The organism is Kitasatospora sp. NPDC002965, from assembly GCF_040611255.1.
GTDB lineage: Bacteria > Actinomycetota > Actinomycetes > Streptomycetales > Streptomycetaceae > Kitasatospora.
Genome location: NZ_JBEXNT010000022.1, coordinates 1 through 55,720 on the forward strand (window position 1 = coordinate 1; position 55,720 = coordinate 55,720).

At 74.7% G+C, this 55,720-nt stretch carries 51 protein-coding genes (1 of these 51 cut by a window edge); 24 read left to right on the top strand and 27 right to left on the bottom strand.

The window, feature by feature from the left end; all coding sequences use genetic code 11:
* Positions 1-78: 78 nt before the first annotated feature.
* The 5 genes from ABZY91_RS12130 to ABZY91_RS12150 form a co-directional block, all read right to left on the bottom strand.
* A complete protein-coding gene (locus ABZY91_RS12130) occupies positions 79-516 on the bottom strand; it encodes an SHOCT domain-containing protein (RefSeq protein ID WP_329879397.1) in 438 nt (145 codons plus the stop codon).
* Positions 517-658: 142 nt separating this feature from the next.
* Entirely contained in the window at positions 659-1,345 is a 687-nt protein-coding gene (locus ABZY91_RS12135; protein WP_355401788.1) for an NUDIX hydrolase, read from the bottom strand.
* Positions 1,342-2,502, bottom strand: coding sequence for a type III polyketide synthase (locus tag ABZY91_RS12140; RefSeq protein ID WP_355401790.1), 1,161 nt, complete (start codon positions 2,500-2,502; stop codon positions 1,342-1,344). The genes ABZY91_RS12135 and ABZY91_RS12140 overlap by 4 nt, the downstream gene beginning before the upstream one ends.
* A 143-nt stretch (positions 2,503-2,645) precedes the next feature.
* Positions 2,646-3,851: a cytochrome P450 gene (locus tag ABZY91_RS12145; RefSeq protein WP_329948104.1), complete on the bottom strand. Its 1,206-nt coding sequence runs from the start codon at positions 3,849-3,851 to the stop codon at positions 2,646-2,648.
* A 225-nt stretch (positions 3,852-4,076) separates the two neighbouring features.
* Positions 4,077-4,697, bottom strand: a complete 621-nt coding sequence (locus ABZY91_RS12150) for a helix-turn-helix domain-containing protein (protein ID WP_355401792.1) — start codon at positions 4,695-4,697, stop codon at positions 4,077-4,079.
* A 166-nt stretch (positions 4,698-4,863) separates the two neighbouring features.
* Here ABZY91_RS12150 and ABZY91_RS12155 point away from each other — a divergent pair, with 166 nt between their 5' ends.
* Positions 4,864-5,658 (top strand): SDR family oxidoreductase, encoded by a 795-nt coding sequence (locus ABZY91_RS12155; protein ID WP_355401794.1) that lies wholly within the window; start codon positions 4,864-4,866, stop codon positions 5,656-5,658.
* A gap of 119 nt (positions 5,659-5,777) precedes the next feature.
* On the opposite strand, the gene cutA is transcribed toward ABZY91_RS12155, so the two are convergent.
* Positions 5,778-6,110 (bottom strand): divalent-cation tolerance protein CutA, encoded by a 333-nt coding sequence (gene cutA / locus ABZY91_RS12160; RefSeq protein ID WP_355401795.1) that lies wholly within the window; start codon positions 6,108-6,110, stop codon positions 5,778-5,780.
* Positions 6,111-6,323: 213 nt separating this feature from the next.
* On the opposite strand from cutA, the gene ABZY91_RS12165 reads away from it, so the two are divergent.
* The 3 genes from ABZY91_RS12165 (at position 6,324) to ABZY91_RS12175 (ending at position 8,768) form a co-directional block, all read left to right on the top strand.
* Entirely contained in the window at positions 6,324-7,418 is a 1,095-nt protein-coding gene (locus ABZY91_RS12165; RefSeq protein WP_329948100.1) for a restriction endonuclease, read from the top strand.
* 145 nt (positions 7,419-7,563) lie between these two features.
* Positions 7,564-8,481: an SDR family oxidoreductase gene (locus ABZY91_RS12170; protein ID WP_355401797.1), complete on the top strand. Its 918-nt coding sequence runs from the start codon at positions 7,564-7,566 to the stop codon at positions 8,479-8,481.
* Positions 8,482-8,543: 62 nt separating this feature from the next.
* Positions 8,544-8,768, top strand: a complete 225-nt coding sequence (locus ABZY91_RS12175; protein ID WP_355401799.1) for a DUF6191 domain-containing protein — start codon at positions 8,544-8,546, stop codon at positions 8,766-8,768.
* On the opposite strand, the gene ABZY91_RS12180 is transcribed toward ABZY91_RS12175, so the two are convergent.
* Both ABZY91_RS12180 and ABZY91_RS12185 read right to left on the bottom strand, forming a co-directional pair.
* A complete protein-coding gene (locus ABZY91_RS12180; protein WP_355401801.1) occupies positions 8,740-10,182 on the bottom strand; it encodes an SDR family NAD(P)-dependent oxidoreductase in 1,443 nt (480 codons plus the stop codon). The genes ABZY91_RS12175 and ABZY91_RS12180 overlap by 29 nt on opposite strands.
* A 264-nt stretch (positions 10,183-10,446) precedes the next feature.
* The gene (locus ABZY91_RS12185) at positions 10,447-11,979 is read right to left on the bottom strand and encodes a carbohydrate binding domain-containing protein (protein ID WP_355401803.1); all 1,533 of its coding nucleotides are present in this window, start codon (positions 11,977-11,979) and stop codon (positions 10,447-10,449) included.
* A gap of 202 nt (positions 11,980-12,181) precedes the next feature.
* Between ABZY91_RS12185 and ABZY91_RS12190 the strand changes: the two genes are divergently transcribed.
* Both ABZY91_RS12190 and ABZY91_RS12195 read left to right on the top strand, forming a co-directional pair.
* The gene (locus ABZY91_RS12190; protein ID WP_355401805.1) at positions 12,182-12,931 is read left to right on the top strand and encodes a GDSL-type esterase/lipase family protein; all 750 of its coding nucleotides are present in this window, start codon (positions 12,182-12,184) and stop codon (positions 12,929-12,931) included.
* A gap of 109 nt (positions 12,932-13,040) precedes the next feature.
* The gene (locus ABZY91_RS12195; RefSeq protein WP_355401807.1) at positions 13,041-13,997 is read left to right on the top strand and encodes an aldo/keto reductase; all 957 of its coding nucleotides are present in this window, start codon (positions 13,041-13,043) and stop codon (positions 13,995-13,997) included.
* 135 nt (positions 13,998-14,132) lie between these two features.
* Here ABZY91_RS12195 and ABZY91_RS12200 read toward each other — a convergent pair whose 3' ends face one another.
* From ABZY91_RS12200 to ABZY91_RS12215, 4 genes are all read right to left on the bottom strand, one after another.
* Positions 14,133-14,756, bottom strand: a complete 624-nt coding sequence (locus tag ABZY91_RS12200) for a GNAT family N-acetyltransferase (RefSeq protein WP_329879383.1) — start codon at positions 14,754-14,756, stop codon at positions 14,133-14,135.
* Between the two features lie 74 nt (positions 14,757-14,830).
* On the bottom strand, positions 14,831-15,508 hold the full coding sequence (locus tag ABZY91_RS12205) for a nitroreductase family protein (RefSeq protein ID WP_329879382.1): 678 nt from the start codon (positions 15,506-15,508) through the stop codon (positions 14,831-14,833).
* A gap of 107 nt (positions 15,509-15,615) precedes the next feature.
* A complete protein-coding gene (locus ABZY91_RS12210; RefSeq protein WP_355401810.1) occupies positions 15,616-17,253 on the bottom strand; it encodes an ABC-F family ATP-binding cassette domain-containing protein in 1,638 nt (545 codons plus the stop codon).
* Between the two features lie 180 nt (positions 17,254-17,433).
* Positions 17,434-18,672: a hypothetical protein gene (locus ABZY91_RS12215; RefSeq protein WP_355401812.1), complete on the bottom strand. Its 1,239-nt coding sequence runs from the start codon at positions 18,670-18,672 to the stop codon at positions 17,434-17,436.
* A 724-nt stretch (positions 18,673-19,396) separates the two neighbouring features.
* Here ABZY91_RS12215 and ABZY91_RS12220 point away from each other — a divergent pair.
* Positions 19,397-21,004 carry an ABC-F family ATP-binding cassette domain-containing protein gene (locus ABZY91_RS12220; RefSeq protein ID WP_355401814.1) on the top strand — a complete coding sequence of 536 codons (1,608 nt, stop codon included), beginning with the start codon at positions 19,397-19,399 and terminating at the stop codon, positions 21,002-21,004.
* Between the two features lie 111 nt (positions 21,005-21,115).
* On the opposite strand, the gene ABZY91_RS12225 is transcribed toward ABZY91_RS12220, so the two are convergent.
* Positions 21,116-22,609, bottom strand: coding sequence for a S41 family peptidase (locus ABZY91_RS12225; protein ID WP_355401816.1), 1,494 nt, complete (start codon positions 22,607-22,609; stop codon positions 21,116-21,118).
* A gap of 613 nt (positions 22,610-23,222) precedes the next feature.
* Between ABZY91_RS12225 and ABZY91_RS12230 the strand changes: the two genes are divergently transcribed.
* Both ABZY91_RS12230 and ABZY91_RS12235 read left to right on the top strand, forming a co-directional pair.
* On the top strand, positions 23,223-23,435 hold the full coding sequence (locus ABZY91_RS12230) for a hypothetical protein (RefSeq protein WP_329879377.1): 213 nt from the start codon (positions 23,223-23,225) through the stop codon (positions 23,433-23,435).
* Between the two features lie 61 nt (positions 23,436-23,496).
* On the top strand, positions 23,497-23,868 hold the full coding sequence (locus ABZY91_RS12235; protein ID WP_329948123.1) for a toxin Doc: 372 nt from the start codon (positions 23,497-23,499) through the stop codon (positions 23,866-23,868).
* A 61-nt stretch (positions 23,869-23,929) separates the two neighbouring features.
* Here ABZY91_RS12235 and ABZY91_RS12240 read toward each other — a convergent pair whose 3' ends face one another.
* The 4 genes from ABZY91_RS12240 to ABZY91_RS12255 all read right to left on the bottom strand — a co-directional run bounded on the left by ABZY91_RS12240 (position 23,930) and on the right by ABZY91_RS12255 (position 27,909).
* Positions 23,930-24,589, bottom strand: a complete 660-nt coding sequence (locus ABZY91_RS12240; RefSeq protein ID WP_329879376.1) for a Pr6Pr family membrane protein — start codon at positions 24,587-24,589, stop codon at positions 23,930-23,932.
* 178 nt (positions 24,590-24,767) lie between these two features.
* Positions 24,768-25,532, bottom strand: coding sequence for a response regulator transcription factor (locus tag ABZY91_RS12245; protein WP_355401818.1), 765 nt, complete (start codon positions 25,530-25,532; stop codon positions 24,768-24,770).
* Positions 25,529-26,857 carry a histidine kinase gene (locus ABZY91_RS12250; RefSeq protein WP_355401820.1) on the bottom strand — a complete coding sequence of 443 codons (1,329 nt, stop codon included), beginning with the start codon at positions 26,855-26,857 and terminating at the stop codon, positions 25,529-25,531. The genes ABZY91_RS12245 and ABZY91_RS12250 overlap by 4 nt, the downstream gene beginning before the upstream one ends.
* On the bottom strand, positions 26,854-27,909 hold the full coding sequence (locus tag ABZY91_RS12255) for a hypothetical protein (RefSeq protein WP_355401822.1): 1,056 nt from the start codon (positions 27,907-27,909) through the stop codon (positions 26,854-26,856). Before ABZY91_RS12255 ends, ABZY91_RS12250 begins: the two co-directional genes overlap by 4 nt.
* 260 nt (positions 27,910-28,169) lie before the next feature.
* Here ABZY91_RS12255 and ABZY91_RS12260 point away from each other — a divergent pair, with 260 nt between their 5' ends.
* The 4 genes from ABZY91_RS12260 (at position 28,170) to ABZY91_RS12275 (ending at position 34,089) form a co-directional block, all read left to right on the top strand.
* Positions 28,170-29,330: a CaiB/BaiF CoA-transferase family protein gene (locus ABZY91_RS12260; protein WP_355401824.1), complete on the top strand. Its 1,161-nt coding sequence runs from the start codon at positions 28,170-28,172 to the stop codon at positions 29,328-29,330.
* 68 nt (positions 29,331-29,398) lie between these two features.
* Positions 29,399-30,541 carry an acyl-CoA dehydrogenase family protein gene (locus ABZY91_RS12265; protein WP_355401826.1) on the top strand — a complete coding sequence of 381 codons (1,143 nt, stop codon included), beginning with the start codon at positions 29,399-29,401 and terminating at the stop codon, positions 30,539-30,541.
* Between the two features lie 139 nt (positions 30,542-30,680).
* Complete coding sequence (locus tag ABZY91_RS12270) at positions 30,681-31,895, top strand: acetyl-CoA C-acetyltransferase (protein WP_329879370.1); 1,215 nt, start codon at positions 30,681-30,683, stop codon at positions 31,893-31,895.
* Positions 31,896-31,920: 25 nt separating this feature from the next.
* Positions 31,921-34,089, top strand: a complete 2,169-nt coding sequence (locus tag ABZY91_RS12275; protein WP_355401828.1) for a 3-hydroxyacyl-CoA dehydrogenase NAD-binding domain-containing protein — start codon at positions 31,921-31,923, stop codon at positions 34,087-34,089.
* Positions 34,090-34,096: 7 nt separating this feature from the next.
* Here the strand turns inward: ABZY91_RS12275 and ABZY91_RS12280 are convergent, their stop codons facing one another.
* The 3 genes from ABZY91_RS12280 to ABZY91_RS12290 form a co-directional block, all read right to left on the bottom strand.
* The gene (locus tag ABZY91_RS12280; protein WP_355401830.1) at positions 34,097-34,864 is read right to left on the bottom strand and encodes a MerR family transcriptional regulator; all 768 of its coding nucleotides are present in this window, start codon (positions 34,862-34,864) and stop codon (positions 34,097-34,099) included.
* 183 nt (positions 34,865-35,047) lie between these two features.
* Positions 35,048-36,058 (bottom strand): 2-oxoglutarate and iron-dependent oxygenase domain-containing protein, encoded by a 1,011-nt coding sequence (locus ABZY91_RS12285; protein ID WP_355401906.1) that lies wholly within the window; start codon positions 36,056-36,058, stop codon positions 35,048-35,050.
* Positions 36,059-36,599: 541 nt separating this feature from the next.
* Positions 36,600-37,364 (bottom strand): MerR family transcriptional regulator, encoded by a 765-nt coding sequence (locus ABZY91_RS12290; protein WP_329948081.1) that lies wholly within the window; start codon positions 37,362-37,364, stop codon positions 36,600-36,602.
* 316 nt (positions 37,365-37,680) lie between these two features.
* Here ABZY91_RS12290 and ABZY91_RS12295 point away from each other — a divergent pair, with 316 nt between their 5' ends.
* From ABZY91_RS12295 to ABZY91_RS12310, 4 genes are all read left to right on the top strand, one after another.
* On the top strand, positions 37,681-38,202 hold the full coding sequence (locus ABZY91_RS12295; protein ID WP_355401832.1) for an SgcJ/EcaC family oxidoreductase: 522 nt from the start codon (positions 37,681-37,683) through the stop codon (positions 38,200-38,202).
* A 174-nt stretch (positions 38,203-38,376) separates the two neighbouring features.
* Positions 38,377-39,345: an aminoglycoside phosphotransferase family protein gene (locus ABZY91_RS12300; RefSeq protein WP_355401834.1), complete on the top strand. Its 969-nt coding sequence runs from the start codon at positions 38,377-38,379 to the stop codon at positions 39,343-39,345.
* Positions 39,346-39,427: 82 nt separating this feature from the next.
* Positions 39,428-40,774 carry an MFS transporter gene (locus ABZY91_RS12305; protein WP_355401836.1) on the top strand — a complete coding sequence of 449 codons (1,347 nt, stop codon included), beginning with the start codon at positions 39,428-39,430 and terminating at the stop codon, positions 40,772-40,774.
* A gap of 18 nt (positions 40,775-40,792) precedes the next feature.
* Complete coding sequence (locus ABZY91_RS12310; protein ID WP_355401838.1) at positions 40,793-41,269, top strand: SgcJ/EcaC family oxidoreductase; 477 nt, start codon at positions 40,793-40,795, stop codon at positions 41,267-41,269.
* Between the two features lie 56 nt (positions 41,270-41,325).
* Here ABZY91_RS12310 and ABZY91_RS12315 read toward each other — a convergent pair whose 3' ends face one another.
* From ABZY91_RS12315 to ABZY91_RS12325, 3 genes are all read right to left on the bottom strand, one after another.
* Positions 41,326-42,345: an acetamidase/formamidase family protein gene (locus ABZY91_RS12315; protein ID WP_355401839.1), complete on the bottom strand. Its 1,020-nt coding sequence runs from the start codon at positions 42,343-42,345 to the stop codon at positions 41,326-41,328.
* Complete coding sequence (locus ABZY91_RS12320) at positions 42,342-43,829, bottom strand: APC family permease (protein WP_355401841.1); 1,488 nt, start codon at positions 43,827-43,829, stop codon at positions 42,342-42,344. The genes ABZY91_RS12315 and ABZY91_RS12320 overlap by 4 nt, the downstream gene beginning before the upstream one ends.
* A 154-nt stretch (positions 43,830-43,983) precedes the next feature.
* Entirely contained in the window at positions 43,984-45,099 is a 1,116-nt protein-coding gene (locus tag ABZY91_RS12325; protein ID WP_355401843.1) for an ABC transporter substrate-binding protein, read from the bottom strand.
* A gap of 83 nt (positions 45,100-45,182) precedes the next feature.
* Between ABZY91_RS12325 and ABZY91_RS12330 the strand changes: the two genes are divergently transcribed.
* Positions 45,183-45,674 carry a MarR family transcriptional regulator gene (locus ABZY91_RS12330; RefSeq protein ID WP_355401845.1) on the top strand — a complete coding sequence of 164 codons (492 nt, stop codon included), beginning with the start codon at positions 45,183-45,185 and terminating at the stop codon, positions 45,672-45,674.
* Positions 45,675-45,698: 24 nt separating this feature from the next.
* Here ABZY91_RS12330 and ABZY91_RS12335 read toward each other — a convergent pair whose 3' ends face one another.
* The gene (locus ABZY91_RS12335; protein ID WP_355401846.1) at positions 45,699-46,070 is read right to left on the bottom strand and encodes a hypothetical protein; all 372 of its coding nucleotides are present in this window, start codon (positions 46,068-46,070) and stop codon (positions 45,699-45,701) included.
* A 166-nt stretch (positions 46,071-46,236) separates the two neighbouring features.
* Positions 46,237-47,205 (bottom strand): oxygenase MpaB family protein, encoded by a 969-nt coding sequence (locus tag ABZY91_RS12340; RefSeq protein WP_355401848.1) that lies wholly within the window; start codon positions 47,203-47,205, stop codon positions 46,237-46,239.
* A 206-nt stretch (positions 47,206-47,411) separates the two neighbouring features.
* On the opposite strand from ABZY91_RS12340, the gene ABZY91_RS12345 reads away from it, so the two are divergent.
* Genes ABZY91_RS12345 through ABZY91_RS12355 form a run of 3 tightly spaced genes read left to right on the top strand, consistent with a single transcriptional unit; the run spans position 47,412 to position 50,103 of the window.
* Entirely contained in the window at positions 47,412-47,813 is a 402-nt protein-coding gene (locus tag ABZY91_RS12345; protein WP_355401850.1) for a YciI family protein, read from the top strand.
* A complete protein-coding gene (locus ABZY91_RS12350) occupies positions 47,810-49,222 on the top strand; it encodes a sigma-70 family RNA polymerase sigma factor (protein ID WP_355401852.1) in 1,413 nt (470 codons plus the stop codon). The genes ABZY91_RS12345 and ABZY91_RS12350 overlap by 4 nt, the downstream gene beginning before the upstream one ends.
* Positions 49,219-50,103 carry a class I SAM-dependent methyltransferase gene (locus ABZY91_RS12355; protein WP_355401854.1) on the top strand — a complete coding sequence of 295 codons (885 nt, stop codon included), beginning with the start codon at positions 49,219-49,221 and terminating at the stop codon, positions 50,101-50,103. The genes ABZY91_RS12350 and ABZY91_RS12355 overlap by 4 nt, the downstream gene beginning before the upstream one ends.
* Positions 50,104-50,175: 72 nt before the next feature.
* On the opposite strand, the gene ABZY91_RS12360 is transcribed toward ABZY91_RS12355, so the two are convergent.
* Positions 50,176-50,592 carry a DUF3224 domain-containing protein gene (locus ABZY91_RS12360; protein WP_329948304.1) on the bottom strand — a complete coding sequence of 139 codons (417 nt, stop codon included), beginning with the start codon at positions 50,590-50,592 and terminating at the stop codon, positions 50,176-50,178.
* 210 nt (positions 50,593-50,802) lie between these two features.
* On the opposite strand from ABZY91_RS12360, the gene ABZY91_RS12365 reads away from it, so the two are divergent.
* On the top strand, positions 50,803-51,849 hold the full coding sequence (locus tag ABZY91_RS12365) for a WYL domain-containing protein (protein ID WP_329948303.1): 1,047 nt from the start codon (positions 50,803-50,805) through the stop codon (positions 51,847-51,849).
* On the opposite strand, the gene ABZY91_RS12370 is transcribed toward ABZY91_RS12365, so the two are convergent.
* On the bottom strand, positions 51,819-52,433 hold the full coding sequence (locus ABZY91_RS12370; protein WP_355401856.1) for a DinB family protein: 615 nt from the start codon (positions 52,431-52,433) through the stop codon (positions 51,819-51,821). The two genes, ABZY91_RS12365 and ABZY91_RS12370, sit on opposite strands and share 31 nt — an antisense overlap.
* 368 nt (positions 52,434-52,801) lie before the next feature.
* Between ABZY91_RS12370 and ABZY91_RS12375 the strand changes: the two genes are divergently transcribed.
* Together ABZY91_RS12375 and ABZY91_RS12380 are read left to right on the top strand one after the other, a co-directional pair.
* A complete protein-coding gene (locus ABZY91_RS12375; protein WP_329879338.1) occupies positions 52,802-53,515 on the top strand; it encodes a hypothetical protein in 714 nt (237 codons plus the stop codon).
* A gap of 1 nt (position 53,516) precedes the next feature.
* Positions 53,517-55,720, top strand: partial view of a hypothetical protein gene (locus ABZY91_RS12380; RefSeq protein WP_355401858.1) — the 5' portion only. 85 nt of this gene lie beyond the right edge of the window; 2,204 of the gene's 2,289 nt are visible here — the first part of the coding sequence; it begins with the start codon at positions 53,517-53,519; its stop codon lies off the right edge, out of view.

The following is a 55,720-nucleotide window of genomic DNA, read 5'->3' on the forward strand; positions in this document are numbered from 1 at the left end:
GGCCGGGGAGCTCCCGCGCCCGCGGGCCCACCCGCCGCCCGGCGGTCCGTCGGCCGGCGGGTGGGCGGGCGGGCCCGGTCACACCAGGAGCTTCTCCTTGGCCCGCTGGTAGTCCTCCTCGGAGATCGCCCCGCCGGCCTTGAGCTCGGCGAGCTTGGCGAGGTCGTCGACGTGACTGCGTGAGCCGGTCGCCCCGGTCCCGCCTCCGGACCCGGCCTCGCCCGCCGGAGTGCTGCCGGCCGCCTCCCGGATGTACTGCTTGAACGCGGCCTCGGACTGCCGGGCCTGGGCGACGTCGCGCTCGCCCATGCTCCTGCCGCGGGCGATGACGTAGACCAGCACGCCGATCAGTGGCAGCAGGATCACCAGGAGCAGCCAGCCGGCCTTGGCCCAGCCGCCGATGTCGTGGCTGCGGAAGATGTCCGTGATGATCTTGAACAGCAGGAAGAACCAGAGGATCCAGAGGAACAGCTCCAGCATCGTCCAGAAGATGTTGAGCAGCGGGTAGTTGTCCATGACGCTCCCGTCGGTGCAGGCCCGAGTCCCTTCGAGTCATACCACCGCCGGTCGGACACCACGGTCCGCTGTTGAGCCATTCCGGTGATCTTCAGGACGTGCGGGAACACCCCGGGCGCAGACCTCCGGAGCGTGCGGGCCCTCAGCCGGCGGAGGGGCGCTCCCGCAGCTCCACCGCCAACCCGATCAGCTCGCCCCACCACGCCTCGTGGCCGTCCAGCAGCAGCCGCTGCGCCTCGGCCGGCTCCACCGCCCGGACCTCGACGACCTGCTCGCCGTCGTCCGGATTGGTCGGGTCGGAGTCCACCGCGACCTCTCCCCAGCCCCAGAGCCAGGCCTTCTCGGGGTGCGGCTGCCACGGCCGGTACGGCTCGGTGTCCTCGGTGACGCAGCGGTGCGCGCCCAGCCAGACCGGCTCGCCGAGCAGCCGGGCGCCGGCCTCCTCGCGGAGTTCGCGCACCAGGCAGGACTCGACGGACTCGCGGTCCTCGCGGGTGCCGCCGGGCAGGAACCAGTGGTCGCGCTCGTCGCGGCAGAGCACCACCAGGCCGTCGCCGGTGAAGCCCACCAGGTGGATGTTGGTGACCAGCTCGTCCGGCGGCAGGGTCGTGGAGAACTGGGCGTCGTAGCGGCCCCAGGTCCAGTACTGCGGCGCGTGCAGCGCGGGGAAGAGGGTGGCCAGCTCGGCCGCCCGGCCGGCGGTGGTGGCCGGGCCGGTGCCGGCCACCCGGTCGGCCGCGGCGGCCCGGTCGGTGGCGGCGCTGCGGGGGATCCGGGCGGTCCGGTCGGCTCTGGCGGCGGCGCCCGTACGGTCCGTGGTATCGGTCATTCGGTGATCGTAGTCCCGGCCGGGCGCAGCAGGGGGGCCGTAGGGTGAGTCAGCGTCAGCTCGGCGGTGTCGATCGCGCGCGGCCGGCGCGGGACCACGGCCTCCAGCGGTGCGCCGACCCAACTGCCCAGGGAGATCTCGGCGGTGATGCCGGGGCCGAATCCGGCGATCAGTCCCTGGGTGCCTTCGGTGACCTCGCCCTCGTCGAAGAGCCGGGCCAGTGCGTCGAAGACGACGGCGCTGGCGATGTTGCCGCGCTCGGTGAGGGTCGCGCGGGAGAACCGGAAGGCGGCCGGCTCCAGGTTGAGGAAGTGGCAGAGGTCGTCGAGGATGCGCGGGCCGCCGGCGTGGACGATGTAGAAGCCGAGGCCGGAGACGTCCCAGGCGTGGTCGGTAGCGAGTGCCCGCAGGGCGGGGGCGAGCATCTCCATGGTGCCGGGGACGCGCTTGTCGAGCTGGAAGTGGAAGCCGGTGTCCTTGACCCCGTAGGAGATCCAGTCCTCGGTGTCCGGGACGAGGTGCGAGCCGTTCCGCTCCAGGTGGATGCCGGCGCCGCCGCGCCCGCGCAGCACGGCGGCGGCGATCGCGTCGCCGAACAGGCCGTTGGAGAGCAGCGAGCCGACGCCGATGTCGGTGGGCTGGTAGCAGAGCGAGCAGAACTCGCAGGCCACGATCAGCACGTTGGCGCCGGGGTAGGCGCGGCAGAAGTCGTGCGCCCGGTTGACGGCGGCGCCGCCGGCCGCACAGCCGAGTTGGGCGATCGGCAGCTGACGGGTGTCGGAGCGGAAGCCCATGGTGTTGATCAGCCACGCGGTCAGCGAGGGCATCATGAAGCCGGTGCAGGAGACGTAGAGGATCAGGTCGATGTCCCGGGCGCCGAGTTCGGCGTGGCCGAGCGCGCGCTCGACCACCTCGGGGACTCGGCGCTTGGCCTCGCGCTCGTAGACGGTGTTGCGCACCGTGAAGCCCGGGTGGGCCAGGGTCTTCCCGATGGGCTGGACGAGGTGCCTGGTCCGCACCCCCGTGTTCTCGATCAGCCGCAGGGCGAGTCCGAGTTGGGGGTGGTCGGCGTGCAGGGTGCGGGCCAGGTCGAGGGTCTCGTCGAGGGTGATGACGTGCTCGGGCACGGCGATGGCGGGTCGGCAGAGTGTTGCCATGGGTGGACTCCCCTGGTGGCCCGGGCGGGGCGGTGGGTCGGCGCGGGCGGTGGCCTACGGATGCGTGGGGCGGGCGCCGCCGCGCGGGCGGGTCGGCGCGGTGCCGCCGGGGCGGCTGCGGGGGCGGTGCGGCGGGGAGGCGGTCACCAGGCGATCGGGAGGGTCTGCGGGTAGCGCCAGATCGAGCCGGTCTGCCAGTCGAGTTCGGCGGGCGGGACGGCGAGCCGCAGGCCGGGGAAGCGCCGCAGCAGGGTGCCGATGGCGACCTGGAGTTCCATCCGGGCGAGGTGGGCGCCGAGGCAGTGGTGGGTGCCGTAGCCGAAGGTCATGTGGTTGGCGGTGCCGCGGTCGAGGTCCAGCTCGTCGGGTCGCTCGAACATCGCCGGGTCCCGGTTGGCGGCCAGGTAGGAGACGTGCACCGGCTCGCCGGCGCGGATCAGCACGCCGCCCAGCTCGACGTCCTCGGTGGCGACCCGGGCGATGCCGACGCCCTGCCGGAACGGGATGAAGCGGAGCAGTTCCTCCAGGGCGCGCGGCAGCATCTCGGGCTGGGCGCGCAGCTTGGCGAGCTGCTCGGGGTGGGTGAGGAGGGTGTAGGTGATGTTGGAGAGCTGGTAGGTGCTGGTGTCGTGACCGGTGACCAGCAGGACCATGGCCATGACGGCGAGTTCGTCGTCGTCCAGCAGCTCGGCGCCGTCCCGTGCGGTGGCCAGCGCGCTGATGAGGTCCTCGCCGGGCGAGCGCCGCCGCGCGCTCGTGAGCTCGGCGAAGTAGGCGCGCAGGGCGGCTTTGGCGTTGACCTGCCCGGCGCCGCTGCCGGGACCCATCGTCATCATCGCGACGGCGTGGCCGCGGAGTTCGGCGCGGTCCTGCTCGGGGATGTCGAGCAGCTCGCAGATGGTGGTGAGCGGGAGCCGGCTGGAGAGGTGGTGGACCAGGTCGGCGGGGGCGCCGTGCTCCTCCATCCCGTCCAGGTAGCCGTCCACGACGCCCTGGGTGTGGGCGCGCATCCGCTCGACCTGGCGGTTGGTGAAGCCCTTGGCGACCAGGCGGCGGAGCCGGTTGTGGGCCGGCGGGTCCATCAGGTTGATCGACTCGACCTGGGCGATCGGGGCGGGCGTCATCCGGGGCAGGTCGCGTCCGATGCCGGCGGCGCGACTGAACCGGCGGTCGGTCGTCACGACGCGGACGTCCTCGTAGCGGGTGGCCAGCCATGCCTCGCCCTCGCCGTGCGGGAGGCGGATCCTGGCGATCGGTTCCTCGGTGAGCAGGCGCTTGAGGAGCGGGTCGAACTCCAGGCCGTCGGTGTGGTTGAAGGGGCAGTCCCACACGGGGGCGGAGGTAGTCACGGGCTGATCCAGGGGCCGGTGTGCTGCCGCCCGACCGGGGTCGTTCGGGCGCGGACGTGCTGATGTTCCCCCATCTGGCCGCGAAAATGTGGACAAGAGAGATTGTTCCCTCGATCGAGGGAGATAGATGATTATCGTGCGATAAAGGGCAGTTGGGGGCTCCGGATCGCCGCCTGATCGGTGCGTTCCCCGTCCGGCACGTCGGAGGGCGTGTCGGAGGGCGTGTCAGGGGGCGGGTCGGGGGGCGGTGCGCGGGCCGACGCCGTGGAGCAGGGTGTCGACGATCCTGGCCGCGAGCACGTCGGGGTCCGGGTCCGGGTCCGGGGCGGGGTCCGGGCCGGTGGCGTGCTCGCCGTGGAGCGCTTCGCCGATGAGGGCGTAGAAGACGCGGCGGACCCATTCCAGGTCGGCGTCCGGGGCGATCAGGCCCTGGGCCCTGAGCCGGCCGAGCAGTTCGACGCAGCGGCGGGCGATCTCGTCGTGCGTCCGCAGGGCCCGGTCGCTCTCGGTGGCCGCCGTTCCGAGGGCGAAGCCCCAGGCGCCCTTGACCCGCAGCACGTTGGCGGTGGCGCGGTGCAGTGCGACGAGCGGCGGCGCGGTCTCGGGGTGCCCGTCCTCGATGGCCTCCGCGAGCTTCGCCGCCGCCTCGGCGGCCAGGGCGTCGACCAGTGCCTGCCGGTTGGCGAACCGCCGGTGGACGGTGGTCCGGGTGACCCCGGCGGCCTCCGCGATCTGTTCCATGGACGCGCCGGGGTTGACGGCCAGGACGCGCTCGGCAGCGGCCAGGATCGCTCGGACGCTGCGCTCGGCGTCGGCCCGCAGGGGGCGGCCGGCCGTCTTGCTCATCTGTTGCCTCCAGTGGGGTCGTCCCCGGAAACGGTACAGCCGGGGAGAGGCTTGCCAAATAAGTGACACACATATGTTGCGGATAACTCTTGATTCGATACTGTGGTGTTACAGATAGCGGGCGTCGCCCCGGCTCCGCGCTGTCCAAGGGAGAAGGAGCACCACTGTGCGCACCACCGCTTTGATCACCGGCGCGTCCTCCGGCCTCGGTGCGGAGTTCGCGGCCCAGCTCGCCGCGCGCGGTCACGACCTCGTCCTGGTGGCCCGCTCCGCCGACCGCCTCGAAGCCCTCGCCGAGCGGCTCGGAAAGGCCCACGGGATCACCGCCCACGTCCTCGTCCAGGACCTCTCGGCGCCGGATGCCGCCCGCCGCGTCGGCGCCGAACTGGCCGACCGGGGCCTGACCGTGGACCTGCTGGTCAACAACGCGGGCTTCGGCACCTGCGGCCGGTTCGAGGAGATCGACGGGTCGCGCGACCACGACCAGCTGATGGTGAACGTCGTCTCGCTCGTCGACCTCACCCATGAGCTGCTGCCCGGCATGCTCGCCCGGGGGCGGGGCTCGGTGGTCAACGTGGCCTCCACCGCCGCCTACCAGCCGACGCCGTACTTCGCCGTCTACGGTGCGTCCAAGACCTTCGTGCTCAACTTCAGCCTCGCGCTCCGCCAGGAGTACCGCCGGCGGGGCATCCGGGTCCTCGCCCTCTGCCCGGGGCCGGTGGAGACCGCGTTCTTCGAGGTCATCGGCACCCGGAAGGCCGCCGTCACGGGCAGGTTCGACTCTCCCGGGGCGGTGGTCCGGGCCGGCCTGCGCGCCCTCGACGCCGACCGCTCCTACGTCACGCCGGGTCTGAGCAACTTCGCGGGTGCCCACCTGGCGCCCCGCCGGCCGCGCGGCCTGGTCGCGGCGATCGCCGAGCGCGTCACGCGCGGCGTCCGGGACGCGGCCCGGGTGGCGTGACCCGGCACGTGATCCGGCGGCGTGATCCGGCGGCGTGGCCCGGCGGCGTGACCCGGCGCCGTCGCCGGGCCGCCGGGCCGGCGGTTCGGCTCGCCGGTTCCCTGTGCGCGCTCGCCGCCCTATCGGTCCGCGGTCTCGGCGTTCACCCAGTCCAGGTACGCGGCGCTTCCGGTCACCACCGGAACGCCGACGACCTCAGGGGTGTCGTACTCGTGCTCCTCCTCGACGAAGCGGGCGAGCGGACCCGCCAGTGCCGCCCGGGTCTTGAAGTCGATCCGCCACTCGGCACCCTCCTGCACCTCGCCCTCCCACCAGTACACCGACCGGATCGGGTACACCTGCGCGCACGCCGCGAGGCGGGCCCGCACCACGTCCGCCGCCAGGGTCCGGGCCTTCGCCTCGTCGTCGTGGGTCGTCGTCACCACGACGAAGGCGCGATTGGTCGTCGTCATGCCGCGCAGCCTAGGCGGTTCGGGGCCGGTTCGAGTCCCGGCCCGGATCCGGGGCGGCCCCCGGGGCGGTTCGGGGCCCGCTCCGGAGGGCGGGGACGCGTCGTGTCCAATCTGAAATCATCATCTGTGAGACAAAACTGACGGAGTGTCGAAAAATCCCCTACGGTTGCGCGTGCCAGCAGCACACCGCACGTCACCGTCAAGGGAGCACCTATGTCCCGGAGCCGGAAGCTCCACCGCGTCAGCAACCCCGACACCACCGAGCGTCGCGCCCAGCGGATGCTGTTCCGTCACCTCCGTGACGACACCAACGCGAACCGCGGCCGGATGGCGAAGCGGGTGCGCGAGCTCCAGCTCCTGCTGGCGATGGACCCGGTCGAGTTCGAGCAGCTCGTCGCCCGCCTGATGGAGGCGATGGGCATGAAGGTCGAGCTCACGGCCCGGTCGAGGGACGGCGGGGTGGACGTGCGCGGGATCGACACGGACCCCTTCCGCGGCGGGAACGTCATCGTGCAGGTGAAGCGGTACCGGGACACGGTGACACCGTCGGCGGTGCGGGACCTCTACGGCACGCTCCAGCACGACCGGGCCGCGACGAAGGCCGTGCTCGTCACGACCAGCAAGTTCGGTCCCAGCTCGCACCAGTTCGTCGGGGGCAAGCCGATCACCCTGATCAACGGTGCCGAGCTGGTCGGGCTGCTCAAGCACCACGGCTTCCACGAGGTGTTCACGGTCGCCGAGGCGGACGTCGACGGCCCGGAGGCCGACGGCGAGGGACTGCCCGGGATCGAGGTCGCCGCCGAGCCGGCCCGACTCCTCCTGCACTGGACCGGCGAGGACGAGTACGACATCGCCGCCCTGGTCTGCCAGGGGAACAGGGCGATGTCGGACGAGCACCTGGTGTTCTACAACAACGGTTCCACGCCCGACGGTTCGGTCCGGCTGGTCACCGGCTACGACGACGCGAACGCCTGCCTGATGGTCGACTTCGACGCGCTGCCCGCCGAGGCCGACCGGCTCGTGATCATCGCCGCGGCCGACACCGAGAACCACCCGGCGGCGACCATGGCCGGGTTCGCCGGTCCGGCCCTGATCCTCGAAGCCGGCGCCGACCAGCCCGCGGCCGTGGCACACCTGGCCGACGGGGCCGGGACCAACACCGCGATGCGGCTCGGCCGGTTCGACCGCGACACCGACGGGAACTGGGACTTCACCCCCGCCCTCGCCGGGTACCCGGGCGGACTGCGTCAGGCCGTCGTCGCCTACGGCCTGGAGGTCGAGGAGGCCGCACCGGAACCGGTCGGGTAGCGGCTGCCCGGCGCGCCCGTGCCCGCGCCCGCCCCCGAGCCCGCGCCCGTGCCCGAGCCCGCGCCCGCCGTGCCGCCCTCGCCGCCACGCCGGGTGCGGCCCCGGCGACGCCGCAGCGCGGGACCTCCGGCGTAGGCTCCGGCGCATGCCGAGGACACTGGAGAACAAGGTGGCCCTGGTCGCCGGAGCGACCCGAGGCGCAGGCCGGGGGATCGCCGTCGAGCTGGGTGCACAGGGGGCGACCGTTTACGTGACGGGGCGCAGCACCAAGGGGAAGCGCTCGGAGTACGACCGGCCGGAGACCGTCGAGGAGACCGCCGGACTGGTCACGGCCGCGGGCGGCACGGGCATCCCCGTGGTCTGCGACCACCTGGAGTCCGCCCAGGTCGAGGCCCTGGTGAGGCGGATCGACACCGACCAGGGCGGCCGGCTGGACGTCCTGGTCAACGACGTCTGGGGCGGCGAGCTGCTCTTCGAGTGGGACAGCACGGTCTGGGAGCACGACCTGGACAAGGGCCTGCGGCTGCTCCGGCTCGCCGTCGACACCCACGCGATCACCAGCCACCACGCGCTGCCGCTCCTGCTGCGCACGCCCGGCGGGCTGGTGGTCGAGATGACCGACGGCACGGCCGAGTACAACGCCGACCGGTACCGGGTGTCGTTCTTCTACGACATCGCCAAGTCCGCGGTGCTGCGGATGGCGTTCGCGCTCGGTCACGAGCTCGGCCCGCGCGGGGCGACGGCGGTGGCCCTCACGCCGGGCTGGATGCGCTCCGAGATGATGCTCGACACCTTCGGCGTGACCGAGGCGAACTGGCGTGACGCGACCGGGCGCATCCCGCACTTCGCCATCTCCGAGACGACGTCGTACGTGGGCCGCGCGGTCGCGGCGCTGGCCGCGGACCCCGAGGTGTCCCGGTGGAACGGCCGGTCGCTCAGCAGCGGCGGGCTGGCCCGGGTCTACGGCTTCACCGATCTCGACGGCAGCCGTCCCGACGCCTGGCGGTACATGGTGGAGGTCCAGGACCCCGGCCTTCCGGCCGACACCACCGGCTACCGGTAGCTGCGGCGGAACCTCCCCGTGCGGCCGGACCTGCGAGGTCCGGCGGCGCCGTCGTGCCGGGGATGACGGCGTTCGAGGAACTGCACGCCCTGTTCAGTGCGGGCAAGCGCGTCCAGGCCGAGCAGCGTCAGGCCCGGCTCGTCCTGCGTGACGACGACCGGGCCGGCGCCCCGCCCCGGACGGGTGTCGACCTGGACGCGGGCACCGCGGTCCTCCGACGAGGGCAGGACCGGGGACGGGGGACCGGGGAGGGCGGTGTCACCACGTCGCCTCCCGGTAGTCCTTGAGGAAGGTGCCCGAGACCGGGGAGCCGGCCTCGCCGCGCACGATCGGGTCGTAGACGCGGGCGGCGCCGTCGACGATGTCGAGCGGGGTGCGGAAGCCGTCGGCGGCGAGCCTGGTCTTCTTCGGGGCCGGGTTCTCGTCGGTGATCCAGCCGGTGTCGACGGCGCACATGTGCACGCCCCGGGCGGCGAGTTCCTCGGCGCTGGTGCGGGTGAGCATGTTGAGCGCGGCCTTGGCCATGTTGGTGTGGGGGTGCCCGCCGGTCTTGTTGCGGACGGCGAACCGGCCCTCGACCGCCGTGACGTTGACGATGTAGCGGCGCGGGTGGGGTGAGGCGAGCAGCAGCGGAAGCAGCCGGTCGCAGAGCAGGGCCGGGGCGAGGGCGTTCACCAGCTGGGTCTCCAGCAGCTCGGCCGGATCGAGCGAACCGAGCCGGGCCGACCAGGAGTTGGCCGGTGCGAGGTCGGGCAGCAGCCCGGCCTCGTCGGTCGGGTCGGCCCGCTCCGGTAGTACGGCGGGGGCCGGTGATCCGCCCGGGAGGGCGAGGCCGGTGGTCGGCCAGGCCGGGGTGAGCGCGGGCATCGGCCGGAATCCGGGCGCGTGCACCACGGCGCGGGCGTCGGCGGCGGCCAGTGCGGACCGCTCGCCCGCGGCGAGCCGGGCGTACGACTCCGGCGGGCGCCGCAGGGTCTGCGCGGCGTTGTTGACCAGGATGTCCAACGGGGCTCCCTCGGAGCGCAGCCGGTCGGTGAGGCCGAGGACCTGGCGGGGGTCGCGCAGGTCGATGCCGACCACGGTGAGCCGGTCCCACCACTCCTCGCTGCCCTCCGCCGCGCGGAAGCGGCGCACGGTGTCGTGCGGGAACCGGCTGGTGACCACCAGCCGGGCGCCGTCGCGCAGCATCATCAGCGCCAGCTGGTGGCCGATCTTCACCCGGCCGCCGGTCAGCAGCGCACGGCGGCCGTGCAGATCGGTGGAGAGGGCGCGGCGGGCGGTGTTGTCGGCGGCGCAGGAGCGGCAGAGCATGTGGTAGAAGGCGTCCACCTCGCGGTAGTGCTGCTTGCAGACGTAGCAGCGGCGCCCGCCCCGGAGCCGGCCGACGGACCCGGCGGTGGGCCTCCCGGCGGGTCCCGTGTCGGGCCCCGGGGTGAGCGCGGTGTCCTCGCGGCGGTCGCGCGCGCCGGTGGCGGTGGCGGCGAGCAGTTCGGCGTCGGCGGCGCGGGCCTCGGTGCGCAGGGCCTGGCGGCGGCGTTTGCGGCTCTCGCGGACGAAGGACTCCAACTGGCGCTCGGCGTGCTGCCTGGTCCGGTGGTCGGTGGGCAGGGCCCGCAGGCGGCCGAGGGTGCGGCTGAACGCGGCCAGCTCCTCGGGGGAGACCTCGTCGGTGGTCGTGTCGTCGTCGCTCCGGACCGCCATGTCCGTCCCCCCTGTGCTGCTGCCGAGTGGTCCCGCGAGGCGGGCCCGGCCGGAGGCGAACCGGCGTGTCCGCCGTGAGGGAGCGGCGCGCCTGCCTCCGTGCGGCTCCCGGGCCGTGGGAGGACTGTAACGGGAGGCCTCGGGAACGCACGATCGAATATCCCGGGAGGGGGGCGGGAGGCCCCGGACGTGCCGGTGCCGGTGGTTCCCGCTCGGAGGAGGGGGAACCACCGGCACCCGGGTGCGCGTCGGAGCGCCGGCGGGTCAGCCGGCGTAGGGCGCGAGGATCTTCGCGAACTCGTACGGCTGCTGCGGGATGTTGGTGCACTTGAACAGGCCGCCGGTGCAGGCGTTCGCGTCCCGGGTGGCGTCCCAGAAGGACAGCATGCCGAGGTGGTGCTGCCGGGCGAAGGCGACCAGCTGCCGGGCGTCCGCCTGGTCGTAGACCTGGTGGTCGTCGTTCTCCCCGATCATCGGCGTGACCCCGACCGTGGCCCACAGCTGGGCGTCGCTCTTCGCCGGGTACAGCACCTTGAGCTGTCCGTACAGCGACTGCGCGGCCTGCACGGCGGCGTCGCCGTAGTCGGTGCCGGCCCGGTAGTAGTCCATCGCCATGATGTTGACGACGTCGACGTTCACGCCGGCGTCCCGGGCCGAGCGGACGATGGCGACGCCCTCGGAGGTCAGACCCTCGGGCAGCACCGGCAGGGTGAACGAGACCCTCAGCCCGGGGTGGGCCTTCTGCAGCCGGGCCAGTGCGGCGGACCGGCGCTCGTTGGCTGCGGTGTCGGCGATCGCGGCGCCCTCGATGTCGAAGTCGACGTGGCGCAGGCCGTAGGCGTTCACCACGGCCTCGTACTCGGCGAACAGCGAGTCCACCGTGGTGCAGGCCGCGGCGAGTTCGGTGCCGCCGGCGCCGCCGAAGGAGACCTTGACGTCGCCGCCGGCCGCGCGGAGCGCGTCGACCTGCTCCTTGGCCCAGCCGGTGCGCGGGTCGTAGGCGTTGAACCAGCTGGCCCTGCAGCCGACTCCGGTGACGAAGCCCATGGTGAAGGACTTGAGGTTGCCGGCCGCGGCCATCGCGGGCAGCGACGGCGTGGGCCAGGCGCCCATGTCGATGTACGGGGCCACCGGGAGAGCCACGCCCGGCGCCGGGGTGGCCGGGCCGGTCGGGTTCGGCGTGGTCGGCGGGGTGCTGGTGGGCGGTGCGGTGGTCGGCGGCGCGGTGGTGGGCGGCGGGGTGCTGGGGGTGCCGCCGGGCCCGGAGAGCGTGACGTCGTCGGCCAGGTAGGCGCCCTGCCCGTACCACCCGTGCAGGTAGACGGTGACGCCGGTGGTGGCCGGCCCGGTGGTGAAGGTGGTGGAGAGCTGGTGCCAGCCGCTCCCGCCGGGCGTCCAGACGGCGGGGTCGGTGACGCCGTTGCCGGTCGCGCCGAGGTACACGTACTGGCCCTGGACCCAGGCGCTCAGCGTGTACTTGGTGCCGGGCTGCACCGCGACGGTCTGGCCGCACTGCGCGGTGTCGCTGCTCCCGGCGGCCCCCCGGAGCGCGTACGAGCCGCCGTGGGCGCCGGAGCCGGTCACGCTGCCGGTGGTGCCGGAGCAGCTCCACGGGCCGAGCGTGCCGCTCTCGAACCCGGCGTTGCCGAGCAGGTTCCCGTCCGCCGCACCGGCGTTCCCGGCGATGGTGGCGAGCCCGCCGGCGGCGAGGGCGACGGCGCCGGCGAGACCGAGGAGTTTGGTCCGGGTGGACGGTCGGCGGTGTCGGGCGGGGGCGTCGTGGGGCGCGCGTGGCATGGGGGTGCCTCTCGGGGACGGGGCCGCCGCCCGTCGCGCGAGGGGGAGGTGGCGCGACGGGCGGCGGTGGAGAAGGTGGTCCGGTGGGGGAGTTGCGCGGTGCTGCCCAACAAACTGGACTAGACCTCCTGGGCACGTCAAGAACCTCCGGTGCATCGGAGGCAGGTCGCAGCCGGGCTTACGTGGACCTTAAGGTTCCGGCATGACCGGAGACATGACGAGGAATCTGCGCATCTGCTTCATCGGGGACTCCTTCACCCAGGGCGTCGGTGACCCGGAGTTCCGTGGCTGGGTGGGCCGGGTGACGGCGGCCACCTGGGCCGACCTGGTCGGGAGCGCGGCGGGCGGGGTCGGTTCGGCGGGCGGGGTCGGCGCGGTGGGCGGCGGGGCCGGCGCGGAGGAGGGCGGGGGCGCCCGGTCCGCCGACGTGACCGTGTTCAACCTGGGCGTCCGGCGGAACACCTCGGCCGACGTGCTCGCCCGCTGCTGGACCGAGACGGGGGTGCGCGCACTGCCGGGGGCGGACAACCGGCTGGTGCTGTCGGTGGGCGCCAACGACACGACGATCGAGGACGGCCGCCCCCGGGTCGAGCCGGAGCAGTGCCTGGCGAACGTCGCCGACCTCCTCGACGGTGCCCGCGAACGCGGTTTCGCGGCCCTCGTGGTGGGACCGCCCCCGGTGGCCGACGGGGGCGAGGAGCGGCTGGCCCGGCAACTGGAGCTGTCCGGGGGGATCGCCGCACTCTGCGGCGCCCGCGGAGTGCCGTTCGTCGACGTGACGCGCGCACTGGCCGAGGATCCGCTCTGGGTCGCGGAGGCCCTCGCGGGGGACGGCGCGCACCCGGGCGCGGGCGGGTACGGGCGGCTGGCGGAGCTGGTGCTGCGGGGAGGGTTCCGCGAGTGGCTGGCGGACGGCCGGGTGCGGCACGCCGCGGTGGCCGGCCGGGCTTGACCTAGAGCGCACTCGAAGGGACAGGCTGTTCACCGGTGAGCCACCCGGTGCCGCTTCCGGGCCGCCGGGAGCCGAACCACCCGCCGTTGACCCACGAAGGAGAACCGTCATGCGCAACGCCACGCTCGGCAGCGAGGGCCCCGAGATCGGAGTGATCGGCCTCGGTTGCATGGGGATGACCTGGGCCTACGACCCGCAGAGCCGCGACGACGAGACTTCGATCGGCGTGATCCGGCAGGCCCTGGACCTCGGCGTCACGCTGATCGACACGGCCGACATCTACGGCCCGTACAGCAACGAGGAGGTGGTCGGCGCAGCTCTGGCCGGCCCCCACCGGGAGCGTGCGGTGCTGGCGACCAAGGTGGGGCTGGTGCCCGGCAGCGGCACCGAGCGGGTGGTCCGCAACGGCCGGCCCGAGCACGTCCGGCAGGCGATCGACGCGAGCCTGCGCCGGCTCGGCACCGACCACGTCGACCTGTACCAGCTGCACCGGGTGGACCCGGAGGTGCCGATCGAGGAGACCTGGGGCGCGCTGGCCGAGGCGGTCGAGGCCGGCAAGGCCCGCCGGATCGGGCTCTCCGAGGTGGGTGTCGAGGAGATCAAGCGGGCGCAGGCGGTGCACCCCGTGGCGTCCGTGCAGTCCGAACTGTCGCTCTGGACGCGGGACGCGCTGGCCGAGGTGCTGCCGTACACCGAGGCGGAGGGCATCGCCTTCCTGCCGTTCTCGCCGCTCGGCCGGGGCTTCCTGACCGGCAGCATCTCGTCCTTCGACGAGCTGCCGGCGGACGACTTCCGCCGCTCGCTGCCGCGCTTCCAGCAGGACGCCCTGAAGGCGAACCTGGCGCTGGTGGAGAGGGTCGGGGCGGTCGCGGAGCGGGTCGGCGGGACGCCCGCCCAGGTGGCGCTGGCGTGGGTGCTGGCGCAGGGGCGGTACGTGCTGCCGATCCCGGGCACCAGGACGCCGCGCTACCTGGTCGACAACGCGGCGGCGGCCGAGCTGGTGCTCTCGGCGGCCGACCTCGCCGAGCTGGACGCGCTGCCGGCGCCGACCGGCGGGCGGTACTGAACCGCCCCGTGCGGCGGTCCGCCCGGCGTGCCCGGCACACCCGGCGTGCCCGGCGCGCGGTGGCCGTCGCCGGCGGTCACCGCCCCGCCCGGTGGCCGCGCCCGGCCCGGCGGCGACGGCCCCGCCCGGCCGCGCTCAGTGCCCCTTGACCCAGACCATCTTCCGCCCGGTCTCGCCCGGTGCCCGCAGCGCGGCGCCGGTGACCCGGTCGAGCCGGTAGCCGAGCCTGCGCGGCACGGCGGCGCTGGCGGTGTTGGCCTCGTCGCAGTGGATCTCGATCCGCCCGATGCCGGGCAGGGCGAGCGCCGCCTCCGTCACGGCCCCGGCCGCGGTGGTGGCGATGCCCCGCCCGAGGTGGTCGGCGCTGAGCCAGTAGCCGAGTTCCAGCGCGCCCGGGCCGATCCGCCCGTGCAGGCCGAACGAGCCGATCACCCGCCCGGGTTCGGCGTCCAGGCCGACCAGGTAGATGAAGTCGGTGCCGGCGTCCCAGGCCGCGGAGCCGGCCACGGCGAGTTCGGCGGTCTGGGCGGGGGTGGGTGCCTCGGCGGCCCACTCCAGCCAGGGCCGCAGGTGTTCCAGGTTGGCCCGGACTGCGGCGTTGAGCGCGGGTGCGTGGGCGGGGGACCGGCGGTGCAGCGTGATGCCCCCGGCCGGCCGCAGGAGTTCCGGCGGCCGGCCGGGGGTGACCGCCCCGGGGGCGGTGCGCGGAGTCCCGGGCCTGGGCACGTCCCCGCACGGTTGTGGCATGACGTGGCTCATGACAGCGATTATGGCGACGTCCTGTACCTGTCACCACCGGCCGTCGCCGCGCGGCGGCACCGCCCGGGGGCGCGTCAGAGGCGCACCAGCACCTCGTCGAGCTCCTTGCGCTGCAGATCCGGCACGCGCGCCCCCTCGGCGGGGTAACCGACCGGGATCACGTAGGCGGCCCGCTCCTCCAGGGGCCGTTCGCACACCTCGTTGAGGAACTTCATCGGGCTCGGGGTGTGGGTGAGGGTGGCCAGGCCCGCCTGGTGCAGCGAGGCGAGCAGCAGGCCGACCGCGATCCCCACCGACTCCTTGGTGTAGTACGGGCGTGGCGAGTTGGGGCCCTTGTGCACCTCGAAGACGACGATCACGGCCGGGGCGTCCTCCAGGAACGGCTTCTCCCAGTCGGTGCCGATCGGCGCCAGTGCGGCCAGCCACTCCGGGGAGGCCCGGTGGGCGTAGAACTCGCGCTCCTCCGCCTCGGCGGCCTCGCGCAGCCGCCGCTTGCGCTCCGGGTCGGTGATCACCACGAACCGCCACGGCTGGACGTGCGCGCCGCTCGGCGCGGTGTTGGCGGTACGGATCGCCCACTCGACCACGTCGTCCGGGATCGGACGGGTCGAGTAGTCGCGGACGGTCCGGCGCTGCGCCATCACGTCGTGGAAGGACCTGCTCCGTGCCCCGGCCTCGTGGGCGGGCACCGTCATCGGGCGGAGCGGGACGCTCGGGTACGGCGTCCCGGCTGCCACAGTGCTGTCAACCATGGGCGACAGCACAGCACATGACGACCGGCCGGGGAAGGGGTCAGGTTCGGACCACGTCCCCGGGCCGGTCGCGCGGACCGGTGCTCGCGCCCGGACGGCCGGGCGCCTCAGCTCTCCTGCACGCGGCCCCCGCCGACCTCTATCCGCCGGTTCACCGAGACGGTGTCCAGCATCCGGCGGTCGTGCGTGACCAGCAGCAGCGTGCCGGTGTAGGAGGCCAGCGCCGACTCCAACTGCTCGATGGCGGCCAGGTCCAGGTGGTTGGTGGGCTCGTCCAGCACCAGCAGGTTCACCCCGCGCGCCTGGAGCAGCGCGAGCGCGGCCCGGGTCCGCTCACCCGGGGAGAGGGTGCCGGCGGGGCGCATCACGTGCACCGCCTTCAGGCCGAACTTGGCCAGCAGGGTGCGCACCTCCTCCGGCGACAACTCCGGTACGGCGGCGGCGAACGCGTCGGACAGCGGCTCCCCGCCGAGGAACAGCCCGCGTGCCTGGTCCACCTCGCCGACCACCACGCCGGAGCCCAGGGCGGCGCTGCCGGAGTCGAGTTCGAGGCGTCCGAGCAGTGCGGCCAGCAGGGTGGACTTGCCGGCGCCGTTGGCGCCGGTGATGGCGATCCGGTCGGCCCAGTCGATCTGGAGGTCCACCGGGCCGAGGACGAAGTCCCCGCGCCGGACGGTGGCCCCGCGCAGGGTGGCGACCACGGAACCGGAGCGCGGCGCGGTGGCGATCTCCATCCGCAGCTCCCACTCCTTGCGGGGCTCGTCGACCACGTCCAGCCGCTCGATCATCCGCTGGGTCTGCCGCGCCTTGGACGCCTGCTTCTCGGTGGACTCGGTCCGCATCGCGCGGCCGATCTTGTCGTTGTCGGAGGACTTGCGGCGGGCGTTGCGCACGCCGTGCTCCATCCAGCCGCGCTGCATCCGGGCCCGGGCCTCCAGACCGGCCTTGGTGTCGGCGTACTCCTCGTACTCGTCACGGGCGTGCCGACGGGCCGTCGCGCGCTCCTCCAGGTACGCGTCGTAGCCGCCGCCGTACAGGTTGACCTGCTGCTGGTGCAGGTCCAGCTCCAGCACCTTGGTCACCGTGCGGGCCAGGAACTCGCGGTCGTGGCTGATCAGCACGGTGCCCGCGCGCAGACCCTTGACGAAGGACTCCAGCCGCTCCAGGCCGTCCAGGTCGAGGTCGTTGGTGGGCTCGTCGAGCAGGAAGACGTCGTAGCGGGAGAGCAGCAGCGAGGCGAGACCGGCCCGGGCGGCCTGGCCGCCGGAGAGCGCGGTCATCGGCAGGTCGAGGGAGACCTTCAGCCCGAGCGAGTCGGCGACCTCCTCGGCCCGCTCCTCCAGGTCGGCGCCGCCCAGCTCCAGCCAGCGGTCCAGGCTCGACGCGTAGGCGTCGTCGGCGCCCGCCACGCCGTCCACCAGGCCCTGGGTGGCCTCGTCCAGCTCGGCCTGCGCGGCGGCGACCCCGGTCCGGCGGGCCAGGAAGTCGCGGACCGACTCGCCCGGGCGGCGCTCCGGTTCCTGGGGGAGGTGGCCGATGTTGGCGGAGGCCGGGCTGAGGCGCAGCGAGCCGCCCTCGGGGGTGTCCAGGCCGGCCAGCAGGCGGAGCAGGGTCGACTTCCCCGCCCCGTTGACGCCGACCAGACCGATCACGTCGCCGGGGGCGACGACCAGGTCCAGGCCGGAGAAGAGGGTGCGCTCGCCGTGGCCGGCGGCGAGGTCCTTGACGACGAGTGTGGCGCTCATGATGGACCCGATTCTAGGCGGGCCGCGGGGACCGGTGTGCGGGGGAGGCCGGGGACCGCCGGCCGGGGACGCGTGCGAGGGGTGCGGTGGAACTGCCGTCCGGGACCGTCGGGAACGCCGCCGGGGCCGCAGCGGAGGTGCTGCGGCCCCGGCGGGGGCGGGCTCAGAACGTGCCCGAGGTCACTTGCTCTTCTTGGAGAAGTAGTCCAGCGCGTGCTGGGCCACGTCGTCCAGGTACGGGCCGGCCTCCCAGGTGTTGTCGGACCCGCCGATGGAGGTGTCCGAGACCAGCACCTGCTTGCCGTCCTTGGTGGTGAACCAGCCGCCGCCGCTGTCGCCGCCGGTGCCGTTGCAGCCGATCATCAGCATCGTCGGGCGGGCCGGGTCCATCGAGCGGCGGGCCGGCTTCCCGCTGTCGCAGTGCTCCAGCTCCATGCCGTCGAAGGGCTTGCCGGCCGGGTAGCCGTAGCTGCTCACGGCGGTGATCTGGTCACGCGGGGCGTTGAACCAGATCGGCACCGAGCCGCCGACGACCTCCTCCAGGGACCTGCCGCTGCCGTCCGGGTTGGCCACCCGGAGGATGCCGAAGTCGTACTGGCTCCACGGGCCGCCGTTCTCCGGGTCCGCCTCGCCCGCCCACTGCGGGGCGATCATGCCCGCGACCGCGCCCCACTCGCCGTACGGCTCGGCCTGCGCGAGCGAACCCTGCTTGCCGCCGCTCAGCGCACCGGTGCTGTTGAACGCCGGGGCGAAGGTGATGTTGGTGTGGTACTTGCCGCCCTTGCCGCCGTGCAGGCAGTGGCTCGCCGTCCACACCAGGTTGCTCCGGCCGGGGTTGGCCGGGTCGGAGACCACGGTGCCGGAGCAGACGTACTCCTCGCTGCCCTTCTGGAAGAACAGCTTGCCGTTCACGTGGTACTGCTTCGCGAACGGGTGCGGGACGGGCTTCTCCTCGATCAGCTTCGGCTGCGGGTCGTTGCCGCCGTCCCCCGGGGGCTGCGTGGTCGGCTGGGCCGGTCGGCTGGGCTGGGCCGTGGGCTGCGCGGGCGGCTGGGTGGGCGCCGCGCCGGTGGGCTGGGCGGCCGTCGGCTGCGCGGTGGGCTGCCCGCCCGGGCCCGGCTTGTAGGGCTTGGCCTTCAGGATCTTCTGCAGGTCCCAGTAGCCCTTGACGGCCGGGGTGATCACGTTCTGCTGGGCCCACTTGTCCCAGTCGTCGAAGTTCCACTTCTTCAGCTCGTCGACGCTGGGCAGCTTGAGCGGCGCCGCACCCGGCTTGTCGGTGGTTCCGGCGGTGGCCGCGGCGGTCGGCGCCGCGACCGGGTCGGTGTTCTCCGGGCCGCACGCGGTCGCGACGACCACGGTCAGTGCGACGACGGAGGCGCCCAGCGCGGCGCGCGTCGCCCGGGATATCGGTGACATGTGTTCAGTTCCCCCTGTGGATGCACGCCACGGCCCCGCGCGGCCCGGAGGCCCGCGGGTGTGGCGGTTGTGGCAGGGGAGGAGTCTGCCACGCGGTGCGGACCGGTCCCGGTCCCCGGAGCGGTCCGGGGCGCGGCTGTCACCGGATCGGCACGCGATCGGCACGGAACGCCCAACGGAACACCGAACGGAACGCCCGACGGAACGCCGGGGCGGGCGGCAGGGCAGGTGGCAGGGGGGCGGGGCGGCCTGCGGATCGGTGGGCGATCGGTGGATCCCCACGTCGGCGCCCGGTCGGCGGGACCGTCGGGGGAAAACCGGTTGCACGGTCCTGCGCGCCTTCGTAGCGTGGTTCCCGTCAGCCGCCAGAACAGGAGAAGGCCGTTGCTCTACTGAGGTCCCGAGACACCGCCCCCGCCGCGCCGCAGCCATGTCGCTGCCCGCGGTCCGTGAGTGTGCGAGTGCCCGACCTCAGTGGTGAGCCGACCCGGCGTCCCCCGTCCTGCTGACGACCCCGGTCGCCCGTTCCCGGCCCACCCCTTCCGGCCTCCGCCTCCCCCCGCGGTGTCTCCCGTGTTGCCCTGCGACCCCGAGTCGCCCCGCGACCGCACCGCCGTTCCGCGACGCCGCCGTTCCACGGCCGCGTCCCCGCCGGACGGCCGTCGGGCCGCTCCACGACCACGGCCGGTGACCGGCCACGTCCGGCAATGCCCGGGAGGCTTCCATGGCACAACCCACCACCTCGCTCCTCTGCACCGACCTCTCCTTCGAGTGGCCGGACGGCAGGCCCGTCCTCGACGGCTTCCACCTCGCGGTCGGCCCCGGGCGCACCGGACTGATCGGGCTCAACGGCGCCGGGAAGTCCACCCTGCTGCGGCTGCTGGCCGGTGAACTCACCCCCGCCTCCGGCACCGTCAAGGTGGCCGGGGAGATCGGCTACCTGCCGCAGGGCCTCACCCTGGACACCGCCCTGCGGGTCGACGAGGCGCTCGGCGTCCGGGCCGTCCGCGAGGCCCTGCACGCCGTCGAGGCCGGCTCCACCGACCAGCGCCACTTCGACGCGGTCGGCGACGACTGGGACGTCGAGGAGCGCGCCCGCGCCCTCCTCGACCGGCTCGGCCTGCACCGGCTCGACCTGGACCGCACCACCGGCGAACTCTCCGGCGGGGAAGCGGTGCTGATGCGCCTCGCCGCCCTGCTGCTGCGCCGCCCCGACGTCCTGCTGCTCGACGAGCCGACCAACAACCTCGACCGGGCCGCCCGCGAGCGGCTCTACGAGACGGTGGCCGGCTGGGGCGGCATGATGGTGATCGTCAGCCACGACCGCGAGCTGCTCCAACACGTCGACCAGATCGCCGAACTGAGGGACGGGCAGGTCTCGTGGTACGGCGGCAACTTCGCCGAGTACGAGCGCACCGTCGCCGCCCAGCAGGAGACGGCCGAGCGGCTCCTGCGCAGCGCCGAGGCCGATGTCGAGCGCCAGAAGCGGGACCTCACCGAGGCACGGACCAAGCTCGATCGCAGCGCGAGCTACGGCAGGAAGCGCTCGGTCACCCGCAACGATCCGCACATCTTCGCCGGGAAGCTCAAGCGCCAGGGCCAGGAGACCGCCGGCCGCCTCCAGGGCATGCACACCGAGCGACTGGAGGAGGCGAGGCGCCGGCTCACCACCGCCGAGGAGGCGGTCCGGGACGACGCCGAGATCCGGATCGACCTGCCCCGTACCGCCGTTCCGGCGGGCCGCACCGTCCTTACCCTGGACAAGGTCCGACTGCCCTACGGCGCCACCGCCGACCTCGACCTGCGCGGACCGGAGCGGATCGCCCTGGTCGGCCGCAACGGATCCGGCAAGACCACCCTGCTGCGCACCATCGCCGGTGAACTCGCCCCGCTGCAGGGCGAGGTGACCACACCGGTGCCGCTGCGCCACCTCCCGCAGCGGCTCGACCTGCTGGACGACGGCCTGACGGTCGCGGGGAACGTCAAGCTGTTCGCGCCCGGTGCCGGGGACAACGCGATCAGGGCCCGGCTCGCCCGCTTCCTGTTCCGCGGCGGCCGGGCCGACCAGCTCGCCGCCACGCTCTCCGGCGGCGAGCGGTTCCGCGCGACGCTGGCGGCGCTGCTGCTGGCCGACCCGCCGCCGCAGCTGCTGCTGCTCGACGAGCCGACCAACAACCTCGACCTGGCCAGTGTCCGCCAGCTCACCCAGGCGCTCGCCGCCTACCGGGGCGCCCTGGTCGTGGCCAGCCACGACCTGCCGTTCCTGCGCGGCCTCGGGATCACCCGCTGGCTGGAGCTGGACGGCGAGCTGAGGAGGGTGGAGCCGATGTGACGATCGGTGTCTCGGCCCGGTCGGCCCGGTCGGCGCGGGTCGGCGCCCGGGCCGAGACACCGGTGTGCCGGGGGCCGGGGTGGTGGACCCGCAGGGTGGCGGGTCCACCCCCTACTCCGCGCGGGGAGCGCCGCCGAGGACGCGTCGGGCGGTGGTCAGGGCGGAGTCCCGTCCCAGGCTCAGCTCCTCGTCGGTGAAGACCGGGGTCGCGATGTCCGGCGGGATGCCCGGGCCGTCGAAGGTGGTGCCGGCACGGGTGAGGAACTTCTCGTTCGGCAGGACGGCCGTGAACGCGTCCGAGACGGGCTTGAACATGATGTCGGAGAAGACGCCCTGGGTGTTCTCGCCGATCCGGACCGCCGCCGGGCGCCGTTCCATCAGCGCCTGGGTGAACGTCTCGCCCGCGCTCACCGTCGAACCGGCGGTGAGCAGGGCCACCGGGCCGGTGAACCGCGTCGCGGCGGCCGGCCGGACCGGGACGTGCTGCGGGGCGGTGAAGCGGGTCGGGTCGGCCGGGTCGTTCCGGGCGACCTTGCGGTAGGCGAGGTACGGCCGGTCGGTCAGCCGGGCGGCGATCCGCAGCCCGAGTTCGTCCGACCCGCCACCGTTCAGCCGGAGGTCGATCACCAGACCGTGCAGCTGCCCGGGGCGGGCCAGGAGCGTGTCCAGGGCCCGGTCCAGCTCGGCGGCGTGGGCCGGGTACCCGCCGTCGTCGACGTACCCGTCGAAGGCGCTCACCCGCAGGTAGCCGATCCCGCCGGGCAGCTCGCCGACGCCCAGCGCTCCCCGGCCGAACGTCCGCTCCGGGGCGATCAGTTGGGCGGCGACGGCCTTCGCCGCCAGTTCCTGCACCTCGTCGGTGGGCTCCCGGGTGCCCGGCCGCTGACCGGCGAAGACGGCACCGAGCCCCCCGTCGGCCCGCTTGCGGGCCAGCGCGGTGTGGGCGTCCCCGAGCGGCCGGAGCATGTCGACGAAGATCTGCTGGAGATCGTCGTCGGTGGTCTGCGCGGTGATCCGTGCCCGCTGGGTGGCTCCGACGGCGTGCCAGTCGATGCCCTTGGCGGCGAAGAACGGGTAGTTCTCCTCGAAGGTCGCCCAGAACCGGTCGAAGGCCGAGAAAGGGTCCTGCGGCGCAGGCCGGCGGCAGAGCGCCGGCAGGCCGCCCGGCAGCCGGGCCAGGTCCTTGGTCGCGCTGGCCCCGTCGTCCTTGTACACGGCCCGGTTGCGGCCGTCGGGGGTGACCGTCAGCTCGCCGTAGGCCTTGCCGGGCGAGCCGAACCTGACGGCCCCGCCGGGCCCCGGGGGGCCGACCTGCTCGGCCCTCACCCGGCCGGGGGTGCAACTGATCCGGGTCACGTCGTAGGTGGTGAGCGCGGTTCCGGTGAACTCGACGATCGTCCCGTAGCCGTCCACCTGCCAGGCGCCCGCCAGCCGGCCGACGCCCGGCCGCCTCGCGTCGTCCGCCGCGGCGGGTGCGGCCCGGGCCGCACCGACCGCCCCCGCGGTCACCGCGAGGGCCACTGCCGCGACTCCCGCCGTCCTGGCCGCGGCGCGGGGCCGGGTGCGCCGCTCGGTCGTCCTGGCCGGGGTGTTCCTGTGCCTCATCGTCCGTCTCCGGTTGCTCGGGTGGTGCCTCTGTCGTGCCGGGTCCTGCGTGCCGTGGCCTCCGCCGCCGAGGGCCCGCAGGCGTTCGTGCTGCGTGCAGCGGGCTGTGGTGTGTGCCGGTGCGGGTGGGCTGCGGCGGTGGGTGCGGTGCTACCCGGCCGGACCGGCGAGGATCCGCCGGGCCTCGGTGAGCGCCGAGTCGCGGCGGCCGTCCGGTTCCTCCGCCCGCGCCCGCGCCCGAGGCCCGCGCCCGAGGCCGGCGCCGTCGCCGCGACCCCCGCCGCCCGTGCGGCGTCGCCGAACCCGCCACCCCTGAAACCCGGACCGGACCCCGCCCCCATGTCCGGGCCTCCCCCGCGGAAGCCCTCCGCCGCCCACGACCGACGGTACGGATCCGGCGCACGTCCGCACGTCCACCCGCAGGGCGGTCCCCACCGGGACCCCAGAGGTACACCGCCTCCGCCCCGCCTCCGCCCGGAGGCGTACGGCCGTGAATCCCGCGGACGAGGCCCGCCCGTCGGTCGGCGGGGCTGCCGGCCACCGCGGCCCCGGTGCCGTCCACGCGGTGCCGGTCCGGTACCCAACTCCCGTACGCTCCAGTACCATCGGCGCCATGCCAGCGCTCAACATCGAGTACACGGAGCACGAGCTCGCCGCCATCCGCGAGGCGGCGGCCGCCGACGGGAAGAGCGTCAAGGCGTACGTGCACGACCTCAGCGTGCGGGAGCAGCAGCGGCGGGTGTTCGTCGACCACGCGGTGGCGTTCTGGAACGCGCACCGGGAGGAGTTCGACGAGGCGTTCCCGGAGGACGCGCCGGCGGCGTGAGCGTGCGTAGGGGCGCGGGCCGGGCGGCCGGGACGGGCGGGGCGGGAAGGGTGCCGCGATGATGCTGCTGCGCGTCGATCTGCGCTGGCTGCTCGACATCCAGGAGCAGGCCTCGCCCGAGGACCTGAGCGTGCGCGACTACTCGGCGCTGCAGGCGGCCGTCGCGCGGCACCGGGTGAACACCGCGCAGCTCGGCCACGACGCCGATCCGGCCTGGTGCGCGGCCACGTTGATGCACACCATCGTGCTGCTGAGGCCGCTGCCGGTGCGCAACAACCTCTACGCCTGCATGACCACGGCCGCGTACATGCACGCGGCCGGGGAGGGCATCGACCCGCCGTACGGCGCGCTGGTGGAGCTGGCGCGGGACATCGGCGAGGGGCGGGCGGACGTGTTCGCGGCGGCCGACCGGGTCCGCTCCTGGAGGATCTGAGCGGGGTCCGGGCCGGCCGCCGCGAGGACGGGACGGGTGTGGGGGCGGGGGAGCGGCGCGGTCAGGCCTCGGAAGGGAGGGCGGTCCGGCGGAGCTTGCCGGCGACCAGGGTGCCCAGCCGGTCCAGCCCCACCACGACGGCACCCAGGACGACGAACTCGACCGTCAGCAGCGCGATCTGACCCCAGACGTAGCCGTACCCCTCGGTCGTCGGGTCGAAGAAGAAGTAGGGGTACGGCATCGGGTAGTTGGAGAACAGCGCGTTGCGGGCCAGCACGATCCCCGCGTAGCCGAGCGGGAACGCCAGCCAGAGCGGGATGTCCCGCCAGGAGGAGGCGTTGCGCGGCCGGAGCACCAGCCAGTCGGCGATGACCAGCACCGGCGTGACGTAGTGCAGGAAGAACGACGACCAGTGCTGGAGCTTGTCCGGCCCGTCGAAGAGCCCGGGCAGCGGGTTGGCGCCGTGCTCCAGCAGGACGTGCGAGACCAGGCCGGTGATCAGGATGTACAGCGTGGCGGCGCCGCGCAGCCGGGGTGCGGGGGCGTCGACGGTGCCGCGCTTGACCATCCAGTAGACGGCGCCGATGAAGTAGCCGAGCACGATCACGTTGCTCTGGATGGTGAAGTACACCAGCGGCGCGGTCTGGAGGGTCAGGCCGAGGCCCGCCGAGAGCACGATGCCGAGGCGCCACCAGAGCGCCGGGCTGGTCCGGACTGACATACGGTCACCAGTTCGTTTCAGGCGATACGGGAGGTATCGGACGGTCGGGAGGGGAAGGTCGCACTCTACCCGCCGGTAGGCCCGGGGTGGAAGAAACGTCCCGCGCCCCCGTCCGTCCCGCCCGCGCGCCCGTCCGTCCACCCGCGCGCCCGCACCGCGGCGGCCCCGGCCTGGCGGTTCAGCCCGGCAGGACGAAGCCCGACTCGTACGCCGCGATCACCGCCTGGGTGCGGTCCCGGGCGCCCAGCTTGGCGAGCACGCTGCCGACGTGTGTCTTGACCGTCTCCTGGCTGACGACGAGTTTCGCGGCGATCTCGCCGTTGTTGAGCCCGGCCGCCATCAGCCGCAGCACCTGGCCCTCCCGCTCGGTGAGCCGCCCGATCGGTCCGCGGTCCCGCTCCGTGGGTTTGTCGGCCGAGCCGTACCGGAGGGCCAGCTCGCGAACGGCTGCCGGGAAGAGCAGTGAGTCGCCGCGCGCGATCAGTCGCACCGCCTGCACCATCTCCTCCGCGCGGGCCCGCTTCAGCAGGAACCCGGCGGCGCCCGCCCGCAGCGCGTCGTAGACGTGGTCGTCGTGTTCGAAGGTGGTGACGACCAGGATCCTGGGCGGGTCGGCCATGCCGCCGACCAGCTGCTCGGTGGCCCGGATGCCGTCGATGCCGGGCATCCGGACGTCCATCAGCACCACGTCCGGGCGCAGCCGGCGCACCAGCGGCACGACCTCGGCGCCGTCGGCGGCCTCGCCGACCACGGTGAGGTCCGGTTCGGCGTCGATCACCACCCGCAGGCCCGTCCGGACCAGCCGCTCGTCGTCGGCGATCACCACCCGGACGGTGCCGCCCGCCGGATCGCCGGCGCCCCCGGCGCCCCCGGCGCCCCCGGCGCCCCCGGTGACTGCGGTGACTGCGGTGTTCACGGCACCTCCGGTGCTCGCAACGTTCATCGCTCTCCTCCTGCCGGCAGCCAGACGGCCAGCCGCCACGTCGTCCCGTCGTCCGCCGGCCCGGCCTCGCAGCCGCCGCGCAGCGCCGCCGCCCGCTCGCCGATCCCGCGCAGCCCGCGCCCGCCGCCGGGGCGGCCGGGCCGGGCCGGGCCGACCGGGTTGGTCAGTTCGATCTCCAGCCGCCCGCCGACCGGTCCGACCCGCAGCCGTGCGGGCGCGGGGCCGGCGTGCCGGAGCACGTTGGTGAGGCCCTCCTGGACGATCCGGTACGCCTCGCGGGAGAACGCGGCCGGCAGCCGGTCCAGGCCGGGGGACAGCTCGGCGTCGACCGTCAGCCCGGTGCGGGCCAGCTGGCGAAGCAGGTCGTCCAGCCCGGCGAGCGTGGGCCCGGCGGGCCCGGCCTCCGCACGGTCCTCCTCCCGCAGCAGGCCCAGGACGGCGTCCAGTTCGGCGACCGCGCCGCGCGCGGTCTCCTCGATGGCCGCCAGCGCCTCGGCGGCGAAGTCCGGGTCGGTCCGCAGGACCCGGGCGGCGGCCGAGGCCTGGATGCCCACAGCGCTGAGCGCGTGCCCGACCGAGTCGTGCAGCTCGCGGGCCAGCCGGTTGCGCTGGGCGAGGACGGTGGCGCGCCGTTCGGCGGCGGCCACGCGTTCGTCCGGGGTCGGGCCGAGCAGGACGGGCGCCCAGCGGGCGAGCAGCGCGCCGAGGCCCGCGCTGGTGGAGACGATCAGGGCGAGCAGCGCGAGGCCCGTCAGCGGGCCGGGCAGCCAGCCGGGGAAGCCGCGGTCCTCCCAGAACCGGACCAGCTCCTCCAGCCCGGTGGGGGAGAACAGCAGCACCATCGCGAACGGTGTCCCGGCCAGCGTCATGCCGCTGACGACGCCGCCGAACAGCACGTGCAGGACGTACCAGGCGGCGGTCCGCCGCCGGGCCGCCCAGGACCGGGCCGGGCCGGTGACCACCTCGTCCGGGCGGGCCGGCGTGCAGAGCGCCCGCGCGGCGGCGCCCTCCAGGGCCCGGGCGATCGGCACCAGCGCGGTGACGGCGGCCATCGGGAGCGACAGGCCCAGGGCGGCGAAGTGGAGCAGGAGCTGGCGCAGCGGGCCGTTGCGCTGGTCGAGGCTGCCCAGGACGACGGCCGAGAGCATCCAGTACGGCATCAGCAGCGCGCCGCCCAGGACCAGGTGCACCCAGCGCAGTCGGGCCCGCCGCCCGAACAGCGCACCCGCCGCCCGCCGTACCGCCGCGCCCCTGCCGGCGCCCGTCCCCGGTCGCCTCCCCGCGCCCGCCTCCGCGCCCGTCCCCGTGCTCGCCCCCGTGATCACTGCGCAGACTCTACGTCAGCAGTACGGGAGCGGCCGAGGTCCGGCGCCTTCCGGGCGGTCCCCCGGAGCGCCGCCGCGCGTTCGACCAGGGCGATCGCGCCGACCGTCAGCACCAGCAGGCCGGTCACCACCTGCGCCGACTCCACCAGCGGGAGCAGCCCGGGCACGGCCCGGCCGAGCCCGGCCACCTCGGTGGTCGTTCCGAACGCCACCAGCTGCCACGACCCCCAGCCGAAGACCGACCCGGCCGCCGTCCAGGCCACCGCCAGTGGCACCCGCAGCCGCCACCCGGGCCGGATCCGGAACACCAGGAGGAGTAGCGCGACCGCCGCCGCTACGGCCGCCGCGGCGGTCACCCCGTCCATCACCGCGACGCCCCGGCTGTGCTGCTCCCGCCACTCCAGCGGCAGCCCGGCGTGCCCGCCGAAGGCCCAGTAGAGGCGGGCCGAGGCCACCCCGGCGGCGAGCGGCGCGGCCACGCAGGCGAACGTCCGCTGGACGGTGAGGGTGGGGGAGCGGGGCAGGTCGCCGATCCGGTCGTGCAGCAGTCCGGCCCAGCGCTGCCGCGCGTACAGCAGGAACCCGGTGATCAGGGCCAGGCCCTGGACGGCGAACCCGCCGTACACCACGGGGAAGATCCAGCCGCTCGGCCCGTCGTCGGCACCGGCGGCGGGCTCCTCGGGGCCGAACACCACGGTGGTGAGCAGGAAGAGCGGCAGCGCCACCAGGATCGTGCCGAGCAGCCCGGTGGCCACCCACATCGGGAAGGCCAGCAGCCCGGCCGGGGCCCGCAGGCCCCACGGCCGGACGAAGGACAGCGCGAGCACCACGGCGATCGCGTCCATGCCGAAGGTGAGCAGGTTGACCAGCCACAGGTCGTCCATGGCGTCGGCGTCACCGGCCCCGACCGGGTGGCCGGTGAGCCAGAGCAGTTTGAGGGCGAGGTACGGCAGGGTCGCGGCGACGGCCACCACGGCCGCCGCGGCGCGTACCCGGCCGACGGGCGGCGCGGCGGGGGCCGGGGCCGGACGGAGCGCGGTCGTCGAGGTCATGCGGCCACGCTCCCGCGCGGGGGACCGCCGGCGCGTCCTCCGTGAACGGGATCCGCCTCCCCCGCCAGGGGGATCCGGCGGGGAGGGCGCGGTTCCGGGGGAGGAGCGGGAGGTGCGGGGCGGCCCCGGGCCGGCTCCGGTGCGACCGGCGTGCGGCACCGGGCGGGGCGGGTCCGAAGGTCTTGTTACCGACGGGTCGCTTCCCTATCATCGCGGGTGTGACAGCTTTACTGTCAGACCTCGGAGGGGCAGGGGCGCCCGTGCGTGACGGTGGTGTGCGTGGGAACGGCGGCCCGCTGGCCGGGGTCCGCGTGGTCGAACTCGCGGGGATCGGCCCCGGCCCCTTCGCCGCCATGCTGCTGGGCGATCTCGGCGCCGACGTGGTCCGGGTGGACCGCCCGGAGCCCTCGCCGCTCGGCATCGAGCCGGCGTACGACGTCGCCAACCGCAACAAGCGCTCGGTGGTGGTCGACCTCAAGTCCGCCGACGGGCCCGCGCGGGTGCTCGACCTGGCCGCCCGGGCCGACCTGCTGATCGAGGGCTACCGCCCCGGCGTCGCCGAACGCCTCGGCGTCGGGCCCGAGGACTGCCACGCCCGCAACCCGGCGCTGGTGTACGGCCGGATGACCGGCTGGGGGCAGCAGGGGCCGCTGGCCGCCCGGGCCGGCCACGACATCGGGTACACCGCGGTGGCCGGGGTGCTCGGCCTGGTCGGCCGGGCGGGCGGCGGCGCGGACGAGCCGCCCGCCGTCCCCGCCAACCTCCTCGGCGACTACGCCGGCGGCTCGCTCTACCTGGTCGTCGGCCTGCTCGCCGCGCTCCACCACGCCCGGGCGACCGGCGCCGGCCAGGTCGTCGACGCCGCGATCGTCGACGGAGCCGCCCACCTCACCGCCGTCCTTCAGGGCCTGCTCGCCGCCGGCCGGTGGCAGGACCGGCGGGGCACCAACCTGCTCGACGGCGGCGCCCCGTTCTACGCCGTCTACCAGGCCGCCGACGGCGGCCACCTCGCGGTCGGTGCGCTGGAACCGCAGTTCTACGCCGAGTTCGCGCGACTGCTGGAGCTCGGCCCGGACGCGCCCGGCCAGTGGGAGACCGACCGCTGGCCCGAGCTGCGGGCCCGCATCGCCACCCGGTTCGCGAGCCGCACCCGGGCCGCGTGGGAGGCCGTCTTCACCGGCTCCGACGCCTGCGTGGAACCGGTCCTGACGATGCGTCAGGCCGCCTCGCACGCACACCTGGTGAGCCGCTCCACCTACGTCGAGGTGGACGGCGTCACCCAGCCCGCGCCCGCCCCGCGGTTCTCCGCCACCCCGGGGGCGCTGCGCCGCCCGCCCGCCCGTCCGGGCGCCGACACCGCCGAGGTCGCCCGCGACTGGGGCGTGCCCTCCCTGGCGGCCGGGCCCCCGGGCGCCGGCTGACGGCCCGTTGCTTCCCCGGCCCCCGCCCGGCCGCCACCCCCTCGACCCTTCCCCCCAAGGAGCCCACCGTGCAACGTGATCTCTTCACCGAGGAGCACGAGGACTTCCGGGCGACCGTCCGGTCCTTCCTCGCCAAGGAGGTGCAGCCGCACTACGACCGCTGGGAGAAGGCCGGCATCGTCGACCGCGCGGCCTGGCTGGCCGCCGGCCGCCAGGGCCTGCTCGGGCTCGCCGTCCCCGCGGAGTACGGCGGCGGGGGCACCACCGACTTCCGCTACGCCGCCGTGCTCGCCGAGGAGTTCGCCCGGGCCGGCGCCTCCGGACTGGCGCTCGGCCTGCACAACGACATCATCGGCCCGTACCTCACCTCGCTCGCCACCGAGGAGCAGAAGCGCCGCTGGCTGCCCGGCTTCTGCACCGGTGAGCTGATCACCGCCGTCGCGATGACCGAGCCCGGGACCGGGTCGGACCTCCAGGGCATCCGCACCCGGGCGGTCGACGAGGGCGACCACTACCTGCTCAACGGCGCCAAGACCTTCATCTCCAACGGCATCCTCGCCGACCTGGTGGTCGTGGTCGCCCGCACCACCCCCGAGGGCGGCTCGCACGGCCTCAGCCTGCTGGTGGTCGAGCGCGGGATGCCGGGTTTCGAGCGCGGTCGCAACCTCGACAAGATCGGCCAGAAGGCCCAGGACACCGCCGAGTTGTTCTTCCAGGACGTCCGCGTCCCCAAGGGGAACCTGCTCGGCGAGCTGAACGGGGGCTTCGTCCACCTGATGCAGAACCTCGCCCAGGAGCGGCTCACCATCGCGGCCGCCGCGATCGCCGGCGCCGAGTACCTGGTCGAGATCACCACGGAGTACGTCAAGCGGCGCGAGGCCTTCGGCCGGCCGCTGGCCAAGCTCCAGCACGTCCGCTTCGAGATCGCCGAACTGGCCACCGAGTGCGCGGTCACCCGGGCCTTCGTCGACCGCTGCATCACCGAACACAACCGCTACGCGCTCACCCCGGCCGACGCCTCGATGGCCAAGTGGTGGGCGACCGAACTGCAGAAGCGGACCGCCGACCGCTGCCTCCAACTCCACGGCGGATACGGGTACATGACCGAGTACCCGGTCGCCCGGGCGTTCACCGACGGCCGTATCCAGACCATCTACGGCGGGACCACCGAGATCATGAAGGAGATCGTCGGCCGCTCCCTCCTCGGCTGACCGCGCCCGCCCGCCCCACCGCCGGCCGTCCGCTCGTCCGCTCGTCCGCTCGTCCGCCCGACCGTCCGCCCCTCGCTCCGACCGGCTTCCGACCGCCCGGACACCCGCGCAACCCTCCGCGTCTGAAAGGCTCCTCACCGTGACCACCGAAGCGTACGTCTACGACGCGATCCGCACCCCGCGCGGCCGGGGCAAGGCCGGCGGCTCGCTGCACGGCACCAAGCCGATCGACCTCGTCGTCGGCCTGATCCACGAACTGCGCCGCCGCTTCCCCGACCTGGACCCGGCGGCGGTCGACGACATCGTGCTCGGTGTGGTCAGCCCGATCGGCGACCAGGGCTCCGACATCGCCCGCATCGCCGCCATCGCGGCCGGCCTGCCCGACACCGTGGCCGGCGTCCAGGAGAACCGCTTCTGTGCCTCCGGTCTCGAAGCCGTCAACCTGGCCGCCGCCAAGGTCCGTTCGGGATGGGAGGACCTCGTCCTGGCCGGCGGCGTCGAGTCGATGTCCCGGGTCAGGATGGGCTCCGACGGCGGCGCCTGGGCGATGGACCCGATGACCAACTACGAGGGTTACTTCGTCCCGCAGGGCGTCGGCGCCGACCTGATCGCCACCATCGAGGGCCTCTCCCGCACCGACGTCGACGCCTTCGCCGCCGAGTCCCAGGCCCGGGCGGCCAAGGCCCAGGCCGACGGCCTCTTCGACCGCTCGGTCGTCCCGGTGCGCGACCGCAACGGCCTGCTCGTCCTGGAACGCGACGAGTTCATCCGCCCCGGCACCACCGTCGAGACGCTGGCCGGACTCAAGCCCTCCTTCGCCACCATCGGCGAGGCGGGCGGCTTCGACGCCGTCGCCCTGCAGAAGTACCACTGGGTGGAGGCCGTCGACCACGTCCACCACGCCGGCAACTCCTCCGGCATCGTGGACGGCGCGGCCCTCGTCGCCATCGGCAACCGCGGGATCGGCGAGCGGTACGGGCTGCGCCCGCGCGCCCGGATCGTCTCCGCCGCCGTCTCCGGCTCCGAGCCGACCATCATGCTCACCGGTCCGGCCCCCGCCACCCGCAAGGCGCTCGCCAAGGCCGGACTGACCGCCGCCGACATCGACCTGGTCGAGATCAACGAGGCCTTCGCCGCCGTCGCCCTGCGGTTCATCCGCGAGATGGGCTTCTCGCCCGAGCAGGTGAACGTCAACGGCGGCGCGATCGCCCTCGGCCACCCGCTCGGGGCCACCGGCGCGATGATCCTCGGCACCCTGATCGACGAGCTGGAGCGGCGCGACCTCCGCTACGGCCTGGCCACCCTCTGCGTGGGCGGCGGTATGGGCATCGCCACCGTCGTCGAGCGCATCTGACCCCCCTCCTGGAGACGTAGATCCCATGTCTGACACCACCATCCGCTGGGAGCAGGACCAGGACGGCGTGGTCACCCTCGTCCTCGACGACCCCACCCAGTCCGTCAACACCATGAACGAGGCCTTCACGGCCGACTTCGAGGCAACCGTCGCCCGGCTGGCCGGCCTCGGCGAGGAACTGCGCGGCGTCGTCGTCACCTCCGCCAAGAAGACCTTCTTCGCGGGCGGCGACCTCAAGCTGCTCTCCGTCGCCCGCCCCGAGGACGCCGCCGCCGTCTTCGAGAAGTCGATGCGCATCAAACGCGCCCTGCGTGCCCTGGAGACCCTGGGCAAGCCGGTGGTCGCCGCGATCAACGGCAGTGCGCTCGGCGGGGGCCTGGAACTCGCCCTCGCCTGTCACCACCGGATCGCCCTGAACACGCCCGCCAGCCGGATCGGCCTGCCCGAGGTCACCCTCGGCCTGCTGCCCGGCGGTGGCGGAGTCGTCCGCACGGTACGGCTGTTCGGCATCACCGACGCGCTGCTCAAGGTGCTGCTGCAGGGCCGCCAGTACCGGCCGGCGCAGGCGCTGGACAACGGGCTGGTCCACGAACTCGTGGAGACCCCGGAGGAGTTGACCGCCCGGGCGCGCGCCTGGATCGAGGCGAACCCGACCGCCGTCCAGCCCTGGGACGTCAAGGGGTACCGGATCCCCGGCGGTACGCCCAGCACCCCGGCGCTCGCCGCCAACCTGCCCGCGTTCCCGTCCAACCTGCGCAAGCAGCTGGCCGGCGCCCCCTACCCGGCGCCGCGCAACGTGCTCGCCGCCGCCGTCGAGGGCGCCCAGGTGGACCTCGACACGGCCATGGTCATCGAGGCCCGCTACTTCACCGAGCTGGCCTGCGGACAGACCAGCAAGAACATGATCCAGGCCCTGTTCTTCGACATGCAGGCGGTCAACTCCGGTGCCGGGCGGCCGGATTCCTTCGAGAAGCGGACGGTCCGCAAGGTCGCCGTCCTCGGCGCCGGCATGATGGGCGCAGGCATCGCCCACGCCTGCGCCAAGGCCGGCCTCCAGGTGCTGCTCAAGGACGTCACCGTCGAGGCCGCGGAGCGCGGCAAGGCCTACTCCGAGGGCCTGTTGGCGAAGGCGGTGGCCCGCGGTCGCACCACCGCGGCGCAGCGCGACGAACTGCTCGCCCGGATCACGCCCACCGCCGAGGCCGCCGACCTGGCCGGCTGCGACGCGGTGATCGAGGCCGTCTTCGAGAACCCCGAGCTGAAGCACAAGGTGTTCCAGGAGATCGAGGGCGTCGTCGCCCCGGACGCGCTGCTCTGCTCCAACACCTCCACGCTGCCGATCGGGCTGCTCGCCGAGGGCGTCGAGCGCACCGCCGACTTCATCGGCCTGCACTTCTTCTCGCCGGTCGACAGGATGCGGCTGGTGGAGATCATCCGCGGCCCGCAGACCGGGGACGAGGCGCTGGCCCGCGCCTTCGACCTGGTCCGGCAGATCGACCGGACGCCGATCGTGGTCAACGACTCGCGCGGCTTCTTCACCTCCCGGGTGATCGGCCAGTTCCTCAACGAGGGCGTGGCGATGGTCGGTGAGGGCGTCGACCCGGCCACGGTCGAACAGGCCGCCGCCCAGGCCGGCTACCCCGCCAAGGTGCTGTCACTGCTCGACGAGCTGACCCTCACCCTGCCGCGGAAGATCCGTGACGAGTACCGGCGGTCCGTCGAGGCGGCCGGCGGTGAGTGGACCGCCCACCCCGCCGACGCGGTGGTGGACCGGATGGTCGACGAGTTCGGCCGCCCCGGCCGCAGCGGCGGCGCCGGCTTCTACGAGTACGGCGAGGACGGGAGGCGCGGCCGGCTCTGGCCGGGTCTGCGCGAGCACTTCACCCGGGCCTCGGTGGAGGTCCCCTTCGAGGACCTCAAGGAGCGGATGCTGTTCAGCGAGGCGCTGGACTCGGTCCGCTGCCTGGAGGAGGGCGTGCTCACCTCCGTCGCCGACGCCAACGTCGGTTCCATCCTCGGCATCGGCTTCCCGGCCTGGACGGGTGGCGTCCTCCAGTACGTCAACGGCTACCCGGGCGGGCCGGCCGGCTTCGCGGCCCGCGCCCGCGAACTCGCCGCCGCGTACGGCGAGCGGTTCGCGCCGCCGGCCCTGCTGGAGCGGATCGCCGCCGAAGGCCGCACCTTCAGGGACTGACGTACCGTCAACCGGGCGAGGCCCCGTCCTCCGCGGCCTCGCCCAGTTCCTCCCGGAGCGACCGCTGGAACGCCGTCACCAGCGCCTGCGCCACCATCGGCCGGATGTGGCCCGTGAGCGCCTTCATCCGCTCCACCTCGTCCGGCGCCGGCTCGCTCTCCCGGTACGGCCGCCACACCGTCTCCCGGAACAGCCGCTGCAACTCCCGCGCCGTCGCCCGGCTGTGCTCCAGCACCACCGCGCGCGCGGCCTGCAGCGTCTCCAGGGGGATCGGCACGTCCAGGATCCGCACGCCCAGCGGCAGCAGTCCCGGGTCCACCCGGAACACGTCCGGGTCCGCCGTCCGCTCCAGTGCCCCCATCGCGGCCAGCCGGTCCACCTGCTCCTCGGACAGTCCCCGCCCGGCCCGCCGCTCCAGCTGCACCCGGCCCACCTCCTCCGGCGTCTCCGGCGTCCACGACGCCACCAGCGCCCGGTGGATCGCCAGGTCCAGCGGGGTCGAGTCGTGCGGCAGCCGCCCCAGGTACCGCTCGATCGCGGCCAGGGTCAGGCCCTGCCGCTGCAACTCCTCGATCAGCCCCAGCCGGTCCAGGTGCTCCGCCCCGTACCACCCGACCCGCCGGGCCCCCAGTACCGGCGGCGGCAGCAGCCCCTTCGTCCCGTAGAACCGCACCGTCCGGACGGTCACCCCCGCCCGCGCCGCCAACTCGTCGACCGTCAGCCGCACCTCCACCCCCGCCTCCCGCTCCGCGCCCGCCGCATCCCGCACCGTCACTGTGACACCGCGAGTGTGACACTGCTGTGCCACCCGGTCCACTGCCGCCGCCCGCCGCCCCGGCCGCCCGCCGCCCCGGCCTCCCGGGGAGTCCGGGTACGGCGCCGGGCCCGCGCTCCGTGGGGAGCGCGGGCCCGGCGGTCGTGGCAGCGGTGGTGCCGACGGCGGACGACCGCGTCGGCGTCAGCGGGTGGCGGTGTCGACGAGGTCGGGGTGGTGGCGGCGGGTGACCTCGGGGTGGGCCCTCGTGTATCCCTTCCACTCGTTGAAGCCGAAGTCGGCGTAGAGCGGGTTGGCCGGGTCCTGGGTGGCGCCCGGGGCGTGGTGGGCGAGGGGGAAGTCCAGCGGTTCGACGTGGGCGTCGAGCCGCGGGTTGTAGAAGAAGGGGACGGAGAAGCGCTCCCGGGCGCCGGCCGGGCTGACCACGCGGTGGCTGGTGGCCTTGAGGTAGCCGTCGGTGGCGACCTCCAGCAGCTCGCCGAGGTTGACCACGAAGGCGCCCTCCATCGGCGGGACCTCCAGGAAGCTGCCGTCCGAGCGCTCCACCTGGAGACCGCCGACGGTGTCCTGGAGGAGGAGGGTGATGAAGCCGTAGTCCTTGTGCGCGCCGACGCCCTGGCCGGCGCCGTCGGGGGCGGTGCCCGGGTAGCGGACCAGCTTCAGCCGCAGGTGCGGGTGACCGGCGAAGGCGTGCTCGTAGAAGTCGGGGCGGGCGCCGATCGCGGCGAGCAGTTCGTGCAGCAGTCGGCGGGCGACGTCACCGAGCCGGTCGATCCAGCCGAGGGCGGCGGTCCGCAGCTCCGGGAGCGCCTCGGGCCACTGGTTGGGGCCCTCCAGCCACCAGTAGGAGGGCTCGCCCGGGGCGGGGACGTGCGGGGGCAGTTCGGCGCCGATGTCGAGCTGGTCGCGCCAGTCCTGGCTGCCGCCGGTGCGCTCGTCGCCGGTCCGGGTGTAGCCGCGGTAGTGCGGGGAGTTGAGGTTGGCGACGGCGAGGCGGTCGGCCTCGGGGAGGGCGAAGAAGGCCCGCATGGCGGCGGTCAGGGCGGCCGTCTCGTCCGCGGGGACGCCGTGGCCGACGAGCTGGAAGAAGCCGACGTCGGTGGCGGCGGCGCGGAGCTCGTCGTGCAGCCGGGTGCGGTCCTCGGGGCTGCCACCGGCGAGCGAGAGGTCGATCACCGGGAGGCTGTCCAGCAGGGCGGGCGCCGTCCCGGGGGCGGTCCCGGATGCGGCCGCTGCGGTCGTGGCGACGGCTGCGGCCGGGGCTGCGGTCTCGTGCTCGACGGAGGGGGTGGTGGGGTGCTGCTGCGTCATGGGTGACATCCGCTGGGTCTCGTCCCGACCCGTTCCGGTGGTGACCGGGGACGCCGGGGACGCGCCTGGTGCGGCGGGTGTGCCCGGGGGTCGGGGAGGGGGAACGGCCGGCAGGGGCCGCGCTGAGGGTGGGAAGGTGCGAGGTTCAGCTGGAGCGTCGACAGGACATGCTGGTCACGCGGAGCAGGTCCACGTGGCGACGGCGAACGAGTATGAGCACGTCACCAGCCTAGATCAAGGGTTCGAGGGGCGGAGAAGGGCCCGTGGCGCCGGGGGGTCCGGGCCGGAACATGTCATAGCCATGACGAGATGGTGCTCTCGCGGTGGACGGCAGGCAAGAGGGCGGGAAGGGGCACGGGCGGCGGGCGCGGGACGGGCGGGCGCGGAGGGGCCCCGTCCGCCCGTCCCGCGCCCGCCCCGCCGGTCAGGCCGGCAGCGTCGCCGCGTACGCCTCGATCGCGTCCCGCTGGTACGCGGCCAGGCCCGGCGCGATCGCCTCGTACGCCGCCCGCCACGGCTCGTTCTCCACGCAGGCCCGGCCCATCGCGCGGAACTCCTCCACCGGCACCGGCCGGATCCCGGTCAGCGCCCGGTGCTGCGCCTCGATCTCCGCCCGCACCGGCCCGTCGTCGACGGGCCGGCCGGCGACCATCAGCTCGGCCAGCCGGACCATCTGCGCGGTGCGCAGCCGCTGGCCGGCCTCGACCTCCTGCGGACTCATCGCGGCGGTGACGCGCCCGGCGGCCTCGGCGAGCTCCGGGAACTCGCGCAGACCCTCCTCGTAGTCGGTGGGCCGGACTCCCTCGAAGAGGTTCTCCGGCCGGTTGATCTCGGTCATCGGCGTGCCGTCCTTCCTGGATCGCTCCAGTTCGGTGATCGTGCGGGAGACGGTCCCGGCCAGCGCGTCGAGCCGGTCCCGCTCGGCGAGCAGTCGCCGGTGGTGGCCGCGCAGGGCCTCCAGCTCGTCCACCTGGGTGGCCAGGATCCGGCCGATCTCGGAGAGCCCCAGCCCCAGCGCCCGCAGCACGAGGATCTGCTGGAGCCGCAACAGGTCCCGCTCCTCGTAGTAGCGGTGGCCGTTGGGGCCGATCCGCGCGGGCGGCAGCAGCTCGATCTCGTCGTAGTGCCGCAGCGTCCGGGCGGTCACGCCGGACATCCGGGCGACGTCGGCGATGGGCCAGGCGGCCATGCGTTCTCCCTCACGTGTCCCACCGGGCCGGTCGGTCCGGCCCCGGTCAGGACGGTAGGGGCTTCCGTTGCGGCAACCGCAAGCCCCGGCGCGGCCTCCGGCGCGCCCGGCGGGCCCGCCCGTGACGGATCCCACCCTGCCGCTTTCCGTCCGGTTCGAGGCCGTTCCCGCCCACCGGGTGCCCGGTCCTGCTCCGCCAAGGTTTCTTGGCCGAGCCTTGGTCGCGTCTTTGCCCTGCGCCGTCCGGACGCGCACCCGTCCCTCGCGAGAGTGATCCCACACCAGGGACCGCAGCCTCTCCCCAGCAGGAGCACCGATGAACCGTACGATCCGCACCCGCACCGCCGTCGCCGCAGGCGCCGTCGCCCTCGTGGCCGCCGCGCTGGGCGCGTTCACCGCCGGTGTCGGCGTCGCCCGGGGCGACGACGAGCAGGACCGCCGCAACAAGGCCGCCCAACGCGAGGTCGCGGCCCTCTTCGACCAGTGGAACGCGACCCTGCAGTCCGGCGACCCGGAGAAGGTCGCCGCCCGCTACGCGGCCGACGCGGTGCTGCTGCCGACCGCCTCGCCGCGGATCCGCACCAACCGGGCGGAGATCGCGGACTACTTCGAGCACTTCCTGCAGAAGAAGCCGTACGGCGAGCGGCTCCGCTCGGTGGTCACCGTCCTGGACGCCGACTCGGCGATCGACGCCGGCCTCTACCGCTTCCACCTCACCGACCCGGGGACCGGGGCGGCCGAGCAGGTCGACGCCCGTTACTCGTACGAGTACGAGAAGCGCGGCGGCAGATGGCTGATCGTCAACCACCACTCGTCGGTGCTCCCGGCCGAGAGCTGACCGGACGCGGCCCGGACGCGGCCCGGATGCGGCCCCTGCACGGCCCGATCGCGGCCGGGACGAGGTCCGGACGCGGCCCGGCCAGGCCGGCTCCACCGGCCGGCCTGGCCGGAAACCGCCCCCCGCGCGGAAACTCCCGAGCCCTCGCCGCCTCCGCTCCGTACCCTCGCGCCAGTGAAGACCCGACCGGACGACATCGACGACCACCGGCTCCGGAGCGGCCTCCGGGCGTTCGGGATCGACGCCGCCGACCTCTCCCACGCGCCGGTCGGCCACGGCGACCACCACTGGACGACGGTCGGCGCCGACGGCCGGCGGTGGTTCGTCACCCTCGCCGACCTCGCCCACAAGAGCCACTGCGGACCCGAGCCGGAGTCGGCGTACAGCGGACTGCGCCAGGCCATGGCCACCGCCCGGGCGCTCCGCCGGCTCGATCTCGTGGTCGCCCCCGAGGCGACGGCCGGCGGCGAGAGCGCGCTCCGGCTCGGAGACCGGTACGCGCTCAGCGTCTTCCCGCACGTCGACGGCGCCACCGGCCACTTCGGCGAGGAGCTCGCCCCGGCCGACCGGGCCCGCCTGGTGGACGCGCTCGCCCGGCTCCACCGCGCCGAGCCGCCCGCCCCGGTGCCGCACCGCCACCCCGGGCTCTCCGCCCGCACCCGCCTCGACGCGGCCCTCGCGGACCGGACCCGGCCGTGGACCGCAGGCCCGTACGGCGAGCGCGCCCGTGAGCTGGTCGCCGACCACACGCCCGGCCTCCGGCGGGCGCTGGACCGGTTCGACCGCCTGGTCGGCGGGCTCGACGGCGCGCTCGTCGTCACCCACGGCGAGCCGCACCCCGGCAACCTGCTGCGCCCGCCCGGGCGCGTGCTGCTGGTCGACTGGGACACCGTCGGGCTGGCCGTCCCCGAGCGCGACCTGTGGTTGGTCGGTGCGGACGCCGACGACCTGGCCCGTTACGCCGAGGCCACCGGCCACACCCCGCGTCCGGCGGCGCTGGCCCTGTACCGGCTGCGCTGGGCGCTGGAGGACGTCGACGCGTACCTGCACTGGTTCCGCTCGCCGCACACCGGCAGCGAGGACGCCCGCGACTCCTGGGCCGCCCTGACCGGCACGGTGCGCGAGCTGGCCGCGTCGGTCTAGCCGGCCCGGCCGGTACCGCCCCGCCGCCCACCATCACCGGCGCCCCCGCCGCCCCACCGCCCACCGAACGGACGAACGGACGATGACCCCCGAATCACCCTGGCGACTACCCGACTTCCGCACCCTCTTCACCGCCACCGCCCTCGCCCAGCTCGGCACCAACATCGGCTACGTCGCCCTCCCGCTGATCGCCGTCACCGCCCTCGACGCGAGCCCCGGCCAGGTCGGCGCGCTCGCGACCCTCAGCACCCTCGCCTTCCTGCTCATCGGCCTGCCGGCCGGCGCCTGGGTGGACCGGATGCGCCACCGGCGCGTGCTGATCGTCGCCGACCTGGTGAAGGCCGCGCTCTACGCGTCGATCCCGCTCGCCTGGGCGTTCGGCTCCCTCACCCTCTGGCAGCTGTACGGCGTCGCCCTGCTGGCCGGCTGCGCGACGGTCTTCTTCGACGTGGCCTCACAGAGCGTGCTGCCCCAGCTCGTCGGACGCGGCCACCTGGTGCAGGCGAACGCCGCCGTGGTCGGCCTGATGGCGGTCGGCAACATCGCCGGGCGCAGCGCCGGCGGCGCGCTCGTCCAACTGCTCACCGCACCGGCCGCCATCGCCGCGACGGCGGTCAGTCATCTCGGCTCCGCGCTGCGCCTGATCGCCCTCGGCCGCACCCCTGCGGCCACGCCCGCGCCCGCGGCCGGCTCCGCCACCGGACCGGCGTCGGGGGAGCGGACCGCACCGGGCCTGGGCGCGCAGATCGCCGAGGGTCTCCGGCACGTCTTCGGCAACGCCGAGCTGCGGGGGCTCGCGCTCTCCGCCGCCGTCGTCAATCTCGGCTACCAGGTCGTCAACACCCTGCTTCCCGTGGTGTTCGTCCGGGAACTGCACCTGCCCGCCGGTGCCCTGGGGCTGTTCTGGGCGGTCGGCGGGGTCGGCATCCTGCTGGGTTCCCGGTGCGCCCGCCCGATCGCCGCCCGGGTCGGCTACGGCCGGACGCTCGGGCTGGCCGGGCTCGTGGTCGCGCCCGCCGCGCTGCTGATCCCGCTGGTGGGGGAGGGTGTGCGGCTGTACGTGGCGGGCCTCGGCTGGCTGTTGCTGCTCTTCAAGACCGGGATGGACAACGTGCTGGGCGTCAGTCTGCGCCAGCGGATGACCCCGGACCCGCTGCTCGGCCGGATGAACGCGACCTTTCGCTTCCTGCTGACGGGGGCGATGGCGGTGGGGTCGGCGCTGGCCGGCCTGTTCGGCGAACTGGTCGGACTGCACGCCACGTTGTGGCTGGGAGGCGTCCTGCTCTCGCTGTCGTTCCTGCCGGTCCTCCTGTCGCCGGTCCGGACCCGCCGAGCCCTCCCCGACGTGTCCTCCCCGGACTTCCCTCCGGTCCCGCCCGTGCTGCCGTCCGCTCCGTCGGCTCCGGCCCTTGACCTGAAGCGGGGTTGAGGTTCGATCATGGTCACCATGAACGCGAACGAGAACGAGAACACCAACACGAACGAGAACGAGAACGAGAACGGCGGTGCGGTCGGGGCCGGGGTGGACGTCGAGGCCGAGACGGAAGCCGTCCGGCGGGTCGTCGCCGCCGTCGAGCACGCGCAACGCAACGAGCTCCCGGAGGAGTTCATCAGCCTCTTCCGGGCCGACGCGATCTGGACCACCGGCCACGGAAAGCTCCTCGTGGGTCGGGAGACGATCGCCGAGTTCACCCGCAAGGTGCTGCCGGGCGCCTTCGCCGGCACCGGCACCACCCCCGCCTACGAGGTGGTGCACGTCCTCTTCATCCGCCCCGACGTCGCCGCCGTCAAGGTCCGCCAGCGCTACCTGGACGCGGCCGGGGAGCAGATCGGTGAGGAGGGAAGCCCGCTGTACGTGATGGCCAAGGAGGGGGGCCGCTGGCTCCTGACGGCCAATCAGAACACCCTGGTGCAGAGCTCCTGAGTGTGCGGAACCCCCGCCGGTCGGACCGGTCGCCGGCCGGGCGGGGGTTCGCGCGGTCAGCGGTGCCGCAGGTAGGCGGCGGCCGTCTCCCGGAGCCGGTCGTGCAGGCCGTCGTACGCCCGGGCGCGGCCGAGCAGGGACTTGGGCAGCTTGGCGGCCATCGTGTAGTTGGTGTCGCAGACGTTGGCCGCCGGTGCCAACCCGGCCTGGCTGACCAGCTGGTAGGCGTCCAGCAGGTCCAGGCCGAGCAGCTCCCGGGTCCAGCCGACCAGGTCGTGCTGGCTGATCCGGAAGGCGTCCTCCAGCGGGCGGGCCGAGCCGGTGGAGATCAGGTACCGGTCGTTCTCCAGCCGGGGCCAGGCCGGTCCGCCGCCCTTGATCAGGTCGACCACCACCGTGGTGCGCATCGCCGTCTCCACGGCCGTCCCGCACACCTCGCCCTCGCCCTGGCGGGCGTGGCCGTCGCCGATGGCCAGCAGCCCGCCGGGCACGTTGACGCCGAAGTAGGCGGTGGTGCCGGCCCGCATCTCCGGGGTGTCGAGGTTGCCGCCGTGCGCGCCCGGGGTGATCGACATCAGGGTCTCGCCGCCGGCCGGGGCGACGCCGACCGTGCCGTGCATCGGGTCCAGCGGCAGTTCGGCGGTGAAGTCGCTGTTGCGGGCCCGGAACCGGCAGATCCCGGCCGCCGTGTCGAGCTCGTACACCCAGACCCGTTCCTCCAGCGGCGCGTGCAGCATCGCGGTGGTGTGGGTGGCGGTGAGGGCCCCGAAGTGCGGGAAGGTGCTGGAGATCCCCCAGTCCCTGGCCGGGGTGATCTCGACGAAGTGCACGGCGAGGGTGTCGCCCGGCTCGGCGCCGGCCACCGCGATCGGGCCGGTCACCGGGTTGAGGTAGGGGAACTCGCAGACCGCGCTCGGCAGGTCGCCGGTGCCGCGGACCCGTCCGCCGAAACAGTCCTCGGTGCTCAACTCGACGACCGTGCCCGGCCGGACGGTCACCAGCGGGGCGCGTCCGCCGAAGGTGTAGGCGTACTCGTCGGGGGCGGGGGAGAGCTGGACGAGGTCGGGCAGGTTCACGGGTTCTCCTTGGTGAGCGGGGAGTCGTCGGCCGGGGAGTCGTCGGTCCGGGAGCTGTTGGTCGGGGAGCTGTCGGCCGGGGCGCCGTCGGGGGAGGCCGCCGCGTCGGCCACGGCCAGGCGCGGGCGGCGTCCGGTGAGGATCAGTCCGGTCAGCACCAGTCCGCCGACCGCCAGCCAGACGAAGCCGAGCCGCTGGGCGGCGATGTCGGCGTTGACGACCACGTAGGCGAGGATCGCGAACCCGAGGACCGGCGCGACCAGGTGGCGCCACCAGTCCCGGCTGCGCCGCCGCACGACGTAGTGCACCACCACCGACACGTGCAGGACGAGGAACGTGGTCAGCGCGCCGAAGTTGACCAGGGTGGAGAGCAGCGTGATGCCGTCCTCGCGCGAGGCGGTGTAGAGCCCGAGGACCAGTGAGATTCCGGCGGTCAGCAGGGTGGCGTTCACCGGGACGCGGTGGCGCGGGTGGACCTTGGCGAGGAAGGCGGGCAGCTGCCGGTCCCGCGCCATCGCGTACAGCAGCCGCGAGGTCGCGGCCTGGGCGACCAGCGAGTTGGCGAACCCCCAGGCCACGGCGGTGGCGGCGGCCGTCACCGTGGCGAGCCAGCCGCCGGCGGCGACCCGGGCCGCGTCGTAGAACGCGGTGCCGTCCGGATCGCCCTGCGCGATCAGCGCGTCCGGGTCCGGGACGAGGAGGGAGGCGATCCAGGTCTGCGCGATGAACAGCGAGCCGGCCAGCAGCAGGGCCGCGATCATCGAGCGGCCGATCGCCTTGGCGGAGTCGCGGTTCTCCTCGGAGAGGGTGGAGATCCCGTCGAAGCCGAGGAAGCTCAGCACCGCCACCGACACCGCGCCGAACGCCAGACTCCACGAGAAGGTCTGCGAGTTGTAGACCGGCGTGAGGTCGAAGCCCCGGCCCTTGCCGGCTGCCAGCGCCGCCAGGCCGAACCCGATGAACACCAGCAGCACGATCAACTCGCCGACCAGCATCGCCTTGTTGACCTTCGACGTCATCTCGACGCCCAGGTAGTTGACGGCGGTGTTGAGCAGCACGAAGCCGACCAGCCAGAGCCAGACCGGTACCGCGGGCACCAGCGAGTTCATCGCCACCCCGGCGATCAGGTAGAGCAGGCCGGGCACCAGCACGTAGTCCAGCAGGATCATCCAGCCGGACAGGAACCCGACGGGCGGCGCGATGCCGCGCCCCGCATAGGTGTACACCGAACCGGCCATCGGGAAGGCCCGCGACATCTGCGCGTACGACAGGGCGGTGAACATCATCGCCACCATCCCGAGCACGTACGCCAGGGCGACCATGCCGCCGGAGCCCTGGAAGACGCTGCCGAAGATGCCGAACGGCGCGATCGGCACCATGAACACCAGTCCGTAGACCAGCAGGTCCGTGAAACGCAGGGAGCGGCGCAGCTCCTGTCGGTAGCCGTAGCTCTCGATGGTCTGGGGCGCGGGTGCTTCGGACATGGGGGCTCTCCTCCGTGACGACCCGGGGTGGTGGGGGAGACAGTAGAGGCAGTTATTTCCAAATGGAAGGGTTTTCGTGCCGTGGCCTGCCGTGATGCCTCCGCCGTGATGCCTCCGCCGAGCCGCTCCCGCCGAGTCGCTCCCCGCCGACGCCTCACCAGAGGACGGTGAACCCCACCCCCTCCGCCCGCGCCAGGTGCACGCCCTCCCGGGGCGGCCCCAGCGGCGCCCGGGCCCAGGCCCGCCGGACCGCCGCGCCCTCCCCGTGCAGCAACCGCGCCGCCGCCCGCGCCAGCCCGCCCGACGGCACCAGCTCGCCGCGCGACGCGAGCGCCGCCGCCAGGTGCAGCCCGTCGTACAGGCCCACCGCGTACGCGTCCAGCACCGGCGCGTACGGCCCGAACACCGCGCGGTGCCGCTCGGCCAGCCGCAACCGCCGGTCCTCGGCGAGCGAGACGAACGACGGCATCGCCGCGTACAGCGTGCCCGTGTCGTCGCCGCCGTAGGCGAGCAGGCTGTTCTCCTCCAGCGCGCCGGAGAGCCGCACCAGCCGCCGGTCCAGACCGCTGCGCCGCAGCGCCCGGTTGAACCGCACCAGGTCGGCGCCGATCAGGCTCAGCAGCAGGGCGTCCGCGCGCGACGCCCGGAGCGCGTCCAGCAGCGGCTCCAGCGCGCGCTCCGTCGTACCGAACGGCAGGTGCCGTTCCAGCACCACGCCCGCCCCGGCCCGGGCGACCGCCGCCTCGGCGGCCCGGTGGACCGCGCGCGGCCAGATGTAGTCGTTGCCGACCAGCGCCCAGCGGTGCAGCCGGTGGCGGGCCGTGAGCCGCTCGACCACGCCGTCCAGCTGCCGGACCGGGTCCGCCCCGGTGCAGAGCACCCCGGGCAGTCGCGGCCCGCCCTCGTGCGGCGGGGTGAACACGTACGCGGCGCGTCCCGCCGTCACCGCCTCGACGGCCCGGTGCACGTCGCTGGAGTGGCAGCCCGCCACCGCGTCGACCGCCCCGGCGTCCAGCAGTCGGGCCACCTCCCCGGCCACCGAGGCCGGTGCGCCCCCGCCGTCCACCAGCACCAGCTCCAGCGGCAGCCCGCGCACCCCGCCGCCGGCGTTCACCTCGTGCGCGGCGAGCAGTGCCCCGTCCAGCGCCGACGGTCCGGTCAGCCCCAGCGGGCCGGACTGCGGCACGACCAGGCCCACCCGAAGCGCCGGCGCCTCGCGGGGGAGGTACAGCGCGTCGAGCGGTTCCAGGAGCTTCACGTCGGCGCTCATCGCTTGCGAGTATCGTCATGGCAGCCGATCCGGCAAGCAGCAGGCCAAGCAGCAGGCACTACGGCGGGGAAAGAGACACGGCCATGACACCCAGCGCGACCGCCCCCGCCGCCACTCCCGGAGCCGCGTCCCCCGCCGCCGCGCCCGCCCCCGCCCCCGCCGCCGCGCCCGCCGTCGACCGGCCCCTTCTGATCGAGCTCCTCACCGTCGCCCAGCGCCGGCTGGCCCGGGGACTCACCGCCCAGCTGGAGGCCGAGGGCTGCACGCTCGACCAGTGGCGGGTCATGCGCGCCCTCACCGACGACGCCGGCCGCTCCATGGGCGAGCTCGCCCAGACCCTGCTGATCCCGCAGGCCAGCCTCAGCCGCATCGTCGACGCCCTCGCCGAGGCCGGCTGGGTCTACCGCAGGCAGGACGAGCACGACCGCCGCCGCATCACCGCCCACCTCTCCCGCCGCGGCCACACCCGCCTGACCCGCCTCGACGCCCTCGCCGCCGCCCACGACGCGGCCGTCCGCACCGCCTGCGGGAGCGAGGATCCGGGGCCCCTGCTGAGGCACCTCACCGAAGCCTGACCGGACCTCCGGACCCGGCGGCCGTCACGGCCGGTCGAGGGCCTCCGCGTCCGCCGCCCAGCGGGGCTCGGCGTCCCGACGCCGCTTCCTGGACGAGCGGTTCCGGTACAGGACCACCGCGGCGACCACCGTCAGCAGCAGCAGCGCGTAGAACGCCACGATCTGCCAGAGCGGCCCCGATGCCACCGTCCCGCGTTCGTGCTCGCACACCGTGCGCGGGGGGAACGCGCCGGTCTCCTCCCTCAGGAACCGTCCGGTCTTCTCGGCGAAGAACCCGTGGGCGCACATCTCGTCGAACTCCACGGTCATCAGGAGCATCCACACATACAGCAGCACTGCCAGCAGTGGTGCGAAGCACACCGAGACCTCGGCCCAGATCCGTCGTCGTCCCGCCATCGCCCCACCCTCGTGATCCTGTCGTTCCATGCTCCGCCGCCCGTCCCGCCCCCGTCGTCCCGCCTTGCGGGGCCGCCGGGACACGGGGGCGCCGGGACCGTCGCTACGCGCGGCGGGTCTTCCGCGCACCCCCGGTCGGCCACCGTACCTCCGGCGCGGATCCGGCTCAGCCGTCGGCCTGCGGGGTCTGCGCCTGGGGGGCCTGCGGGGCCCGCGCCTGTGCGGCCCGGGTCTCGGGGGACTTCGCGTGCGGGAACGGGCAGCCGCCGGCCGGGCCGGACCCCTCCTCGAACGTGCCGAGGTCGCCGATCCGGTAGCCGTACGGGTAGCCGGGATACCCGCGTACCTGGCGGTTGTCACGGGCCAGGTAGGGCCGGCGCCGGGGCGGGAGGAGCCGGACGGCGCGCCCGCGCAGCCACATGCCGGTGCGGACGGCGCGCCGGAGCGCGGCCGGCGGGGCCGGGTACCCGAACGCCTCGCGCAGCGGGTCGTCGAGCAGGCAGATCGACGAGAGCCGCATCGACGGCCGCAGCGGCGCGGGGTACCAGGAGGCCATCAGCCCCAGGGTGGAGTCGGAGACCGCCCGGCCGCCCGGGTCGAAGGCGAAGTGCGCGCGCTCGTAGTCGTCGAGCAGCTGCTCGAACTCCTCGAACGTCTCCGGTATCCCGGGCAGGCCCATGTGCCGGCCCAGCTCGCGGAAGTAGTTGGTGGCGGCCCGCCGCTCGTGCGGGGAGTAGCGGCGCCAGCCGTAGTCGTCCAGCCAGCGCTTGGGGATCACGACGAAGGTGGCGAGCACGTACAGGAAGTCGGCGTCGGAGATGTCGTACCGGCGGTGCATCTGGTTCATGCGGCGGATCGCCTCGCGCCCCTGCGTGGAGTCGAAGCCGTGTTCGAGCACCGCCTCCAGGATCAGCGTGGTGTCGTCGTACCGCTTCTGCGTGCGGCCGGTGAACTCGCCGGTCTCCGCGAGCAGCCGGCCGATGCCGGGGACCGCGTAGGTGCGGTAGAGCGCGAAGCTGAGTGACTGGACGGTGTCCCAGGGGAACTCGTACCAGCTGCTGATCCGGTAGATCTCGGTGAACTCGGTCTCCGGGTCCATCTGCTGAATCTTCCTCAGCCAGTCGTATCGCTGCACCCGGCCGACCCTAGGGGGCCGGTCGGGAAGCGGTCAACGGGCTCCTCCCGCGGTGGGCGGGGTGTCGCTGCGCGCGGGCCGTCGGGGGGTCCGGCTAACTTTTTCCCGAGATTCCCGCCGAGGACGTCGAAATCGCGCGGCGTGCTTCTACCTACCCGTGAGAGCCCCTCCGACCGGGGCGGGCACGACGAACGAGGAGCGGAACCATGAAGTACATGCTGCTGATGCAGTTCAGCGAGAAGGCCGCCGACTTCCCGAAGATCGACGAGTGGAAGCCCGAGGAGATCCAGGCGCACATCCGCTTCATGCGGGACACCAACACCAGGCTCGCCGAGGACGGCGAACTGGTCGACGCCCAGGGTCTGGCCATGCCGGAGACCGCCCGGATCGTCCGCTCGCACAGCGGCGGCGCCCCGGTGGTCACCGAGGGGCCGTTCCCGGAGACCAAGGAGTGGGTGGCCGGCTGGTGGATCGTGGACTGTGACACCGAGCGCCGGGCGGTCGAGATCGCCGCCGCCGTCTCCGCCGCGCCCGGCCCGGGCGGGAAACCGCTGAACATGCCGATCGAGGTGCGCCAGGTCATGTCGGCCCCGCCCACCGAGCAGTGACCGGACCCGAGCCGCCGGCGCCCGGACCGGACGCCCCACCGGCCGTCGACGACCTGCTGCGCTCCCTCGCGCCGCAGGTCGTCGGCGTGCTCACCCGCCGCTACGGAGACTTCGCCACCGCCGAGGACGCCGTCCAGGAGGCCCTGCTGGACGCCGCCACCCAGTGGCCGGACGAGGGCGTGCCGCGCAACCCGCGCGGCTGGCTGGTCCAGGTGGCCGGCCGGCGGATGACCGAGCAGGTCCGCAGCGAACAGGCCCGCCGCCGGCGCGAGGACCTGGTGGCCGGGCAGGTCCCGGCCGACCGGCAGGCCGCGCCACCGGCCGACGCCGAGGACGGGGGCTCCCGGGACGACACCCTCACCCTGCTCTTCCTCTGCTGCCACCCCGCCCTCTCGCCCGCCTCGGCGATCGCGCTCACCCTCCGCTCGGTCGGCGGCCTGACGACCGGCGAGATCGCCCGTGCCTTCCTCGTCCCCGAGGCGACCATGGGACAGCGGATCAGCCGCGCCAAGCAGCGGATCAAGTCCTCCGGCGTGCCGTTCCGGATGCCGGAGCCGGACGCCGCAGAGTGGCCGGCCCGGCTCGACGCGGTGCTGCACGTCCTCTACCTGGTCTTCAACGAGGGCTACGCCAGCAGCACCGGCCCCGCCCTGCGACGCGTCGAACTGTCCCGGGAGGCGATCCGCCTCACCCGGGCCGTCCACGCGCTGCTACCGGACGACGCCGAGGTGGCCGGACTGCTCGCGCTGATGCTGCTCACGGAGGCCCGCGGTCCGGCCCGCACCCGCCCGGACGGCGAGCTCGTCCCGCTCGCCGAACAGGACCGCGGCCGCTGGGACGCCGCCGCGATCGCGGAGGGCGTCGCGCTGATCACCGCCGCCCTGCCGCGCGGCCCGGTCGGCCCCTACCAGGTGCAGGCGGCGATCGCGGCCGTCCACGACGAGGCACCGACCGCGGCCGCGACCGACTGGCCGCAGATCCTCGCCCTGTACGGGGTGCTGGCCCGGATCTCCGACAATCCGCTGATCACCCTGAACCGGGCAGTCGCCACCGCCATGGTGGACGGCCCGGCGGCGGGCCTCGCCCTGCTCGCCGAGGTGCCGCCCGCGCTGACGGACCACCACCGGCTGTACGCCGTCCGGGCCCACCTGCACGAGCTGGCGGGGGAGCGGGAGGCCGCCGTCGCCGACTACCGCGCCGCCGCCCGCCGCACCGCCAGCCTCCCGGAACGGCACCACCTCAGCCTGCGCGCGGCCCGGGCGGCGGCGGAGCCGGAGGCAGGGGGAGGGGCGGCGCCCGTGGGGGAGACCCCCGTGGGGGAGGCGTCCGCCCGGGACGTGCCCGCCGTGTCCGCCGACAGCGATCGGTCGCCTGAAACGGCCGGGGGCGGGGGAGGCTGCGGACCATGACGACGCCCGCCGCCGCCGAGGCCGCCCCCGCCCCCGCCCCCGCTTCCGCCTCCGACGCCCGTGCCGCGTCCGCGCCCCCCGACTTCTCCGGTGACGTGGCCGCCTACTACGCCGACTACCGCCGCGGCTACCCGCCGCCCGTCCTCGACGCGCTGCGGACCGCCTTCGCCCTGGACGCCCACCCCGCCATCGGTGACCTCGCCCTCGACCTCGGCTGCGGCACCGGTCAACTCGCCCTCCCGCTCGCCGCCCACGTCCGCACCGTCATCGGCATGGACCCCGAGCCGGACATGCTCCGCCAGGCCAGAGCCGCCGCCGACCGCGACGGCGTGCACAACGCGCTCTGGCTGCTCGGCACCGACGCCGACGTCCCGGCCCTCTCCGCCCTGCTGCCCGGCCGCCGTCCGCTCGGCGTGACCGTGATCGGCAACGCCATCCACTGGATGCGCCCCGACGAGCTCTTCCGCACCCTCCGCCCGCTCACCCGCCCGGGCGGAGGCGTCGCGGTGATCGCCAACGGCACTCCCGTCTGGGCCCAGGACACCGACTGGTCGCGTGCCCTGCGGTCCGTCCTGGAGGACCACTTCGGCCGTCCGGCCGCCACCTCCTGCGGGACCGCGACCGACGACCGCGACCGCTACGCCCGGGCGCTGGCCGCCGCCGGGTTCGCGGACGTCGGCGAGACCGTCCTCGACTACGAGGACGCCCTGACCCCCGACCAGCTCCTCGGCACCGTCTACTCCGCCATCCCCGCCCCCGAACTGCCCGCCCCGGCCGATCGCCCCGCCTTCGCCGCCCGGCTGCTCGCCGCGCTGCCCGAGCCCGGCGACCGCGGCTACCCGGAGCAGGTCCGGGTCTCCGTCCTCACCGGGCGGGCGTAGCCACCGGGCGGGGACGGGGAGGCGGACGAGGACGAGGGGCGGGCGCGGGGGGCCGTCCCCGGGCGGCGGGGCTCAGTCGAGTTCGTAGGCGAAGACGTACGGGAACGGCGACTCCCCCGGACGGTAGACGAAGGAGCCGCTCCCGCGCAGGCCGGCCAGCTCGCCGACGGCCGTTCCCGGGACCACCTCGAAGGTGCAGCGCACCGTGCCGTCCTCCTCGAACGATCCGCGTTCCTCCAGGGTGAAGGAGCCCGCGCGGCCGTCCAGTCGTCCGGTGACCGACTCCAGCCCGGTGAAGGTGCCGGTCGTCCCGGTCGCGTAGACGAAGACGTACTCGCAGGCGGTGTCCGCCGCCTCGATCCCGCCGGTGAAGGTGTTGACGACGGAGGCGCGCGCCAGCCGGGGCGTGACCTCCGTCGAACCGATCGCCGTCTCCTCCCACTGGGCGTAGCCGATCCGGCCGGTGGTGGTGATGGTCTGTGCGCTCATTGCCGTCCTCGGAATAGTCCGCGTGTGCGGGCGGGAATTGCGGGCGGGGAGTGCGGGCGTGCGCCGGGCGCGCCTGTGTGGCCGTGCGCCGGTGCGGCTGGGCGCGCGCCTGCACCCGCCCTGCGTACGGCAGGTGTGCCGTACGCCCGAGGACCACTCTGGTGCCCGTACCTGACACCTTCTGTCAGGTACGGGCAGCAGAATGCGGGCATGCGCGCCGACCGGCTCCTCGCCCTCCTGCTCCTGCTCCAGAACCGTGGCCGGACGACGGCCGGCGAACTCGCCGCCGAGCTGGAGGTGTCGGTCCGTACCGTCTACCGGGACGTCGAGGCGTTGGCCGCGTCGGGCGTCCCCGTCGTCGCCGACCGGGGTCCCGAGGGCGGCTACCGGCTGATGGACGGGTACCGCACCCGGCTCACCGGGCTCACCGACGCGGAGGCCGACGCCCTCTTCCTCACCGGGGCGCCCGGCCCGGCGCGGGAGCTCGGCCTCGGCGCGGTGCTCGCCACCGCGCAGCTGAAGCTCCAGGCCGCCCTCCCGGCCGAACTCGCCGAACGCACCCGCCGCGTCCAGGACCGCTTCCACCTCGACACGCCGGCCTGGTTCCGCGACGCCGATCCGGTCGCCCTCCTGGCCCCCGTCGCGCGGGCGGTCTGGGACCGGCGGGTGGTGCGCGTCCACTACCGCCGCTGGCGCGGCGAGGTGCACCGGGTGCTGCACCCGTTGGGCCTCGTCCTCAAGGGCGGCATCTGGTACCTGGTGGCCCGCACGGCCCCCGCCGTCGCGGTGGCCCCTGCCCCGGCGGCCCCCGCCGTCGCGGACTCGGCCGCCCCCGCCGAGTCCGTCCGCACCTACCGGGTCTCCCGTCTCCTCGCCGTCGACGTCACCGCCGAGACCTTCGAACGCCCCGCCGGCTTCGACCTGGCCGCGCACTGGGAGGAGAACTCCCGCCGTCTGACGGCGGCCCTCCACCAGCAGACCGCCCACCTCCGCGTCTCCCCGGAGGCCCGGCGCCTGCTCCCCATGCGGTTCGGTGCCGCCGGCGCCCGGGCGCTCGCCACCGCCGGACCGCCCGACGCCGAGGGCTGGACGGAGGTGCGACTCTCCGTCGAGAGCACGGCGGTGGCCGTCGGGGACCTCCTCCGCCTGGGTCCCGAGGCCGAGGTCCTCGGCCCGCCCGACCTCCGCAGCGCCGTCGCCCGGGCCGTCACCGCCCTCGCCCGCCGCTACGCCCCGCCCCCGCTCCCGCCCGCCTGAGCCCTCCCGGCCTCCTGGGCGGCGCGCTCCACCCGGTCCCGGTGCCCCGCCCACCACGCCTCGTCGCCGGGCGCCATGTTGCCGCCCTCCCGGCGTTGTCCGGTGGCACCGTCCACGAGCTCCCGGACGACGTCGGCGTGCCCGGCGTGCCGCTGGGTCTCGGCGATCATGTGGACCAGGCTGTGGTGGAGGGTCACCTCGCTCCGGTTCCCCCAGGGCACCCGCCCGACCGCCTCCAGCGCCAGTGACGCGATGGTCTCGTCGGCGTGGGCGCAGGCCGCGCGGTACAGCTCGACGATGTGCTCCCGGCTCTCCTCCGGCGTCGCCCAGAAGTCCGAGTTGGGTTCGGCGTCACCCGTGATCCAGGGGCGCGGCGCCTCGAACGGCCGCCCGAAGACCTCTCCGAAGTACATCGCCTCCGCGGCGGTCGTGTGTTTGACCAGCCCCAGCAGGTTGGTCCCGGTGGGGGTCAGCGGTCGGCGGACGTCGTACTCCGACAGCCCTTCGAGCTTCCACAGCAGGGCGTCCCGGGCGTCCTGCAGATAGGTCCGGAGGTCCTTCTTGAAGTGATCCGTGCGAGTCATGGGGGGAAGTCTGCTGTCCCCTCGACGTTCGATCACCCCTATTTCCCCGCCGGGTACTTCGGCGTCCGGACCCGCGTCGGGCCTTCGGCGGTGAGGGGTGGTCGAGCGCGGTCCGAGACGGTCGGAGACGGTTCGCGGCGGGGCGGCCGAGGGCGGGTTCCGGATCCCGCGGGCGCCCCGGCCGCGGGCTACCCGACCCCTGGCCGGGTGCCCGGTCGATGCCGGGGCGCCCGTCGATGTCACGGAGCGTAGCGGCTGGGGTGGGGTAATCGGACTTGAATCTTTACGAACGAATGTTCGATCCTGGGGGCGTGCCCGTTTTCGAATCTGTTTTCGAATCCACCGTCGAGCGGAGGCCGCTCCGACCGGTGGCGTCTGCGGCTGCGCTGCGCGAGGCCGGCGGGACGGGCACCGACGCCGGGCGCGGACTGCTCCCGGTGGTGCCGGCGCTGCGGGGCGTACTGCCGGAGGGCGGCCTGCGGCGCGGGACGGCGGTGTCGGTGGCGGGCGGGGACGCCGGGCTGCTGCTCGCGCTGGCCGCCGGAGTGCGGGAGACCGAGGGCGGGTGGGCGGCGGCGGTCGGGCTGCCTGACCTCGGGCTGGCCGCGGCCGCCGGGTACGGGCTGGACCTGCGGAGACTGCTGGTGGCCGACGACCCCGGGCCGCACTGGGCCGAGGTGGTGTCGGTGCTGGCCGGGGCGGTCGAGCTGATCATGCTGCGCCCGGACGGCCCCGTTCCGCCGAACCTGGCCGCCCGGCTGGCGGCCGTGCTGCGCCGCAGCGCCTGCGTGCTCCTGGTGGCCGGGCCGTGGCCGGGGGCCGGGCTGCGGTTGGGCGTGCGGTCCGGGCAGTGGTTCGGACTGGGCGACGGGCACGGGCAGCTCACCGGGCGGCAGGTGGAGGTCGTCGCGGAGGGGCGCGGCTCGGCCGTGCGCGGGCGGACCGCCCGGCTCTGGCTGCCGGACGCGCACGGCACGGCGCGGGTCGTGGAGGAGACGGCCGCCGGGGTCGTGGTGGACGAGGCGGGGGAGGACGTGACGTCGGGGGCCGGGGCGGGCCTCGACCGTATGGCGGTGGTGTGAGATGGCCGACGGCGGAGCGAGCGGGGTGAGCGGGGCCGGTACCCCGCGGGTGCTGGTGGTCTGGTGCCCGGACTGGCCGGTGGTGGCCGTCGAGCGCCCCGGGGACGCCGGCCCGGCGGTGGCCGCCGGTGCGGACGGGAGCATCGGCGCGGACGGGCGCCCGGTCGCGGCGGGGAGTGCCGGCGGCGGCATCCCGGTGGCGGTGGTCGAGGGCGGCCGGGTGCTGGCGTGCTCGGCGGCGGCCCGCGCGGCCGGAGTGCGGCAGGGGCAGCGGCTCAAGCTGGCCCAGCGCCTCTGCCCCGCGCTGGAGCTGCGCGACCGCGACCCGGAGGCGGAGACCCGGCGGTTCGAGCCGGTGGTCGCGGCGGTGGAGGCCTTCACCCCGCGGGTGGAGGTGCTGCGCCCGGGGCTGTGCGCGATCCCGGTGAAGGGGCCGGGCCGGTACTTCGGCGGGGAGGAGGCGCTCGCGGCGAAGGTCCAGGGCGCGGTGACGGCTGCCCTGGCGGCGGCCGTCCCGACGGCGGCGGCCACCGACGCCGGCCCTGCGGCGGCCGGCCGGCCGGTGCACCCGGTCGATGCCGAGTCGGCGGCCGGTGTCCGCCCTGCGCCGGACCCCGGACTCGACCCCGGCACCCGTCCCGGCACCCGTCCCGGCACCCGTCCCGGCACGAGCCCCGGCGACCGGGGCCCCGCTCCGGTCGCCGAGGTCGTCCCGCTGCACCCGGCGGACGCGGACGCGGACCGGACCGCACCCCGCCGCCGGACCGCCGGGGTGGACGAGCTGTTCGCCGCCACACCCGCGGCCAGGGACGGCGCGCGCGGCGGTTTCGCCCGGCCGGCGGCCTACCCGCCGGAACCCGCCCGTCCGGAGTCCCGCCCGGAGTCCCGCCAGGACGGCCTCGGCCCGGCGGCTGCGCACCGGCCGGAGGCTCCTCACCCGGCGGAGTCCCGTCGGGAGGGCGCGCGCCCGCAGCCCGGGGGGCCGGAGGCCGGGCGACCGGGGCCCTCTGCGGCGGAGGGTCTCGCCGCTGCCCCTGCCCCGTGCGGGCAGGTCGGGGTGGCCGACGGCCTGTTCGCCGCCGTGCTCGCCGCCCGCGCCGGCGTGCTGGTCCCGGCCGGGCGGACGGCGGAGTTCCTCGCGCCCTACCCCGTGGCCGTGCTCGGTGACGAGGTACTGGCGGAGCTGCTGGACCGGCTGGGCCTGCCCACGGTCGGGGCGTTCGCCGCGCTGCCGGCCGAGGCGGTGGCGGACCGCTTCGGCCCGGCCGGTACGACGGCGCACCGGCTGGCCCGCGGGTTGCAGCCGCGCCCGCTGGTGCCGCGTACGGGCGGGCCTGACCTCTCGGTCGAGCAGCGCTTCGACCCGCCCGAGCCGCTCGCAGAGCCCCTGGTGTTCGTGGCCCGGACCCTGGCCGAGCGGCTGCACCAACGGCTCGCCGGGGCGGGGCTGACCTGCCAGCGGGTGGCCGTCGAGGTGGAGTGCGCGGACGGTCGGACCGTGGCGCGGCTCTGGCGGCACGAGGGCCGGCTCTCGGCGACGGCGCTCGCCGAACGGGTCCGCTGGCAGCTCCAGGCCTGGCAGAGCACGGGCACCTTCGACGCCGGGCCGGCCGGCGGCCCCCGCGGCCCCCACGACCCGGACGGCCTCCGCGGCCCCGGCAGTCCCCGGGACCGCCGGAACCCCCGGGGCCCGGAGAGCCGCCACGACTCCGAGGACCCCGGCGCGGGAGGCTTCACCGCGCTGCGCCTCGTCCCCGACGACCTCACCCCCGACCAGGGCCGGCAACTCGCCCTCTGGGGGCAGGCGGTGGCGGACGACCGGGTGGAACGCGCGGTGGCCAGGGTCCAGGCGGTGCTCGGGCATGCCGGGCTGCGCCGGATCGAGCCGGCAGGCGGGCGGGGGCCGGACGAGCAGGCGGTCCGAGTGCCGTGGGGCGAGCCGTACGACCCGGACGCGCCCGCCGACGCGCCCTGGCCGGGGCGGCTGCGGGACGTCTGGCCGACCGTGGTGCACCGCACCCCGCTGCCGGCGGCGGTGCTGGACGCGGACGGGCGACCGGTGACGGTGGACGGCCGGGCGGGGGTGTCGGCCCGGCCGTCCACCGTCACGGTGCGCGGGCGGCAACTGGCGGTGGACGGCTGGACCGGGCCCTGGCCGGCCGTCGAGTACTGGTGGGATCCGGCGCGCGCCCGCCGCCGGGCGCG

Coding starts and splice junctions, on each gene's coding strand:
- ABZY91_RS12345 (WP_355401850.1), top strand. CDS start 47,412: ATGAAGTACATGCTGCTGATGCAGTTCAGCGAGAAGGCCGCCGACTTC.
- ABZY91_RS12360 (WP_329948304.1), bottom strand. CDS start 50,592: ATGAGCGCACAGACCATCACCACCACCGGCCGGATCGGCTACGCCCAG.
- ABZY91_RS12210 (WP_355401810.1), bottom strand. CDS start 17,253: ATGAGCGCCACACTCGTCGTCAAGGACCTCGCCGCCGGCCACGGCGAG.
- ABZY91_RS12240 (WP_329879376.1), bottom strand. CDS start 24,589: ATGTCAGTCCGGACCAGCCCGGCGCTCTGGTGGCGCCTCGGCATCGTG.
- ABZY91_RS12230 (WP_329879377.1), top strand. CDS start 23,223: ATGCCAGCGCTCAACATCGAGTACACGGAGCACGAGCTCGCCGCCATC.
- ABZY91_RS12135 (WP_355401788.1), bottom strand. CDS start 1,345: ATGACCGATACCACGGACCGTACGGGCGCCGCCGCCAGAGCCGACCGG.
- ABZY91_RS12215 (WP_355401812.1), bottom strand. CDS start 18,672: ATGTCACCGATATCCCGGGCGACGCGCGCCGCGCTGGGCGCCTCCGTC.
- ABZY91_RS12220 (WP_355401814.1), top strand. CDS start 19,397: ATGGCACAACCCACCACCTCGCTCCTCTGCACCGACCTCTCCTTCGAG.
- ABZY91_RS12320 (WP_355401841.1), bottom strand. CDS start 43,829: ATGTCCGAAGCACCCGCGCCCCAGACCATCGAGAGCTACGGCTACCGA.
- ABZY91_RS12245 (WP_355401818.1), bottom strand. CDS start 25,532: ATGAACGTTGCGAGCACCGGAGGTGCCGTGAACACCGCAGTCACCGCA.
- ABZY91_RS12180 (WP_355401801.1), bottom strand. CDS start 10,182: ATGGCGGTCCGGAGCGACGACGACACGACCACCGACGAGGTCTCCCCC.
- ABZY91_RS12365 (WP_329948303.1), top strand. CDS start 50,803: ATGCGCGCCGACCGGCTCCTCGCCCTCCTGCTCCTGCTCCAGAACCGT.
- ABZY91_RS12290 (WP_329948081.1), bottom strand. CDS start 37,364: ATGGCCGCCTGGCCCATCGCCGACGTCGCCCGGATGTCCGGCGTGACC.
- ABZY91_RS12275 (WP_355401828.1), top strand. CDS start 31,921: ATGTCTGACACCACCATCCGCTGGGAGCAGGACCAGGACGGCGTGGTC.
- ABZY91_RS12200 (WP_329879383.1), bottom strand. CDS start 14,756: ATGAGCCACGTCATGCCACAACCGTGCGGGGACGTGCCCAGGCCCGGG.
- ABZY91_RS12205 (WP_329879382.1), bottom strand. CDS start 15,508: ATGGTTGACAGCACTGTGGCAGCCGGGACGCCGTACCCGAGCGTCCCG.
- ABZY91_RS12370 (WP_355401856.1), bottom strand. CDS start 52,433: ATGACTCGCACGGATCACTTCAAGAAGGACCTCCGGACCTATCTGCAG.
- ABZY91_RS12305 (WP_355401836.1), top strand. CDS start 39,428: ATGACCCCCGAATCACCCTGGCGACTACCCGACTTCCGCACCCTCTTC.
- ABZY91_RS12195 (WP_355401807.1), top strand. CDS start 13,041: ATGCGCAACGCCACGCTCGGCAGCGAGGGCCCCGAGATCGGAGTGATC.
- ABZY91_RS12310 (WP_355401838.1), top strand. CDS start 40,793: ATGAACGCGAACGAGAACGAGAACACCAACACGAACGAGAACGAGAAC.
- ABZY91_RS12175 (WP_355401799.1), top strand. CDS start 8,544: ATGACGGCGTTCGAGGAACTGCACGCCCTGTTCAGTGCGGGCAAGCGC.
- ABZY91_RS12185 (WP_355401803.1), bottom strand. CDS start 11,979: ATGCCACGCGCGCCCCACGACGCCCCCGCCCGACACCGCCGACCGTCC.
- ABZY91_RS12255 (WP_355401822.1), bottom strand. CDS start 27,909: ATGACCTCGACGACCGCGCTCCGTCCGGCCCCGGCCCCCGCCGCGCCG.
- cutA (WP_355401795.1), bottom strand. CDS start 6,110: ATGACGACGACCAATCGCGCCTTCGTCGTGGTGACGACGACCCACGAC.
- ABZY91_RS12150 (WP_355401792.1), bottom strand. CDS start 4,697: ATGAGCAAGACGGCCGGCCGCCCCCTGCGGGCCGACGCCGAGCGCAGC.
- ABZY91_RS12225 (WP_355401816.1), bottom strand. CDS start 22,609: ATGAGGCACAGGAACACCCCGGCCAGGACGACCGAGCGGCGCACCCGG.
- ABZY91_RS12335 (WP_355401846.1), bottom strand. CDS start 46,070: ATGGCGGGACGACGACGGATCTGGGCCGAGGTCTCGGTGTGCTTCGCA.
- ABZY91_RS12140 (WP_355401790.1), bottom strand. CDS start 2,502: ATGGCAACACTCTGCCGACCCGCCATCGCCGTGCCCGAGCACGTCATC.
- ABZY91_RS12355 (WP_355401854.1), top strand. CDS start 49,219: ATGACGACGCCCGCCGCCGCCGAGGCCGCCCCCGCCCCCGCCCCCGCT.
- ABZY91_RS12165 (WP_329948100.1), top strand. CDS start 6,324: ATGTCCCGGAGCCGGAAGCTCCACCGCGTCAGCAACCCCGACACCACC.
- ABZY91_RS12235 (WP_329948123.1), top strand. CDS start 23,497: ATGCTGCTGCGCGTCGATCTGCGCTGGCTGCTCGACATCCAGGAGCAG.
- ABZY91_RS12325 (WP_355401843.1), bottom strand. CDS start 45,099: ATGAGCGCCGACGTGAAGCTCCTGGAACCGCTCGACGCGCTGTACCTC.
- ABZY91_RS12295 (WP_355401832.1), top strand. CDS start 37,681: ATGAACCGTACGATCCGCACCCGCACCGCCGTCGCCGCAGGCGCCGTC.
- ABZY91_RS12170 (WP_355401797.1), top strand. CDS start 7,564: ATGCCGAGGACACTGGAGAACAAGGTGGCCCTGGTCGCCGGAGCGACC.
- ABZY91_RS12190 (WP_355401805.1), top strand. CDS start 12,182: ATGACCGGAGACATGACGAGGAATCTGCGCATCTGCTTCATCGGGGAC.
- ABZY91_RS12130 (WP_329879397.1), bottom strand. CDS start 516: ATGGACAACTACCCGCTGCTCAACATCTTCTGGACGATGCTGGAGCTG.
- ABZY91_RS12330 (WP_355401845.1), top strand. CDS start 45,183: ATGACACCCAGCGCGACCGCCCCCGCCGCCACTCCCGGAGCCGCGTCC.